General features: G+C 67.4%; 50 protein-coding genes (1 of these 50 running past the window's edge). 29 read left to right on the plus strand and 21 right to left on the minus strand.

What is annotated here, in order from left to right:
* Positions 1-249: 249 nt before the first annotated feature.
* The gene (locus ACO1P8_RS10190) at positions 250-927 is read right to left on the minus strand and encodes a helix-turn-helix domain-containing protein (RefSeq protein WP_486295771.1); all 678 of its coding nucleotides are present in this window, start codon (positions 925-927) and stop codon (positions 250-252) included.
* A 165-nt stretch (positions 928-1092) separates the two neighbouring features.
* Here ACO1P8_RS10190 and ACO1P8_RS10195 point away from each other — a divergent pair, with 165 nt between their 5' ends.
* The 6 genes from ACO1P8_RS10195 (at position 1093) to ACO1P8_RS10220 (ending at position 7068) form a co-directional block, all read left to right on the plus strand.
* Complete coding sequence (locus ACO1P8_RS10195; RefSeq protein WP_486295772.1) at positions 1093-2175, plus strand: ABC transporter ATP-binding protein; 1083 nt, start codon at positions 1093-1095, stop codon at positions 2173-2175.
* A gap of 79 nt (positions 2176-2254) precedes the next feature.
* Positions 2255-2971 (plus strand): HAD-IA family hydrolase, encoded by a 717-nt coding sequence (locus ACO1P8_RS10200; protein WP_486295773.1) that lies wholly within the window; start codon positions 2255-2257, stop codon positions 2969-2971.
* Between the two features lie 20 nt (positions 2972-2991).
* A complete protein-coding gene (locus ACO1P8_RS10205) occupies positions 2992-4293 on the plus strand; it encodes an NAD(P)/FAD-dependent oxidoreductase (RefSeq protein ID WP_486295774.1) in 1302 nt (433 codons plus the stop codon).
* 96 nt (positions 4294-4389) lie between these two features.
* Positions 4390-5367 (plus strand): ABC transporter substrate-binding protein, encoded by a 978-nt coding sequence (locus ACO1P8_RS10210; protein ID WP_486295849.1) that lies wholly within the window; start codon positions 4390-4392, stop codon positions 5365-5367.
* 28 nt (positions 5368-5395) lie between these two features.
* A complete protein-coding gene (locus tag ACO1P8_RS10215; RefSeq protein ID WP_486295850.1) occupies positions 5396-6289 on the plus strand; it encodes an ABC transporter permease in 894 nt (297 codons plus the stop codon).
* Entirely contained in the window at positions 6286-7068 is a 783-nt protein-coding gene (locus ACO1P8_RS10220; protein ID WP_486295775.1) for an ABC transporter permease, read from the plus strand. Before ACO1P8_RS10215 ends, ACO1P8_RS10220 begins: the two co-directional genes overlap by 4 nt.
* Before the next feature lie 57 nt (positions 7069-7125).
* Here the strand turns inward: ACO1P8_RS10220 and ACO1P8_RS10225 are convergent, their stop codons facing one another.
* Positions 7126-8211, minus strand: coding sequence for a mandelate racemase/muconate lactonizing enzyme family protein (locus tag ACO1P8_RS10225; RefSeq protein ID WP_486295776.1), 1086 nt, complete (start codon positions 8209-8211; stop codon positions 7126-7128).
* A 113-nt stretch (positions 8212-8324) separates the two neighbouring features.
* Positions 8325-9293, minus strand: coding sequence for a Bug family tripartite tricarboxylate transporter substrate binding protein (locus ACO1P8_RS10230; RefSeq protein ID WP_486295777.1), 969 nt, complete (start codon positions 9291-9293; stop codon positions 8325-8327).
* Positions 9294-9492: 199 nt separating this feature from the next.
* Here ACO1P8_RS10230 and ACO1P8_RS10235 point away from each other — a divergent pair, with 199 nt between their 5' ends.
* Together ACO1P8_RS10235 and ACO1P8_RS10240 are read left to right on the plus strand one after the other, a co-directional pair.
* A complete protein-coding gene (locus tag ACO1P8_RS10235; RefSeq protein ID WP_486295778.1) occupies positions 9493-10479 on the plus strand; it encodes a LysR family transcriptional regulator in 987 nt (328 codons plus the stop codon).
* Complete coding sequence (locus tag ACO1P8_RS10240; RefSeq protein ID WP_486295779.1) at positions 10476-11099, plus strand: cysteine dioxygenase family protein; 624 nt, start codon at positions 10476-10478, stop codon at positions 11097-11099. Before ACO1P8_RS10235 ends, ACO1P8_RS10240 begins: the two co-directional genes overlap by 4 nt.
* Here the strand turns inward: ACO1P8_RS10240 and ACO1P8_RS10245 are convergent.
* Positions 11093-12238 (minus strand): mandelate racemase/muconate lactonizing enzyme family protein, encoded by a 1146-nt coding sequence (locus ACO1P8_RS10245; protein WP_486295780.1) that lies wholly within the window; start codon positions 12236-12238, stop codon positions 11093-11095. The genes ACO1P8_RS10240 and ACO1P8_RS10245 overlap by 7 nt on opposite strands.
* A 13-nt stretch (positions 12239-12251) precedes the next feature.
* The gene (locus ACO1P8_RS10250) at positions 12252-13253 is read right to left on the minus strand and encodes a Bug family tripartite tricarboxylate transporter substrate binding protein (protein WP_486295781.1); all 1002 of its coding nucleotides are present in this window, start codon (positions 13251-13253) and stop codon (positions 12252-12254) included.
* A gap of 155 nt (positions 13254-13408) precedes the next feature.
* Here ACO1P8_RS10250 and ACO1P8_RS10255 point away from each other — a divergent pair, with 155 nt between their 5' ends.
* Positions 13409-14380 carry a LysR substrate-binding domain-containing protein gene (locus ACO1P8_RS10255; protein WP_486295782.1) on the plus strand — a complete coding sequence of 324 codons (972 nt, stop codon included), beginning with the start codon at positions 13409-13411 and terminating at the stop codon, positions 14378-14380.
* An 80-nt stretch (positions 14381-14460) separates the two neighbouring features.
* The gene (locus ACO1P8_RS10260) at positions 14461-14868 is read left to right on the plus strand and encodes a GFA family protein (protein WP_486295783.1); all 408 of its coding nucleotides are present in this window, start codon (positions 14461-14463) and stop codon (positions 14866-14868) included.
* A gap of 24 nt (positions 14869-14892) precedes the next feature.
* On the opposite strand, the gene ACO1P8_RS10265 is transcribed toward ACO1P8_RS10260, so the two are convergent.
* A complete protein-coding gene (locus ACO1P8_RS10265) occupies positions 14893-16701 on the minus strand; it encodes a uracil-xanthine permease family protein (RefSeq protein WP_486295784.1) in 1809 nt (602 codons plus the stop codon).
* Between the two features lie 251 nt (positions 16702-16952).
* Between ACO1P8_RS10265 and ACO1P8_RS10270 the strand changes: the two genes are divergently transcribed.
* Positions 16953-18440, plus strand: a complete 1488-nt coding sequence (locus ACO1P8_RS10270) for a glutamate-cysteine ligase family protein (RefSeq protein ID WP_486295785.1) — start codon at positions 16953-16955, stop codon at positions 18438-18440.
* Positions 18441-18453: 13 nt separating this feature from the next.
* Here the strand turns inward: ACO1P8_RS10270 and ACO1P8_RS10275 are convergent, their stop codons facing one another.
* Together ACO1P8_RS10275 and ACO1P8_RS10280 are read right to left on the minus strand one after the other, a co-directional pair.
* Positions 18454-19641 (minus strand): ABC transporter substrate-binding protein, encoded by a 1188-nt coding sequence (locus ACO1P8_RS10275; RefSeq protein WP_486295786.1) that lies wholly within the window; start codon positions 19639-19641, stop codon positions 18454-18456.
* Positions 19638-21674, minus strand: coding sequence for a SpoIIE family protein phosphatase (locus ACO1P8_RS10280; protein ID WP_486295787.1), 2037 nt, complete (start codon positions 21672-21674; stop codon positions 19638-19640). Before ACO1P8_RS10280 ends, ACO1P8_RS10275 begins: the two co-directional genes overlap by 4 nt.
* Before the next feature lie 103 nt (positions 21675-21777).
* On the opposite strand from ACO1P8_RS10280, the gene ACO1P8_RS10285 reads away from it, so the two are divergent.
* Positions 21778-24306, plus strand: coding sequence for an MFS transporter (locus ACO1P8_RS10285; RefSeq protein WP_486295788.1), 2529 nt, complete (start codon positions 21778-21780; stop codon positions 24304-24306).
* Between the two features lie 55 nt (positions 24307-24361).
* On the opposite strand, the gene alr is transcribed toward ACO1P8_RS10285, so the two are convergent.
* Both alr and ACO1P8_RS10295 read right to left on the minus strand, forming a co-directional pair.
* Entirely contained in the window at positions 24362-25558 is a 1197-nt protein-coding gene (gene alr, locus ACO1P8_RS10290) for an alanine racemase (protein ID WP_486295789.1), read from the minus strand.
* Between the two features lie 70 nt (positions 25559-25628).
* Positions 25629-26060 carry an ATP-binding protein gene (locus tag ACO1P8_RS10295; RefSeq protein ID WP_486295790.1) on the minus strand — a complete coding sequence of 144 codons (432 nt, stop codon included), beginning with the start codon at positions 26058-26060 and terminating at the stop codon, positions 25629-25631.
* A gap of 163 nt (positions 26061-26223) precedes the next feature.
* Between ACO1P8_RS10295 and ACO1P8_RS10300 the strand changes: the two genes are divergently transcribed.
* The 14 genes from ACO1P8_RS10300 to ACO1P8_RS10365 all read left to right on the plus strand — a co-directional run bounded on the left by ACO1P8_RS10300 (position 26224) and on the right by ACO1P8_RS10365 (position 40442).
* Entirely contained in the window at positions 26224-26559 is a 336-nt protein-coding gene (locus ACO1P8_RS10300) for an STAS domain-containing protein (RefSeq protein ID WP_486295791.1), read from the plus strand.
* A 205-nt stretch (positions 26560-26764) separates the two neighbouring features.
* The gene (locus tag ACO1P8_RS10305; protein WP_486295792.1) at positions 26765-27961 is read left to right on the plus strand and encodes a fumarylacetoacetate hydrolase family protein; all 1197 of its coding nucleotides are present in this window, start codon (positions 26765-26767) and stop codon (positions 27959-27961) included.
* Positions 27962-28164: 203 nt separating this feature from the next.
* Positions 28165-28815 (plus strand): cytochrome c3 family protein, encoded by a 651-nt coding sequence (locus ACO1P8_RS10310; protein WP_486295793.1) that lies wholly within the window; start codon positions 28165-28167, stop codon positions 28813-28815.
* 11 nt (positions 28816-28826) lie between these two features.
* Positions 28827-31724 carry a 4Fe-4S dicluster domain-containing protein gene (locus tag ACO1P8_RS10315; protein WP_486295794.1) on the plus strand — a complete coding sequence of 966 codons (2898 nt, stop codon included), beginning with the start codon at positions 28827-28829 and terminating at the stop codon, positions 31722-31724.
* A gap of 47 nt (positions 31725-31771) precedes the next feature.
* Entirely contained in the window at positions 31772-33205 is a 1434-nt protein-coding gene (gene nrfD, locus ACO1P8_RS10320) for an NrfD/PsrC family molybdoenzyme membrane anchor subunit (RefSeq protein WP_486295795.1), read from the plus strand.
* Positions 33202-33750 carry a DUF3341 domain-containing protein gene (locus ACO1P8_RS10325; protein WP_486295796.1) on the plus strand — a complete coding sequence of 183 codons (549 nt, stop codon included), beginning with the start codon at positions 33202-33204 and terminating at the stop codon, positions 33748-33750. Before nrfD ends, ACO1P8_RS10325 begins: the two co-directional genes overlap by 4 nt.
* Positions 33747-34589, plus strand: coding sequence for a c-type cytochrome (locus tag ACO1P8_RS10330; protein ID WP_486295797.1), 843 nt, complete (start codon positions 33747-33749; stop codon positions 34587-34589). Before ACO1P8_RS10325 ends, ACO1P8_RS10330 begins: the two co-directional genes overlap by 4 nt.
* Entirely contained in the window at positions 34579-35808 is a 1230-nt protein-coding gene (locus tag ACO1P8_RS10335) for a hypothetical protein (protein ID WP_486295798.1), read from the plus strand. Before ACO1P8_RS10330 ends, ACO1P8_RS10335 begins: the two co-directional genes overlap by 11 nt.
* Positions 35801-36118 (plus strand): hypothetical protein, encoded by a 318-nt coding sequence (locus ACO1P8_RS10340; RefSeq protein WP_486295799.1) that lies wholly within the window; start codon positions 35801-35803, stop codon positions 36116-36118. Before ACO1P8_RS10335 ends, ACO1P8_RS10340 begins: the two co-directional genes overlap by 8 nt.
* Positions 36115-36921 carry an SCO family protein gene (locus ACO1P8_RS10345; RefSeq protein WP_486295800.1) on the plus strand — a complete coding sequence of 269 codons (807 nt, stop codon included), beginning with the start codon at positions 36115-36117 and terminating at the stop codon, positions 36919-36921. Before ACO1P8_RS10340 ends, ACO1P8_RS10345 begins: the two co-directional genes overlap by 4 nt.
* Positions 36918-37865 carry a cytochrome c oxidase subunit II gene (gene coxB, locus ACO1P8_RS10350; protein ID WP_486295801.1) on the plus strand — a complete coding sequence of 316 codons (948 nt, stop codon included), beginning with the start codon at positions 36918-36920 and terminating at the stop codon, positions 37863-37865. Before ACO1P8_RS10345 ends, coxB begins: the two co-directional genes overlap by 4 nt.
* Positions 37862-39469: a cytochrome c oxidase subunit I gene (gene ctaD / locus ACO1P8_RS10355; RefSeq protein WP_486295802.1), complete on the plus strand. Its 1608-nt coding sequence runs from the start codon at positions 37862-37864 to the stop codon at positions 39467-39469. Before coxB ends, ctaD begins: the two co-directional genes overlap by 4 nt.
* Positions 39466-40098 carry a cytochrome c oxidase subunit 3 gene (locus ACO1P8_RS10360; protein WP_486295803.1) on the plus strand — a complete coding sequence of 211 codons (633 nt, stop codon included), beginning with the start codon at positions 39466-39468 and terminating at the stop codon, positions 40096-40098. Before ctaD ends, ACO1P8_RS10360 begins: the two co-directional genes overlap by 4 nt.
* Positions 40095-40442, plus strand: coding sequence for a cytochrome C oxidase subunit IV family protein (locus ACO1P8_RS10365; RefSeq protein WP_486295804.1), 348 nt, complete (start codon positions 40095-40097; stop codon positions 40440-40442). The genes ACO1P8_RS10360 and ACO1P8_RS10365 overlap by 4 nt, the downstream gene beginning before the upstream one ends.
* Here the strand turns inward: ACO1P8_RS10365 and ACO1P8_RS10370 are convergent.
* Positions 40439-40861 (minus strand): hypothetical protein, encoded by a 423-nt coding sequence (locus ACO1P8_RS10370; RefSeq protein ID WP_486295805.1) that lies wholly within the window; start codon positions 40859-40861, stop codon positions 40439-40441. The genes ACO1P8_RS10365 and ACO1P8_RS10370 overlap by 4 nt on opposite strands.
* A gap of 34 nt (positions 40862-40895) precedes the next feature.
* Positions 40896-42161: an Hsp70 family protein gene (locus ACO1P8_RS10375; RefSeq protein WP_486295806.1), complete on the minus strand. Its 1266-nt coding sequence runs from the start codon at positions 42159-42161 to the stop codon at positions 40896-40898.
* 162 nt (positions 42162-42323) lie between these two features.
* Between ACO1P8_RS10375 and fahA the strand changes: the two genes are divergently transcribed.
* A complete protein-coding gene (gene fahA / locus ACO1P8_RS10380) occupies positions 42324-43640 on the plus strand; it encodes a fumarylacetoacetase (RefSeq protein WP_486295807.1) in 1317 nt (438 codons plus the stop codon).
* A gap of 15 nt (positions 43641-43655) precedes the next feature.
* Here fahA and ACO1P8_RS10385 read toward each other — a convergent pair whose 3' ends face one another.
* From ACO1P8_RS10385 to ACO1P8_RS10395, 3 genes are read right to left on the minus strand one after another with little or no spacing between them, the layout of a single operon-like run.
* Positions 43656-44645, minus strand: coding sequence for a Bug family tripartite tricarboxylate transporter substrate binding protein (locus ACO1P8_RS10385; RefSeq protein ID WP_486295808.1), 990 nt, complete (start codon positions 44643-44645; stop codon positions 43656-43658).
* Positions 44646-44671: 26 nt separating this feature from the next.
* Positions 44672-45940, minus strand: a complete 1269-nt coding sequence (locus ACO1P8_RS10390; RefSeq protein WP_486295809.1) for a CaiB/BaiF CoA transferase family protein — start codon at positions 45938-45940, stop codon at positions 44672-44674.
* Position 45941: 1 nt separating this feature from the next.
* Positions 45942-46715: an enoyl-CoA hydratase/isomerase family protein gene (locus ACO1P8_RS10395; protein ID WP_486295810.1), complete on the minus strand. Its 774-nt coding sequence runs from the start codon at positions 46713-46715 to the stop codon at positions 45942-45944.
* Between the two features lie 226 nt (positions 46716-46941).
* On the opposite strand from ACO1P8_RS10395, the gene ACO1P8_RS10400 reads away from it, so the two are divergent.
* Both ACO1P8_RS10400 and ACO1P8_RS10405 read left to right on the plus strand, forming a co-directional pair.
* A complete protein-coding gene (locus ACO1P8_RS10400) occupies positions 46942-47703 on the plus strand; it encodes a TetR/AcrR family transcriptional regulator (RefSeq protein ID WP_486295811.1) in 762 nt (253 codons plus the stop codon).
* Positions 47704-47827: 124 nt separating this feature from the next.
* Positions 47828-48847: an alcohol dehydrogenase gene (locus ACO1P8_RS10405; protein WP_486295812.1), complete on the plus strand. Its 1020-nt coding sequence runs from the start codon at positions 47828-47830 to the stop codon at positions 48845-48847.
* Positions 48848-48913: 66 nt separating this feature from the next.
* On the opposite strand, the gene ACO1P8_RS10410 is transcribed toward ACO1P8_RS10405, so the two are convergent.
* From ACO1P8_RS10410 to ACO1P8_RS10435, 6 genes are all read right to left on the minus strand, one after another.
* Positions 48914-51265 (minus strand): molybdopterin guanine dinucleotide-containing S/N-oxide reductase, encoded by a 2352-nt coding sequence (locus ACO1P8_RS10410; RefSeq protein WP_486295813.1) that lies wholly within the window; start codon positions 51263-51265, stop codon positions 48914-48916.
* Between the two features lie 50 nt (positions 51266-51315).
* Entirely contained in the window at positions 51316-52179 is an 864-nt protein-coding gene (locus ACO1P8_RS10415) for a sulfurtransferase (RefSeq protein ID WP_486295814.1), read from the minus strand.
* Positions 52180-52184: 5 nt separating this feature from the next.
* Positions 52185-52526: a carboxymuconolactone decarboxylase family protein gene (locus ACO1P8_RS10420; RefSeq protein ID WP_486295815.1), complete on the minus strand. Its 342-nt coding sequence runs from the start codon at positions 52524-52526 to the stop codon at positions 52185-52187.
* Positions 52527-52551: 25 nt separating this feature from the next.
* Positions 52552-53574, minus strand: coding sequence for a Bug family tripartite tricarboxylate transporter substrate binding protein (locus ACO1P8_RS10425; protein WP_486295816.1), 1023 nt, complete (start codon positions 53572-53574; stop codon positions 52552-52554).
* Positions 53575-53638: 64 nt separating this feature from the next.
* Complete coding sequence (gene purB, locus ACO1P8_RS10430; protein WP_486295817.1) at positions 53639-55006, minus strand: adenylosuccinate lyase; 1368 nt, start codon at positions 55004-55006, stop codon at positions 53639-53641.
* Positions 55007-55046: 40 nt separating this feature from the next.
* A protein-coding gene (locus tag ACO1P8_RS10435; protein ID WP_486295818.1) for an FAD-binding oxidoreductase crosses the window boundary here: on the minus strand, positions 55047-56042 show its 3' portion. Its footprint extends 462 nt past the window's final position; 996 of the gene's 1458 nt are visible here — the last part of the coding sequence; the start codon falls outside the window, past its right edge; its stop codon occupies positions 55047-55049.

The raw sequence follows: 56042 nt of genomic DNA on the forward strand, positions 1-56042 counted from the left end.
GGGCGTTTTTGCCTTGGGGCGGCCCGGCGGCAAAAAGGGCCCCCACGCTGCGCCGGCGAGGCCGGCTTGCTGTCCCCCGAGGGGGCGTTTTTGCCTTGGGGCGGCCCGGCGGCAAAAAGGGCCCCCACGCTGCGCCGGCGAGGCCGGCTTGCTGCCCCCCGAGGGGGCTTTTTGCCTTGGGGCGGCCCGGCGGCAAAAAGGGCCCCCACGCTGCGCCGGCGAGGCCGGCTTGCTGTCCCGCCTGGGCGACTACTCCCGTGTCGCGGCCGATGCGTTGATCCAGATGATCCGCGCGGCGCCTTCCGAGGGGTTGCGGAACATGTGCGGAACGATGGAGGGAAAGCGGAAGGCGTCTCCCGGATTCAAGACGAAGGTTTCCTGCCCCAGCATCAATTGCAGCTGGCCTTCCAGCACATATCCCGCTTTTTCGCCGTCGTGGCGGTGGAAATCGTTGCCCGACGAGCCGCCCGGCAGCAGCCGCAATTCATACATTTCGATCCACGACGGACTGTCGGGCGAGATCAGGTCCTTGATCACGCCGGTGGGACTGAGCCGCAGCCGGCGCCGTTCGTTCATGCGCACCACGAAGGAGGGCGACCGCGCTTGCGCGGGTTCTTCGAAAAAGCGCGAGATCGGTATTTCCAGGGCTTCACTCAACAAGCGCAGCGATCGCAGCGAAGGCGTCGACAGGCCGCGCTCGATCTGGCTGAGCATCGCGGCGGAAATGCTGGCGCGTTCGGCCAGGGCCTGCAATCCCAGGCCCGCCCGTTTGCGCAGGTCGCGCGCGATCGAGCCGATACGCAGCAGTTCGGCGCTATCGGCATGGTCGCCGTTATCGGCCGAAGCATCGCGAGCGATGGCTGCCGACGTTCGCGCTTTGCGCGCGGGCGGGCGGGTGGAAACGGCCGGCGATTTTTTCGTGGGCATTCAGGTTCGTCCTAGGGGAAAACCACAGCGTGACATTTTATTCACTTTAACTAAAACTCCCTATCAGTCTTTTCACTAGCGGTGAAATTTCCGGGTAGGGCGTTTCACCGATGTTGTGTTTTGCCGGCGCGGCGTGGGGGTTTTCTAGCAGGGGGCAGGCGAACTATGGCTGATTCCCATGTGGCTGGCGTCGTCATCGAGAACGCCACCAAGCAGTACGAGGAGTTTCGCGCTCTGGACGACGTGAGCCTGGAAGTGGCGCCCGGTGAGTTCGTCTCCATACTCGGCCCATCCGGTTCCGGGAAGACGACCTTCCTTGGCGTGCTGGGCGGCTTCGTGCCGCCGACGTCCGGGTCGGTGCGGCTGGGCGAGCGCGACATTACCTACCTGCCGCCGCATAAGCGCGACATCGGCATCGTCTTCCAGAGCTATGCCCTGTTTCCGCACATGACGGTGGGAGAGAACGTCGCCTATCCGCTGCGCGCGCGTCGGCAGCCCAAGGCGGGCTGGGCCGCCAAGGTGCGCGATGCGCTGGGCACGGTCGAACTGGCCGGCTACGAGCACCGCCGCATCTCCGAGTTGTCGGGCGGGCAGCGCCAGCGGGTCGCGTTGGCGCGCGCCATCGTGTTCGAGCCGCGCCTGATCCTGATGGACGAGCCCCTGTCGGCGCTGGACAAGCAGTTGCGCGAGAACATGCAGATCGAGTTGCGCCAACTGCACGCCAAACTGGGCGCGACCATCATCTACGTCACGCACGATCAGCGCGAAGCCCTCACCATGAGCGACCGCGTGGCCATCCTGAACAAAGGGCGGCTGGTGCAGATCGATACGCCAGAGCGCCTGCACAACCGGCCCAAGGATGCCTTCGTGGCCGGATTCATCGGCGAATCGACATTGCTGCCGGTCGAGCGCGCGGGCGATGATTCCGTGCGTCTGGGAACCACCACATTGCGCTGCGCGTATTCGCTGCCCGATCAGGCCGAACTGTTCCTGGCGATACAGGCGGAAAAGCTTTTGATCGACGCATCCGCCGACTCCGGCGCATCCAACCGTCTGACCGGCCGCGTGACGGACGTGGTGTTCCAGGGCGAGAGCGTACGCGTTTTTCTGCAGTTGGAAGGCGGGGCGCGGGTCAGCCTGCGCCAGCCCGCTCACCACATTGGCCGGCAACGGATAAAGCCGGTGGGGGAATCGATGACGGTATCGCTGCATCCCGAAGACACCATCGTGGTGCCCCGGGCCGCCTGATCGCCCCCGGCGCGGCCGCAACAACTTTTCGTGCACGGCGCCGGACCGTCTGCCGGCCCTAAGATCCGAGAGAACCGATATGCCCACATCCCTGGATAGTTTCAAAGTCCTTACCTTCGACGTCGTCGGCACGCTTATCGATTTCGAGAAGGGCGTGCTCGACTCCATACGTGCCCTGGGCGGCGAAAAGGCCGTCAAGGCGCCCGAGGACGAGATCTTCGAGGCCTACAAGCGGGGCCGCGATCTTCACTACGGCCGGTCCAGCGTCGCCATGAAGGACGTCTATCTGCACCTGGCCGGGGAGCTCGGCTTCCGGAGCGACGAAGCGACCGCCGACGCCTTCCAGCTTGCCGTGCTGCGCTGGCCGGGCTTCGCCGATTCCGCCGCGGCCCTGCAGCGCCTGCGCAAACGCTATCGGCTGGTGGCGATGACCAACGCGGACCGCACCGCCTTCACCGCCTATGCGCACACGCTGGGCAATCCCTTCGACGATAGCGTCACGTGCGACGAGACCGGCACGGCCAAGCCGGACCCGCAGTTCTTCGCCTTCAACCGCGGACGGCAGTCGGCCTTCGGCTACCGGCAGTCCGACATCCTGCATGTGGCCCAAAGCCAGTACCACGATATCGGCGTGGCCAGGGAGCTGGGCTACGCCGTCTGCTGGATCGAGCGCAGGCAGGGCATGAGCGGGTGGGGCGGCACGCCGGAACCCAAGTCCGTCACGCAGCCGGATTACCACTATGCCAGCCTGGCGCAGCTGGCCGATGCCGTCGACGCGGCCTACGCGCGCGGCTGAGCCGGTCCACGGGAGCCGCCATGAATCCGCCGCCTTTTCCGGAGATCGCTTCGCTGTGGCGTGAGACGGCGGCGGTCAAGCATCGTTATCCTCGCTTGAAAAGTACCGTGCAATGCGATGTCGCCATCGTGGGCGGCGGCTACACGGGGTTGTCCGCCGCCCGCCACCTCGCCTTGCGCGGCCTGGATCCGGTCGTGGTGGACGCCAGCCGCATCGGCTGGGGCGCGAGTGGCCGCAACGGCGGCGTGGTGTCCGGAAAGTTCCGCCTGTCCTTCGCCGACTGCGCCAGCCGCTACGGCATGGACATGGCAAGGCGCATGGCGGCGTTGGCGCACGAGGCCGTCGACCTCGTGGCGGAAACCGTGGATGCCTGCGGCATCGCCGACGCCCGCTTGCGCATCGCCGGAAATCTGCGTTGCGCGCATAACGATATTGCCCTGGCGCGGCTGCGCGACGAACGCGACTGGCTGGCGAGCAACATGGGCGACAGCGGCTCGCGGCTGCTGTCGCGCCAGGAAATCATCGACGAAACCGGGTCGAGCGACTTCGTGGGCGGCTTGCTGAACCCGCAGGCCGGGCTGATCCATCCGCTGAATTACGCCCGCGGCCTGGCGGCCAATCTGGCGCAGCAGGGCATACGCTTGTTCGAGCAAAGCCCCGTACTGCGCATCCGCCGCGCGGGCGATCGCGTGGAGGTGGTCACGCCGGATGGCGCGGTCAGCGCGCGGCATGTCGCGCTGGCGACCAACGCCTATTCCGATCTGACGCCCGCCACGGCGCCCCTGGCCCGCACGCTGGTGCCGTTCCGCAGCGCGATGGTGGCGACCGAGCCATTGCCGCCCGCGCTGCTGGCGACCTTGTTGCGCGAAGACCGCAGCTACAGCGAAACGCGACGTATGATGCGCTGGTTCCGCAAGGCGGACGATCGCATCCTGTTCGGCGGCCGCGGCGCCTTCGGCAGGGACGATTCCGACGCGGCCTTCGCGGCGCTGCGCCGCAAGATGGTCGCCATCTTTCCCCAACTGGCCCAGGTCCGCATCACGCACCGCTGGTCCGGCCTGGTGGCCATGACGCTGGACAGCGTGCCGCACGTCGGTCCGTGGGATGAGCGGATCTGCTATGCCGTGGGCTACAACGGCGCGGGCATCGCCATGGCGACCCTGATGGGCCGCTACCTGGCGGATATCGTCCAGGGCGGCAGCCCCGATATCGGGCTGCTCGCGGCGCCGCGACTCAGGACAGTACCTTGTTACCCCCTGCGGGAACCGATCGTCCGGCTGGTCGCCGGCTGGTATCAGTTCCTGGATGCCATCGGCCGCTGAGCGCGGTCTTTTCTTGGAGTGATCGCCATGTCGCTTCTTTACAGCAAGTTCCTGCGGACGGCGGTTGCCGCGTCCTTGTGCGTCAGCACATCGGCGATGGCGGCTGGCCAGATCACCTTCGTTTCCCAAGGCGGCGCCTGGCAGGAGGCGCAGACCAAGGCCATCCTGGATCCGGCGGCGCGCCAACTGGGTATCACCATTAACCAGGACAGCGTGCCGGACGCCTGGCCCATGATCCGTACGCAGGGCGAGACCGGCAAGCCGATCTGGGATGTCGTGGATACCCCCACGGTGAATTGCCTGCGCGGCGGTGCGCAGGGCCTGATCGAGAAGCTGGACTTCAGCAAAATTCCCAATGCCAAGGACATGCCGGCCAATTACAAGTCCGATTACTCCGTGGCTTATGAGTTCTATTCCAGCGTCCTGGCCTACGACAAAAGCAAGTACAAGGATAAGGCGCCGTCAAGTTGGGCAGATTTCTGGGATGTGAAGAAGTACCCCGGCCGGCGCGCGCTGCGCAACCACCCGCTGGCGACGCTGGAGGCCGCGCTGATGGCCGATGGCGTGCCGCCGGACAAGCTGTACCCGCTGGATGTGGACCGGGCGTTCCGCAAGCTCGAACAGATCAAGCCCTACATCACCGTCTGGTGGACATCCGGAGGACAGTCGGCCCAGTTGCTGCACGATGGCGAGGTGGACATGATCATGGCCTGGAACGGCCGCGTCAGCGCCTTGATGAAGGAGGGCGACGACGTGGGCTTCACCTACAACCAGGGGGTATTGCAGAGTACCCAGCTGTGCGTGTTGAAGAACGCGCCCAACCTGGACAACGCCATGCGTTTCGTCAACGCGGCGATCTCCCCCGAACTGCAGGCCAATATTCCCGCGCAGATCGACTATGGACCGGGCAATCCCGCCGCCTTCAAGACCGGCAAGATCCCGGCGGAGCGGGCCAGGGAGCTGCCCAGCGCGCCGGAGAATGCCTCGCGCCAGGCGCTCATGGCCTATGACTGGTGGACGTCGCCGGCAGGCGAAGCCGCGGAAAAGCGCTGGCTGACGTTCATGCAGAAGTAGCCGGGGCGGCGCGATGAACCCGAACGCCATGGATAAGGGAGCCGCAGCGGTTGTCCATGCGGCCCAGGACAGCGCCTCGGTACGGCACGCGAGGCGCGAGCGCTGGTTGATGCTGGGGCTGCTCGCGCCAGCCATGCTGGTGGTGATACTGCTGCTGGTGCTGCCGCTGCTGTGGCTGGGCTGGCAGTCCATCTACGACGGCGGGTTCACGCTGGCGCATTACCGGCGCATTTTCACTGAATACATCTACCTGAATACCTTCCTGCTGACGTTCCGCATCGCCGCCGTCACCACCTTGCTGGCCCTGCTGCTGGGCTATCCGGTCGCCTATGCCGCCGCCGCCTTGCCCAACCGCTGGCGCGTGGCGGTACTGGTGCTCGTGCTGGTGCCGTTCTGGACCAGCGTGCTGGTGCGTGCCTATGCCTGGTTGATCCTGCTGCAGCGTACCGGCGTCGTGAACAAAGCCCTGCTGGGCGCCGGCCTGATCGATCGGCCGCTCGGATTGATCTACAACGAACCCGGCACCGTGATCGGCACCGTGCATATCCTGCTGCCGTTCATGATCCTGCCTCTGTACGCCACCATGCAGAAGATACCGCGCGATTTGCTCATGGCCGGCGCCAGCCTGGGCGGATCGCCCGCGCACGTGTTCCGGCGGGTGTTCCTGCCTTTATCGCTGCCCGGCATATTGGCCGGGTCCACCCTGGTTTTCGTCCTGTGCCTGGGCTTTTACATCACGCCGGAACTGCTGGGCGGCGGCCGCACCGTGATGGTGTCCATGATCGTCAGCCGGAACGTGGAGCTCTATAACCAATGGGGCGCGGCCAGCGCCGTCAGCGTGGTCCTGCTGCTGTGCGTCTTCATCATCTTCGCGGCTGTCACGCGCGTGCTGCCGCTGGATAAGGTCGTGGTCACGCGATGACGTCTCGTATGCCGGCCCGCTTCGCGTATTTCCTGCTGGTGGCATTGGTGCTGCTGTTCCTGATCGTGCCCGTGCTTATCATCGTGCCGATGTCGTTTTCGGATGCGCGCTTTCTGACCTTCCCGCCCCGCGCGTATTCATTGCGCTGGTACGAGGCGTTTTTCGGCAACCCCGCCTGGTTGCAGGCGGCCCGCACCAGTCTGACCATCGCGGTGGCGGCCACGCTGGTCGCCACGCCGCTGGGCGTGCTGGCTTCCTATGCCATCAATGCCTCGGGCGCCCGGGTGGCGCGCTATGCCCGTACCGTATTGCTCCTGCCCCTGATGGTGCCGGTCATCATCGTCGCGATCGGCGTGTTTTTCATCTATGCCAGGATCGGGCTGGTGACGACCCTGCCCGGACTGGTGCTGGCCAATGTCATGCTGGGCCTGCCCTACGTGGTGGTATCCGTGACGGCAGGCCTAACCGATTTCGACCCGGTGCAGGAATTGGTCGCGCGCAGCCTGGGAATGAACCGCTTGCGCGCCTTCATGACGGTGACGCTGCCGCAGATACGCGCCAGCGTGCTGTCGGGAGCGCTATTCGTATTCATTTCCGCTATCGACGAGACCATCGTCGCGCTGTTCATCTCCGGCGGCGCCAACCAGACCTTGACCAAGCGCATGTTCACCGCCTTGCGCGATGAGATAGATCCCACCATCGCTTCCATCAGCACGATGATGACGGCAGCGTCCTTTATCCTCGCCATGATTGTCATGGCGGCGCGGCGCAAGCGGTGATCTGCGGGCGCTGGCGCCCGCACACCGGGCAAGCCGGCGCTGCTTTACGCTCTGGCGTCAAACCGCGAACCGGGCCACCGCTTCCGGGTCGAAGGCGTATCCCCAGCCCGGCGCCGTGGGTACCGTGACATTACCCTCGGCATCCGGCTGGATCGGCGCGCCGTACAGCGGAGCGAACCACGGCATGTGCTCGACGATCATGGCATTGGGCAGCGCGGCGGCCAGCGACAGGCTCATCTCCGTGAAAAGATGCGGCGAGATCGGCGTGTTGAAGAATTCCGCGGCATGCGCGACCTTCAGGAATTCTGTGGGGCCGCCCATGCGTTGCAGGTCGGGCATCAGGATGTCGGCCGATTGGCGCCGCAGCATTTCCATCATGCCGAAGCGCGCATACTCGCTTTCGCCGCTGGCCACGGGCGTATCCAGCGCGGCGGCGACCTGCGCCTCGCCGGCATGATCGTGATAAGGCACCGGCTCTTCGATCCAGCCCAGTTCGAACTCTTCCAGCCGTCGTCCCAGCCGGATCGCCCGGTCGGGCGTGAACTGCTGGTTGCAGTCCGCCATCAGCCGCACCCCGGGCCCGATCGCTTCGCGTACCGCCCGGACCCGATCCACATCTTCCTGCATGCCGGGCTTGCCCAAGGACATCTTCATGGCGCGATAGCCCTCTTTGACGAAACCGGCGGCCTCCAGCTGCAACTGGTCGATGGAAGCCGACAGCCGCAGGCTGCCGCTGCGGTAGATCGGCAACGTGTCGCGGCAGGCGCCGATCAGGCGGCCGACGTTCAGCCCGGCCTGCTTGCCGCGCAGATCCCACAACGCCATGTCGATGCCTGCCATGCCCACGACGGTAGCGCCGCGATGGCCCAGGAAGGAGATATCCGACCAGGCGCGCGACCAGAACGCGCCGCTCATGGCGGGGTCCAGGCCCAGCACCAGCGGTTCCAGGCTGCGCAGGGTTTCGTGCAGGACGGACAGCCGGTGGCCGTTCAGCGTGAACACCATGCCTTCGCCGGTCGTGCCTTCATCGGTTTCCAGCGTGACCAGCACGCAGTCCGCCGTCTTGATCACGATGCGCGCGCTGGGGATAGGGGAGGGCAGCGGAACGCTGACGGTTCGCAAATCGAGTTTGGTGATCTTCATGGGCGATTTCGGTGGGTGGGCCTTGGGTACATCGGCTTCAATACATCGGTTGCAATACATCATCGGCCTTGGGCGCATGGCGCGCGGGTTCACGATGCGCGGGAGCGTGGCCTTTATTCGGCAACGACGCCGGCATCGTGCAGGATGGGGCCCCAGTAGGCGATATCCGCCTGCACCGCTTTGCCGAATTCCTCGTTGCGGCGACCGTCGGCGATCACGCCCAGGGACTCCAGGCGCTTCTGCACGTCCGGCATGCGCACGATCTCGGACAGTTCGCGGCCCAGCCTATCGGCGATGGGGGCAGGCGTGCCGGCCGGCGCGAAAATCCCTTTCCAGGCAACCATCTCGAAACCGGGCAGCCCCAGGTCGGCCACCGGACGCACGCCGGGCAGGGCGGCCATTTCCGTTTTGCTGGTGACCGCCAGGGCCTTCAGCCGCCCGGCCTTGATCAGGGGTTCCGCCACGGGTATGACCTCGAACGCCATATCCAGCCGCTTGCCCATCAGGTCCGTCATGACATTCGGACTGCCCTTGTAAGCGATCTGCCGCATGTGCGTGTGCGTCATGCTCATGAAGAGCGCCGCCGACATATGGTGGAAGCTGCCATTGCCGCTGGTGCCGTAATTCAGTGTGTCGGGCGGCTGCGACTTCAGTTCGTGGATGATGTCCTGCACAGAGTTGAACTTGCTGTCGGGCGGCACGACCAGCACGCAGGGCCCGCGATCCACCATGACGATGGGGGTGAAGTCCTTGCGCGGATCGTAGGGCAGCTGCTTGTAGACGAACAGGTTCGAAACATTGGTCGTCGTGTTGCCTGCCAGCAGGGTATAGCCGTCCGGCTTGGCGCGGGCGACCATCTGCGCGCCGACCATGCCGGATACGCCAGCGCGGTTTTCGATCAGCACGGGTTGCCCCAGGCGCTTGGACAGCAGCGGCGCCAGGATGCGCGTCACCGTATCCACGCCGCCACCCGCCGTATACGGCACGACGATGGTCACGGGGCGATTGGGGTAGGTATCGGCGTCGGCCGCGGCGGCGGACGCCGCCAGCAGCGCGGCCACGATGGCAAGCACAAAGCGCATGACTGCTCCTCTCGATGTGCCCGGACTGCAGCCGGGCTCTTGTTTCGTTTGTTTCGCCATCCGGACAAAGGGCGGCGCGGATGATTATGTCGTGGCCGTCCGTGGCGCGCGCGGGGCGTTCGTCGATATCAGCTATGCTGGATATCGATGGCTCCGACGTCTTGCCGGCAGGCCGTCGCCTGCGCAGGAGGCGGACACCATGGATCTTCGACAGCTGGCCTATTTCGTGGCCGTTGCGGACGCGAAAAGCTTTACGCGGGCGGCCGTCGCCTTGAATCTCGTGCAATCCACGCTAAGCCACCAGATCGCGCTGCTGGAAGCGGACGTCGGCCAGCGCCTGCTGACGCGCACGGGTCGGGGCGCGGTTCCCACGGAGGCCGGCGCGGCCTTGCTCCTGCACGGGCGCGCCATGTTGAATTCGGCCCGCAAGGCGCGCGAAGAGCTGCGCGACCTGCATCTGAATCCGGCCGGCCGTCTCGCGGTCGGCCTGCCGTCGCAGGTCGCCCTGTCCATGGCGTCGCCGATGGTCTCGAAGATGCGCGATCGCCTGCCGCGCGCCATCGTTTCGATCTCCGAGGGCATCAGCCTGCATCTGCGCGAACTGCTGATCGAGGGCCGGCTGGATGTGGCGCTGCTCTACGATCCCCCACCTTCGCCGCAGCTGGCCTATCGCACGCTGACGCGCGAAGCATTCCTGCTGGTGGGGCCGGCCGGCGCGCCGCCGCTGCCCAGGCGCGTGTCCCTGGCCGCGCTGGCGGGATATCCCATGCTGCTGCCCGGCCGCGGGAACGCCATCCGATCGCAGATGGATTCGGTGCTGGCGCCGCGCGGCGTGCAACTGAATATCGTCGCGGAAGCAGGGGTGGTATTGACGCTGTTGAAGCTGGTCGGCGACGGCCTGGGCTATACCGCTGCGCCGGCCAGCATGCTGATGCACGGCGGCAGCCGGCTGCGCCTGCAAACCGCGCGCATAGGGCCGCCGTCGATCCGCAACCGGCTGGTTCTGGCCACTCCGAAAGCGCGTCCCGAGACACGCCTCTTGAAAGAATTCCTGCAGGTCGTGCAGGACCTGTATCCGCCTGAAGGCGTCCAGGAGCCCGCCCCGCGCGCGCGTACCGGCGATGCCGCCGGCCGCCCTGTTACCATCAAACCTTCCTCCCCGCATCGAAAAAGAGGATCGACATGAGTACAGGGATCGATAGGCTGCGCGGCTTTGTCGCACTGGCAACCCGCCGCGCCGAACAGGCCGGCAGCGCGGCGATGCCCGGCCCGGGCCTGCTGGCCGCTTTCCGCGATCTCGTCAGCCACGACGACTGGCTACCCGCGGACTGCGCCGTGCCGCATGCGGAGCACTACCAGCAATATCTCCTCCATTGCGATCCCCTGGAGCGCTTCAGCATCGTCAGCTTCGTGTGGGGACCGGGCCAGGCGACCCCGGTGCATGACCATACGGTTTGGGGCTACGTCGGCATGCTGCGCGGCGAAGAGATCAGCCAGCATTATGGCCGCGGTACCCGCGCCGGCTACGAACCGGTGGGCGAGCCGGTACGCCTGACTCCTGGCGCGGTAGAGGTGTTATCGCCGTCCGAAGGCGATATCCACAAGGTGTACAACGCCCATGCCGACCGGGTGTCGATCAGCATTCACATGTACGGGGCCAATATCGGCGCGGTGCGGCGCAGCGTATTCGACCCCGAAACGGGTCGGGCCAAGCCCTTCGTATCGGGGTACTCCAGCGCGCAAACGCCGAATATCTGGGATCGATCCGCCGCCGTCCGCGCCCTGGCGCAAACCGCCGGTCAGTAGGGCGTGCGATACCGCGCCAGGGCCGCGAGGTCGGGCTCGACGCCGATGCCAGGCGTGTCGGGCAGGGTGATCCAGCCATCTTCGTTTACCGCCTGCGGCAGGGTCCAGACGGTTTCCCGCAGCGGATTGGGATTGGCGTCGACTTCCACCATGCCGGCCGGGCCCAGCGCCGCGCGCAGGTGCATGGAAGCGGCCAGGCCGATGCCTCCGCCCAGCCAATGCGGACAGAAGGTCAGGCCGGCGATCCGGGCGTAGCGGGCGACCTCCATGCAGCCGGAAATCCCGCCCCACTTGCCGACGTCCGGCTGGATGAAGCGCAGGTGTCCGTTATCGATGGCGGCCTGGAAATCGGCCTGGCCACGGATGTTTTCGCCGGCGGCCAGCGCCAGCGTGGTGCCGCGCGCGAGCCGGCGCCAGTCCGACAGCGCTTCGTCGGCCGCCAGCGGCTCTTCCACCCAATAAGGACGGAATGGCTCCAGCGCCGCGATGCGTGCGTCCGCGACGTCCGGCGCCCAGGCCTGGTTGGCGTCCACCATGATGCGGGCATTGGGTCCCAGGGCCGCCCGGATGTCGCGAAAGTTCGCCTGGTCGCGGTCCGGTTCGAAGCCCACCTTGAATTTGAACGCGGCATAGCCTTCCTTCTGCTTGGCCAACGCCGTTTCCGCGACCTTGTCCGGCCCGAGGCCGCTGGCATACGGAAGGACCCGGCCATCCGCGCCATCGGCCGCGGTTCCGGCGGCGTCCGCCAGGACGCGCCACAACGGCCGTCCCATGCGCCGCGCGCGCATATCCCACAAGGCCTGGTCGATGGCCGATGCGACCTGCGCCATCGGGCCGGGTTCGCCGGCCTGTATCGCCATGCGGCGCAGGCCTTCGTCGAGCATGTGCCAGGTGCCCCTCGGGTCATCGCTGGGCGTGCCGACCAGCATCGGCGCGACCAGGTCGCGCGTCAGCCGCGCCCGGTGTTCCGCCCCCACCGGCGGGAAGTTGCAGAACACTTCGCCCCAGCCCCACGCCCCATCGGCGGCCGCGACCCGCACGAAAACTGCGGGACGGTTGCTGAAACTGCCCACGGCAGCCCGCACCGGCACATCGATGGGCGCGCGGAAAACATGGGCCTCGATCCGTTCTATCGTCATTCGCGGTTCCTGGTCAGTCGGCTTTCACGCCAAGGTCATTGGCCACCTTGCCCCACTTCTGGAGCTCGGCGCCGATATAGCGGCGGAAATCCTCCGGCGATCCGGCGTCGGGCACGAGGCCGGCTTCCAGCAGTTTCGCATGGATGTCCTTCTCGGCCTGGACCTTGTTGACGGCCTTGGCGAGTTTGTCGACAACGCCGGCGGGCAGCCCGGCGGGGCCGGCCAGCCCTTGCCATGCCACGACTTCGAAGCCGGGGAGGTTGGCGGCTTCGGCGATCGTGGGAATATCCGGGTACTCCGGTACGCGCTGCAAGCCGCCCACGCCCAGCACGGCCAGCTTGCCGGCCTTGACCTGCTGCATCATCGTGCCCTGGTCGGCAAAGATCATGTCCACGTGGCCGGCCACCAGGTCGCCCAGCAGCGCACCCGTGCCCTTGTAAGGCACGTGCAGCATCTTGATCTGCGTGCGTGCCTCGAAAAGCGCGGCGGCCATTTGCTGCATGCTGCCGGTGCCGGAAGAACCGTAGCTCAGTGCACCCGGATGCGCCTTGGCATAGCCGATCAGCTCCGCCGCCGTGCGCACGGGCACTTTGGTCGGATTGACCACAAGCACGTAATTGACGACGACCGTCTTGGTGATGGGCGTCAGCTGCTTCAGTGGATCGTAGGGATTGTTTTTGTAGATGACGGGATTGATGCCCAATGTGGCGATATTGCCCAGCAGCAGCGTGTAGCCGTCGGCCGGTGCCCGGGCCACGGCTTCCGTTCCGATGATGCCGCTGGCACCCGGTCGGTTGTCCACCACGATACTCTGCCCAAGTTCCTTGCCGAGCGCGGGCGCGACGATGCGCGCGTAGGCGTCGACCGCGCCGCCTGGGGAAAACGGCACGATAAGGCGTATGGGCTGGCTGGGATAGCTGTCCGCGGCAAGCGCGGTCGACGCTGTCCCGGCCAGGGCGAGTGCCGCCATGGCGTGCACGAAGGACCGCCGCACGCGGTTCGGTTGGTGTGTCATGGATGTCTCCCATATCTTTGGACTTTCCGGCTCTCCGGCCGGCGGCGCGGCGGGCCGCCGCCGGACGCCTGCGCGAATTATCCGGGCGGGGGTATTCAGGATCAATTATGGATTTATCATCAGCTCATATTTATTCCATATGAGCCTGGCATACCTTGACCGCTACTCTCGGCGCTTCGGCGCGTTACCGCCTGGACCGCCTGCGTGTGCGGCATCTGCGCCTGCTGGACATTGTGGGCCGGGAAGGATCCTTGGGCGCCGCCGCGCGCGAACTGGGCATCAGCCAGCCGGCGGCAACGCTGTTGCTGCGAGAGCTGGAGGAGGTGTTCGAGGCGGTCCTGGTGGATCGCGATGCGCGCGGTGCCCGCTTGACGCAGCAGGGGCGCGGCGCGATGGACCGGCTTGCCATCGCCATGTCCATCCTCGACCGGGCGATGGAGGCCGCGCAGGCGCCGGGGGCCATCCCCACGCTGCGAGTCGGATGCGTGCAGATGGCGGGTTTCACGGCGCTGCCCGATGCCTTGTCGCGCCTGCTGGCGGCGGACGAACTCGCCTACACAAGGATCGTGGAGGGAGAAAGCCAGGGACTGCTGCAGGCGCTGGGCGCGGGCGAGCTGGATTGCGCGGTGGCCTGGCTGGACGAGTCGATCGCGGCAGCCGTCGATCTGGACCGTTTCAGTATCGAACCGCTGTGGTCCGGGCAGATGCGTGTCTTCGCGGCCGCCCGCCATCCGCTGGCGCGGCGCAGACAGGTGTCCGTCGGGGAACTCGCACGTTGGCCGTGGGTTGTCCCGAATCCCGGCTCGCGCACCCATGCGGCTTTCCAGCGCCTGTTCCTGAATGGCGGCATGGCCGCGCCGCGGCCGCGGCTGCTCTGTTCGTCGATCCATTCGGGCGCGCATATCGTGGCGGGCGGGTTTTTTCTGGGAATCGCGCCCGATACCGTCGTGGCACGATATCGGGACAGCTTGTCGCTGCGGACATTGCGTGGCGATGCCTTGCTCCTTGCGCCCGCCAGGTTGTCCTTCTTCGCCTTGAAGGATGCGGCCGCCTTCGAGCCCGTCGCGCGCTTTCGCGAGGCGGTGCGGGCGGCATCCAGCCCGGGCAGGGCAACCCGTCGATTATGATGCTCAGCGTCCGCCGGACTGCGCCGCAAGCGCTCGTGGCCCGTGCCGCGCGAATCGCGACCGTATCCAGGAGATTCCCAATGAAAGTCCAAGGCCGGTGCCATTGCGGCGCCATCGTCTACCAGGCGGAAGTCGATCCCGATACCGTCTCGATCTGTCATTGCACCGATTGCCAGCGCCTGAGCGGCGGCATCTTCCGCGTGAATATCCCCGCGCCGGCGGAGCACTTCCGCATCGTGAAGGGAGAGCCGCGCCGCTACATCAAGACCGCCGATAGCGGCGCCAAACGGGTGCATGCATTCTGCGAGAACTGCGGATCGCCGGTGTATTCCAGCGCGGTCGAAAACCCGGCCAGCTATTCGTTGCGCCTGGGGGCGCTGGACCAGCGCGACCAACTGGGCCGGCCGCGCCGCCAGATCTGGGCCCGGCGCCGCATCGGCTGGATGCCGCCGCTGGACGACGTGCCGGCCGTCGACGGCCAGCCTTGAAATCAGGCGATGTGAGGGCGCGGGCTAGTGATCGAAGTGCAGGCGCAGGAACGACCGGCCGTCGCGTTTGCCGGTGACGAGACGGTCGGCCAGGCGCCGCAGCAGGACGGTCGACACGCCCCGCAGCGCGCGGTCCAGTTCCGCCTGGAATTCTTCGTCCCGCGTATCCAGCAGCGAGGGAGGTGCCGGTGCCGCGACGCCAAGGTGCAGGGGTTCGCCCGTGTGAGTCAGCTCGATATCCAGGTTGAACTCGTCGAAGCTGCCGCGGATCGCCGTCACGGCCCTGTCTGCGCCGGCGGCAAGAACAGCCTCGGTGGCTTCCAGCGCGGCCTCCGCGGCGCGCTGCACGGCATCGCGCCGCGCGCCCCAGCGGGCGCCCGATGTCTCTACGAAAGTCACCACGGCGGTCCCCAGGTCCATGGTCGCGCCGCCCTGGTTGCGCGGCAGCGGCACCAGGGCCTGTTCGTCCCGCTGCGACACGCCCAGCCGGAACAGCAGATTCAGCAGTATCGCGACGACGCCCGCGACGACGACGCCGCTCTCGGCCAGGATGCGCATCGATCGGGGGGCTTGCTCCGCCACGTCGGGCAGCAGGATGGTGCCGACGCCGGCCGCCAGGGACAGGCCCACCATGAAGGTCGCCCGTGCGTCCATTGCGCGCGAGGCAATCAGTTCTATGCCGGACACCATCAGGTAGGCCGCCGCGTAAGTCTCGACGGCCCCCACCACCGGCGTGGGAATCAGCGTGAGCGCGACGGTGGCCTTGGGCAGGAAGGCGACCAGCGCCAGCAGCAGGCCGGCCACCAGGCCGGCGTAGCGGGTCGTCGAGCGGCTGATATGGCACAAGGCGATATTGGCCGACGACGTTCCACTGGGCAGTCCTCCGAGGAAGCCCGCCAGGATGTTGGAGATCGAGCCGGCGCGGATACCGCCGCTGACGCGCCGCATATCGGCCCGGCGCCAGTCGGCGTCCTCCATCTTGCTCATCAGCACGACGGTGCCCAGCGTATCGAGCTGCACCATGACCGCGAGCAGCACGATGGCCACCAGCACGGCCGGTTCGACATGAAGGTCCGGCGCGGGCACGTGGGGCAGGCCGAAGAACGACGCGCCCGCCAGCTGCTCGCCCCCGGATAGCCGGCCAAGCACGCCTGCCAGGGCGACTCCGGCCACCAGGCCCGCGAGCAGGGCGAACAGCTTGGTGCGCCGCGATCCCCAGACCGACAGCACGACGATGACGGCCAGCGTGATGCCGCTGATCAGGATGTCGATGCCCTCGAACTTCAGGCTGGTGCCCGCGGCAGCTTGCGCAGGAGTGAACCCGGTCGCATGATGGAAGGCGGGCTCGATCAGCGATATACCCGTGACGCAGACCACCACCCCCGCGATGGTCGGAGGAAAGAAGGCTCGCAGCCGCGGGATGGCCTGGCCTATGAGCAGGCCCGCCACGCCGTTGGCCATGCCGATCGCCGCCAGCACGCCGCCGCCCTGCACGGCGATTACCGAAGCCGCGGCGATCATGACGATAGGATCCGGCAGGTGGACGATGAGCGCCCCGGCACCCACCCGGCCGCCATAGGCCTGCAGCACGGTGGCGACGGCCATGCCCAGCACGGTGGCCGTGACCAGGCTTTGCGTCGCATCCTGAGGCAGGTTGGCAATGCGCGCCGTGGCCAGGACATAGGCCACGAAGGCGAGGGCAGTGGCGGTATGCTGCGCCGCCAGGCCCAGCAGCGTCCCGAGGGGCGGCCGTTCGTTGGCGGCGTACATCAGGTCCACCGGCCGGCGGTTGGCGTGGACGCGCGGCAGGCGCAGGAGCGATCGCGGGGACATGGGGCGCGCACCTTCGGGCATAGCGCCCGCATGCGATTGATCGGAAGGCTGGGCTGCTCGGCCACGTATTATGAGTAAAAGCAGCCAGGTTGGCGAGGCGTCGTCTGTCGACCTTGGAATACGGCGCCACGATGCGGACGGCGGTTCCGTTGCCGCGCGCGTCTGAACCCATCCCTTGGATGGCAGGCCGAAGCGCGATGGATTAATCCGGAAGGACCGGGCCGTGCAGGCGACGGGTCAGGGAGCGGGGAATGCGAGAGCCGGCAGGGCACAAGCTGGGCCTGGAAATGGAAATGGCGGTGATACGCCGCGGCAGTGGTGCCAGCCACGCGGCCGAACGCTATCCGGAGACCCTGGCGCGGATCAGGCAGGCGCGCGGCGAACGCGTACGCCTGTCTTACCTTGACGGCCGCGCCGTGGGCGCAGGCGGTCCGCTGGGCGAAAGCGGCTTCGACAACGGCTACAACCTGCTGGAGACCGCATTCGCGCCGGTCGCGGGCGGGCCCGGCGGCCTGGACCGGCTGGCCGCCGCCGTACGGAGGGAACTGCGCGACGTGCGCGATGCGCTGGCCGAAGAGGACGCGACGGTGCTCAATGCCGCCGAGCATCCGGCAGCCACGCTGGACGTCGATCGCTATCTGCGGACCCGCATTCCACGTCCCATTTATGGCGAACTGGTCGGGCACCGCGGCTGGCTGCATCGCGCCGGGATCGACGCCAAGGCGCAGAACGGCCCATGCACGTCGGTGCCCGTCGAGAACGCCGCGCGCGCGCTGAACGTCATGCTGGCGCTCGCGCCCGCCTTCATCGCCCTGTTCGCCAATAGTCCCTTGCAGGATGGACGTCCGACCGGGCTGAAGGAAAACCGCCTGACGCTCTGGGACCGCATGTTTCGCCACTCGCGTTTCGCGGCGGATCATCGGCTGCAGCAATTGCCGGAACGTCCCTTCCGGGACCTGGGGGACTATTTCCGCTGGATGTTCGCGCCCGATACGGCCAGCCGTGGCCTGCCGCTGGCCATGGACGACGAATACAAGTCCGCCGTCAGCGTCTACCTGGACCGTCATCCTTCGCTCGGCCGCTTCCTGCAGACTGCCGCCTGGCCGGGGCAACGCGCCGACAATGGGCAAACCGTCCTGCTGCGGCCGCACAGCGGCTATTTCGAGTACTCGCAGTTCGCGCATTTCCTGGATGCGCGTTTCCGCTATCGCTTGCGGACACGGCCGCCGCTGGATGAACTGCTCGCCGCATGGCGGCAGCCGGGCGGCATCGAGGCGCTGTATGCGCGGGTGGGCGTGGACGGCTATATCGAAGGGCGCGCGCCGGGCGCGGTCTTCCCGGACCGGCAACTGTGGGACGAGGCGGGCGCGGAAGTGGCCGCGGACGCGCCGATGGCCGCATCGGCCATGCAATTGTCCTTGTTGCGCGATCTGGACGAGGCGGAAGCCCTGGTGCGGGAATGGGGCTGGTTGTCCTTGCGGGGCCTGCGGCAGGCAGCCATCCGTGACGCCCTGGACGACGAGCGGGTGCGCGCGCTGGCCCGCGATGTGCTGGACCTGGCCAAGGGCGGACTGGATGCGACGGAACGCCGGTGGCTGGCGTATGCGGACTACGTGCTGGCCAGTGGCCGGACGGGGGCGGACCGCCTGCTGGCGCTCTGGACGTCGACGCCCGGCGGCATCGAGGCGAAACTGCGCGCGGTGTGCGCGTGGCGATCGCTGAGCCTGGACGGCGACTGACGACGTCGATCGGTCAACGCCGCTCGTAGACCTCGTCGGCGGCCAGCAGGATGTCCACCGGCGGATCGAAACCGATGGCGTGGGCGGTCTCCAGGTTCAGCGCGATCTTCGCCGGGTCTATCCATACCTGGTTCAACTGGCGTGGCCGGGCGCCGTTGAAGATGCGCGCAATGGTCTCCGCATAGAACAGCCCGACATAGGAGTAATCCGCCTGCGCCAAACTCATCAGGATGCCTTTCTTTACTTCCTCTGAGCCCAGCATGGAAAAGCTGGGCACCTTGGCATCGCGCAGGATTTGCGCCACGTCGGCGATGCTGTCAGGCGTAATGCCGCGATGCACGGTGACATAGGCCGCCTCTACCTGTGGGGCGATTTCGCGATAGCACGCCAGCACGTTGCGCGTGGCTTCTTCCTGCGGGATGCCGTTGGCGCGGGCCTTGCAGGCGCGCACGGCGAAATGCCGCTCGCGCGCGACCTGTTCGACCGCATCCACGGCGGCATAGGTGCGTCCTTCCGGGCTGTCGTCGTACACCAGGCCCAGCGTCCGGAACGGCACGATGTCATGGAACAGGCGGACCTGGCGCTGGTAGCGTTCCGGCTGCACGCGGGCATGCAGGTTGTCCAGTCCGCTGTCTTGCGCGCTCTTGACGATATGCGCGCCCACGGCATCGCTGGTGGATGCCACCACGGTGGGGACGGGGGCGCCCAGCGTCGCCATATCCTGGCCCGCCAGCGTGCCCATCGCGATGATCAGGTCGATGTCGCCGCGCTGCGCGATGCGATCCCGGATGGCCTGCCGCACGGCGGGCCGCTTGCTGGCGTCGAAATTGCCCGGCTGCCACCATGCGTCGGCGACGAACTGCAGGACATCGCTATGGGCGTTGTCGGCCAGGAATTGCCACATCTGGTGACCGGTCAGGCCCTCCGGAATCGTCGGGACCGTCAGCCAGCCCAATTGCTGCAGGCCCGCGATGATGACGCGCAGCGTGCGCGGATATTCGCTGTAGTCGCCGCTTTCGAAATAGCCGATACGCCATTTGCGGCCGTCCGCGCGTGGCTTGGGCGTGGTGGGGAACACCTGTACGGCGGCGGCCTGCGCGGCCGGCGTGGCGTTCGCGCCCGCCGTGGCCGGCACGGCGGGCTGCGCGAAGGCCGTTCGGGCCAGCGCGCACAAGAGCAGCAGGTGGAAAAGACGTTTCATGATGGACGGCGTATTGCAATCAAGGTGATGTCATCGGCCTGCTCGACATCCTTTGCAAAGTCCTGGATATCGTCAAGCAGTCTTTCTGTCAGGCGCGCGGCGGTGGCGCCCGGCCGCGCGACCGTGTTCAGCATGCGATCCATGCCGTAGAGCGCGCCAGCGGAATTGGTCGCCTCCGTGACGCCGTCGGTGTAGCCGATCAGCGTCTCGCCGTCGCCCAGGCGCGCGGTCAATGGCCGGTAGGCCAGGCCTTCCTGCACGCCGCACGCGGGGCCGCTGCGGCCCTCCAGCGAACGCAAGGTGCCATCCGCGCCGATCACCAGTGGCGCCGGATGTCCGGCGTTCGCCCATTGCAGCTCGCCGGTATCCAGGTCCAGGACGCCCAGTAGCAGCGTGACGAACATCATGTTGGGATTGTTCTCGGCCAGGCGGTTGTTGACCCGGGCCATGATCTCGGCGGGGTTTGTCTCGTCTTCCGCGCTCGCGCGGATGAGCGTCCGCGTTACCGCCATGAAAAGCGCGGCCGGCACGCCTTTGTCCGAGACGTCGCCGATGGCCAGGCACAGCCTGCCGTCGGGCAGCAGGAAATAGTCGTACAGGTCGCCGCCGACTTCCTTTGCCGGTTGCATGATCGCATGCAGGTCGGCGCGCGCCAGCACCTCCGGCGGCAAGGGGACGGGCAGCAGCCCGAGCTGGATGGCGCGGGCGATGCTCAGTTCGCTCTCGAAGCGTTCTCGCGCTGTCGTTTCCTGCATCAGGCGCGATACGTTCTCGCGCAGCCGCTTGTCCATGAAAAGAAAGGACGAGGCGAGGCGGCCGACTTCGTCGCGGTGCCGGCCGGGCAGATCCACGATATGGGAGGGCACGGCCGACGGAGCGGTCAGGTCCTGCCGGGGCAGTTCGCGCGCGTAGCGGGTGAGCTCGCGCAAGGGCCGTACGATACGCGACGCCACGGGCCAGGCACAGAGCAGGGCCAGCAGCAGGGTGGCGCCGAAGATCATGGCCTGCCGGTTCAGCAAGGCCGTCGCGGGCGCCGCGAAATCGCTCTCGGGTACCACCGCGACGATCGTCCAGCCCAGCGGCTTGAATCGGACCGCCTCGATATGCCGGGCGTCGCGTCCCGTATCGAAGTCGATCACCTGCGTGTCCGATGTGGCGGTGACGCCTGGCAGCAGTTCACGCAGCGTCTTGCCACTGCGGGCATCGCGCACGTCCAGCAGACCCGCGGCGCGTGCCGGCGGCGGCACCACTGTCTGGTTGTCGTCGGCGGTAATGAAGACGAACCCCGAGCGTGCCAGGGTAAGGCGCGACAAGGTGTCGCGCAGGGCGTTCTTCATCTGCTCGCGGCGGGTGTCGACCTGTTCGATGACATCCTGCACGCTGTCGCTGACGCCGATGACCCAGTCCCACGGACGGAAATAGCCGAAATAGGCGTAGCGCGCCTCGTCTCCCGCGGGCTTGCCGGTTGCCGGTGCCGGGTTGCCGTCCGCGTTGGGAGGCCAGCGGTAAATGGCGAAGCCGTATCCGGAATTGTGGCTTTCCTCGTAAAGCGCGCTGCCCAGCGGGCGCCCCTTGAAATCCGTCACGCCGGCCAGGTCGCGGTCGAGCATGGAGGCATTGCCGCTGGCCAGCACCTGGCCGCTGGCGTCATAGACGAATGCGTAGCGGCGCTCGCCGAATTTCAAATGGTTGATCCAGGCGCGCGCCATGCCCTTGGCCGCGCCCGGGCTGACGACTCCCCGCGCGGCCATATCGGCATAGCCGGCGAGGACCGAAGCGATGAGGGTGCCGGTTTCCAGCAACTGGCGGCGGCCGTTGCGCACCGTGCTGACCTTGTCGTCGAGCAGGGCGGACCAGCGCGCTTCGACGTCGCGCTGGATCAGATTCATCACGTTGTTGACGGCATGCTGCTCGCCGGCGGAAACCGTGCGCGTCACATCGCGGCGGCTGGCCGCCATAATGAACAGCGCTACCACGAGCAGGATCGCGACAACGAGAAGAAAGATCTTGCTGCGCAGGGATCGCGTGAACATGAAAGCGCCGGTGGAAGGGGGCTGCAAAAAAATGATGCAAAACTCGACAAGTGTAAATAATATTCAACGCGTTGTGTGACTGTTCGACATTTGGAAAGCCGTGATGCGCGAGCCATTGCAAAGGATATTGGAAGGATTGCGCCGTCGTCCCGTCCTGGAAGTGACGCTGTCCTGCCTTGCGGTGCTGCTGTTGGCGCAGGCCTTGATCGGGGCCTTGAGCTTGTCCGCGCTGAACCGCCTGGTGGCCGACACCACGGCGGACAGGGTCGAAGTCGTGGCACGCCAGGTGGCCGGGACGATAGAGAACGGCCTGCGCCTGGGCAAGCCGCTGGCGCAGTTCTTCGGCTTGCGCGAGTTACTGCGCGAGGGCGCGCGCGACGCGGGCGGCATCGTCGGCATCGCGGCGACGATGCCGGATGGCGTGGATGTCGCGGCCGTGGGCGAGGATTCCCGGGCATCGGGGCCGGCGCGCGCGCTGTTCCTGGCGCCTGGCGCGACCTTGCCGGAGGGTGTCACGCGGCGCGCTTCCGGCGCGATGATGAGCACGGCCGACGGCCGCATCATGCTCGCGGTACCGCTGGCCGGCGACGACAAGGTGCCGGTCGGGGCGCTGGTGGTGTCGGGCACGCGCAATACCGCGGCGGAGCACTCCATCCTGCTGCGCAACCTGGCGGTGCTGCTGGCGGTTACCGCGACAGTCGGCATCGGGCTGGCCGCCGTCTTCCGATATTTGATCCCGTTAAGCACGCTGATCGGGGGTGGCCGCATGCGTTTCCTCGTGCCGCTGGCCGCCCTGGTCCTGGCGCAAGGCGTCTACGCCGCCTATACCGTGAATGCGTTTCGCGAAGGCTGGCTGCAGGTGACGCGCGGCAACGTCGTTGTGCTGGCCGAAGGCCTGCAGCGCGACCTGGACCGTATCCTCGGCTATGGCATCGAGCTGGACAGGCTGCGCGGTGTGGAAGCGCCTTTCCGGCGGCTGGCCGCGACTTTTCCGGCCATCCGTGAAATCGACCTCGTGGATGCGGCCGGACGCACACTCAATCGGGCGGATGGCGGGGGCGCCTTGCCTGCCCCCGGCGCGGGGGCGGCGCGCCCTGCCGCGGATGACCTGACACTGGTCCTGCCGCTGGGGCAGGGGGGAGCGCGCGCGCAGGCGCAGGGCAGCCTGGTGGTACGCCTGTCGGCGGACGTCCTGGCGCGCGGCGTGCGCAGCCGGATGATCGATGCGATTACGGTGGTGGCCGTCGCGCTGGTGGCGGCGGTGGAAATGCTGTTGCTGCTCTCGCTGTTGCTGAATCGCGGTTTCCGCATTCCGGCGGACGACGGCGCGCCCACGGCCGCGTCACGCGACACGTCGGACATCGGCCGCATCGCGCGGCCGGTCATGTTCGGGTTCCTGTTCGCCTGGGCGATGCCGCTGGGATTTCTTCCGCTGTACGCCCGCAGCCTGCCTTCAGGCGGGCTGGAGCTGCCCGCCAACCTGATGCTGGCCCTGCCGATCTCCGTGGAGATGGGCTGCGGCTTGGTGACGGCTTTGCTGGCGGGGCGCTTGACCGATCGGAGAGGATGGCAAGTGCCGGTGCTGATGGGCCTGGGCGTCTCGTTTGCGGGCATGCTGGCCTGCGCGGCAGCCGTCAACCTGCCGATGTTCGCCGCGGCCCGCGGCCTGGTGGGCCTGGGCTATGGATTGGCGTGGATGGGGCTGCAGGGTTTTATCGTGACGCGCAGCGGCCCTTTGTACCGGGGTCGCAATATGACGAGCGTGATAGCCGGATTGTTCGCGGGCCACCTGACCGGCGCCGCGGTGGGCGCCATGCTGATGGAGCAATTGGGATTTCGTTTGGTCTTCGGCATCAGCGCGGCGATGATGATTGTGCCCGTGCTTGGCGTACTGGTGCTGATGCGGCCGTATATGCAGCACGGCGGCTCGCGGGCGTCGCGCGCCCGGGCCGCCGATGGCTCCGTCGCGGCCGGCGCGCCGCCGGGTCCTTCGGCGGGACGCCCGCGCGCGGGTCTGGCCCGGACGGTCCGGCTGTTGTTCACGCGCGACTTCGGCCTGCTGCTCGTCGGCAGCGTTATTCCGTTTTCCATTGCCCAGGTCGGATTGCTGTCCTTCGCACTGCCCCTGTATCTGGAGGCGGCCGGCGTGGCGGCGTCGAGCATAGGCCGCGTCCTGATGATCTATGGCCTGTGCGTGATTTACCTGGGCCCTGTGATGGGCCGCCTGGTGGATCGTTCAGCGTCCAAGAAGGGCTGGATCGCGCTGGGGGGACTGATCGGCAGCGTCGGCATGCTGGGGCTTTATTTCAACAGCGGCGTGGCCGCGGCGGCGCTGGCCGTGCTTCTGCTCGCCTTGGCAAGCTGTTTTTCCGGGGCTTCGCAATCTCCGTATATGCTGGCCCTGCCTGATGTGCAGGAGTACGGCGCGGCGGGCGCGACCAGCGTCATGCGCGCGGCCGACAAACTGGGGCAGATGGCCGGCCCGCTGACGGTGGGAGCATTGTTCGGCACCGCGGGCATGGGCACCAGCCTGGCCATCACCGGCCTGATCTATCTGGTCGCCACCGGCATTTTCCTGGTCTTCGCGCCCGGGCAGCCGCGCGCCGGCGGAGCCGAACGGCAGCCCGTGTAGGCCTTGCGGTGACTGCGCGGGAAAAGGGGAGGCATCGCACGGCGGCGCATCGTGCTCAGCGCGAGGCCGTGTCGTCCAGGAGGATGGGTACGCGCGATGTCAACGACGTGAACAATTCGGCGGCGATCGTGCCGACGTGGCGCGCCACGACTTCCACCGGTAGCTCGGGGGTGCCCCATAGCACGACCGGCGCGCCGATCGCGATGGAGGGCAGTCCCGTCAGATCCACCGGCATCAGGTCCATCGTAACGGCGCCCAGCGTGGTCGCGGAGTGGCCGTCCACGCGTATGGGCGTGCCGGCCGGCGCATGGCGCGGATAGCCGTCGCCATAGCCGCAGGCCACCAGGCCGATCCGCATGGCCCCGGATGCGACGATAGTGCCGTTGTAGCCGATGCGTTCGCCGGCAACCACGTCGCGGATGCCGACGATGCGCGAATGCAGAGACATCGACGGCCGCAGGCCCAGTGCCGAGCCATCCAGGCCGGGCAGCGGGCTGGCGCCGTACAGGGCCAGGCCCGGGCGTACCCATTCCGTCCCGCGTGCGGCGTCGGGATGGCGCAGCAGCGCGGCGGAATTGCAGCAGCTTCGCGGTCCCGCGAGACCGCTTACCACAGCGTGGAACCGTGCATCCGCCGGCGCCAGCCCGTCGGCGTGCTCCGCGCGGCCGTAATGATTCAGGTGGCCGATGCCGGCGATGCGCCCCTGGGCTGCGAGCGTGGCGCACCGCGCGTAGGCCGCCTTGTAGCCCGGCTCGTCGAATCCGGCATAGCCGATGTCGCCCAGATACCGCAGCCAGATCCATGGCGGCGGGCGCGCGGGTGCGGCATCCGCCAGCCAATCGATCTGCACCGCGTCGGAAATCACGAGATGCAGGTCGGGGATATCCAGCCGGGCCGATTCCCCGGGTTCCAATAAACCGCCATAGACCAGAATAGGGCCATGCCAGCCGGCGGCGCGGCAGTTGCGCGCGTCGTCGAGCAAGGACACGGCCAGGCCGTCCGCCCGTGCCAGCGCGGGCAGCACGCGGGCCAGGCCGTGTCCGTAGGCGTCGGCCTTGACGGTGGCCCAGATGCGCGGCGCCGGTGCCGGCAATGCGGCCAGCAGCGCGCGCACCCGGGCCAGGTTGCGGGCGACGGCGGCGGCATTGACCCGTGCGTGCACCCGCATTCCGACGGGCGGCTCGTCCACGCGCGCGGCGGGTCGCTGCCTCGCGTGCTCATGCACGTCTATTCCGGTGCGATCCTGCTTCATGTGGCTCCGTTTCGATGGGTATGGCATTCATGGATGGCAATGCGGGGCGGCACAGCATGCCGATGCCGGCTTACCCCTGGCCAGCCACCAGGGTGAGCCTGTTCCACTGGTCCTCGCGGCGATAGCGCAAATCTTTCAGGTAATGCCGGATCAGGCGTATGCCCTGGCCCCCGGGCGTGGCGTCCTCCAACGTGGAGGCCAGCGGCGTTGGGGACCACGCGGTCGGGTCGTAGGCGCGGCCGTTATCCGCGATTTCGACGCACAGATCCGGGCCGTCGCGATGGTAGGCGAGTTTCACGGCCGGCGCGTCGCCCGCCGAAGCCCCTTCGTCGAAGGCGTATGACAGGACATTGGTCAAGGCTTCGTCGACGGCGAGCGTCAGGGCAAAACGGGTGCGCGCGGACCAGCATTCACGGTCGGCGATGGCTTCCAGCCATTGCATGGCGGGAGTAACGGAATCGCGGCCGGGAACCAGCTGCAACGTATCGGATCGTGATGCCATGACGATATCGATCTTGAATGCCAGGCGCCAGTATGCCCGATGGCGTCCGTATGTCGTAATCCTCATAGGCGGCACGCACGTGCTCGCGTATGATTCCGCAAAACGCGCGGCGCCGCGGTATGCGCCACGGCCGTTACGATTATCCACGCAGGAAGTGCAATTCATGACACTCGCGATCGAAAAAGCCGGTACGGCGCTGGTGGTATCGCCGCAAGGCCAGATCAACAGCGCCAATGCCGGCGCGGTTGAATCTGAGCTGGTCAAACACATCGACAACGGAGAAAACAAGCTGGTGCTGGATCTTTCCGGCCTGGACTATATCTCCAGCGCGGGCCTGCGCGTGATGCTGCTTGTCGCCAAGCGCCTGAAACAGCAGGCCGGCTCGCTGGCCCTGTGCAGCATCCAGCCGCACGTGCGCGAAGTGTTCGATATCAGCGGTTTCCTTGCCATCCTCACCGTGGTCGAATCGCGCGACGACGCGCTGGCCCTCATGCGCTAGCGGCTGGCCCGGATGCGCGTTACCGGTTTCGGCGCCGCAGACCGATGAACCGCAGTTCCAGGCCCGGAAGCCCACCAACGAACGCGCCGGCCACACCGGTGCGCAGGGGCGGGGTCTTCAGCGGGCCGGCGCGTTCGCACGCGGGCATGGACAGCAAGGCCGGGCAGCCGATAAGCTTGCGCCCGTTCATCGGAGGAGAAACAGCATGACCCAAGACAATACCCAGGACTATCTGCCGCGCGATGCCGCACAGGCCACGCTGGTGGGGCGCGTCTGGCGTCCGGCGCCGATTGACGGGCCCAGTGTCGTCGCCGTGCGCAATGGCCTGGTGTTCGATATCACGGCGACCGTGCCGACCATGGCCGACCTAATGGACCAGCCGGACCCGGCCGACGTCGCACGCTCCGCGCCCGGAGAATCCCTGGGCCCGGTGGGCGCGCTGTTGCAGGCCAGCATCCGCCATGGTGGCGCGGATGGCGCCGCCCATCCCCCGGCGGTGACGCTGCTGGCGCCCTGCGACGTGCAGGCGATCAAGGCATGCGGTGTGACCTTCGCGGTCAGTCTGCTCGAAAGGTTGATCGAGGAACGCACCGGCGGCGATGCCGGGGCCGCGCAAGCCATGCGCACGACGCTGCAGGAAACCCTGGGTACCGACCTGCGCAGCATCAAGCCGGGGTCGGACGGCGCGCTGCGCCTGAAGGAAACCCTGATCAGCCGCGGCGCGTGGTCCCAGTATATGGAGGTCGGCATCGGGATCGACGCGGAGGTGTTCTCCAAATCGCAACCCATGTCGGCGGTAGGCTTCGGCGCGGATGTAGGCCTGCTGCCCGCCTCGGAGTGGAACAATCCCGAGCCGGAAATCGTGCTGGCGGTCAACAGCCGCGGCGAGACGGTCGGCGCCACGCTGGGCAATGACGTCAACCTGCGCGACATCGAGGGCCGCAGCGCGCTGCTGCTGGGCAAGGCCAAGGACAACAACGGTTCCTGCGCCATCGGTCCCTTCATCCGCCTGTTCGATGCGCACTACGGCATCGATAACGTGCGCGACGATAGCGTGTCCCTGCTGATCGAAGGCGCGGACGACGGCTTCGTGCTCAATGGGGTGAGCCATATGCGGGAGATCAGCCGCGATCCCCTGGAGCTGGTGTCGCAGACCTACGGCCGTCACCATCAGTACCCGGACGGCTTCATGCTTTTCCTGGGCACGATGTTCTCGCCGATCCAGGATCGCGGCACGCCGGGCAGCGGTTTCACGCACAAGACGGGCGACCGCGTGACCATCGCTTCCCCGGGGCTGGGCAAGCTGGTCAACACGGTGCGGAAATGCACCGAGATCCCGCCATGGACCTACGGCGTGCGCAAGCTGTACGCCGACCTCGCGCGGCGCGGACTGTTGCGCTAGCGGCTCGATCGGCGGAGCGCAGCCGCGCCTCGCCTCGCGCTCGCCTGGACACAAGGCCAGCGCCCATGTCGCGGAGATCCTCCGCGCGATAAAAGTTGACTCATAGCTGAATTTCAGGCGCCGTGCGGGGCACGGCGCTTGCTGCGCTGCGCGCGCTTTTTCCACGAATTTTTCGAGAGCGTCGCAGCCGGCCGCATGGGGCAATGAGCCAGATATTCGATAAAGCCGCAGTCCTGTGCGTAAAGCTTGTCCTGATAGGCACGGCAGGGCTGCTTGTCGCGAGTATCGCCGTGGTCGTCTGGCAGATGAACGCACCCGTGGCCGCGGGCGTGGCGGTGGCCCAACCCATTCCTTTCAGCCACAAGCACCACGTCGGCGACGATGGCATCGATTGTCGATATTGCCATGTGTCGGTGCAGACCTCGGCGTCGGCCGGCATGCCGTCGGCCGGGATCTGCCTGACCTGCCACGCCGTATTGTTCAAGGATTCGCCAGTGCTCGCACCCCTGCATGCCAGTGCCGCGACCGGGATACCCATACATTGGAACCGCGTCTACGACCTGCCTGACTTCGTTTACTTCGATCACAGCGTGCACGTTGCCAAGGGAGTGGCCTGCGTGACTTGCCACGGGCGCGTGGACCAGATGCCGCAACTGGTACGCAACCAGCCGCTGGAAATGCAATGGTGCCTGGACTGCCATCGCGCGCCGGATAAAAGGGTGGGGCCGCCCGACCAGGTGTTCGCCATGCGCGATCCGCCCGCGCTATCCGAGGATGACATCGCGTCGCTGCGGCGCATCTACCACTTCGAGAGCGAGGACCGCATGACCAGTTGCACCACCTGCCACCGCTGACCGGGGACGCCATGCGTATCATTCCTGTCCATCACGATGCGGGCCGGCCCGATGCCGAGGCCCGCCGCGCGGCTGGCGCGCCGGACGATCCCGCGCGCCGCGCGCTGTTGAAATGGATGGCGGCATCCGCGGCGCTCGCCACGGCCGGGTGCAGCGGCCCGCCGGCGGAGGCCATCGTGCCCTATGCGCGGATGCCGGAAGGCGGGCCCGGGGACGAGCCGGTCTTCTACGCGAGCGCCGTCACGCGCGCAGGCTATGCCCAGCCCGTATTGGTGGAGACCCATATGGGGCGGCCCACCAAAATCGAAGGCAATCCCCTGCACCCCATGAGCCTGGGCGCGACGGACGCGCATGCGCAAGGCGCCATCCTGCAGCTGTGGGATCCGGACCGCTCGCGTACGGTCATGCATGGCGACGCGGTGTCCACGTGGACGGCGGCGCGCGATGCGCTGGGCGAGCGGCTGGCGGCGCATCGCGCCGATGGCGGTTCGCGCTTGAGGATACTGACGGCGGGGTCGACCTCTCCGACGTTGGCGCGTCAACAGGATGCGCTCGCGAAACGCTATCCCGGCATGCGGCACTATCGCCACGATCCGCTGCATGACGCGGCCCAGGAGTCGGGCGCGCAGCGGGCCTTGGGATATCCCGCGCGTGCGATGTACCGCCTGGACCGGGCCAGTGTCGTCGTCGCCGTGGGGGCGGACATCTTCACGGATACGCCGGCGGGCGTGCGTTACGCCCGGGACTTCGCGCGGGGCCGCGGCGAGGGCGGCACTGCGCGGCCTCGTACCCGCCTGTATGCGATCGAGGCGATGCCCGGGCTGACCGGTGCGATGGCGGACCAGCGTTGGGCCATGACGCCGGACGCCATGGGTGCGCTGTTGCGGCGCCTGGCTTACGCGCTGGGCCTGCCGGACGCCGGCGCGCCTGCAGGCAAGGGCGCGCCGTGGGAATCGAGGCTGGCCGATGTGCTGAAGTCCCACGCCGGCACCGCGCTGGTCGCTGTCGGCCCGACGCTGTCCGCGCGGGACCACGCGCTGGCGTGGTCCATCAATGCGCACCTGGGCGCCCTGGGCCGAACCGTCGTCGCAGTGCCGACACGGCCGGCGCCCGGCATCGGCGAGTTGCTCGCGGAGATCCAGGATGGCCGCGTCGACACGCTGCTGCTCATCGATGCCAATCCGGTCTACGACACTCCCGGCGCGCGGCGGTTCGCCGATGCGCTGCGCCGGGTGCCGCTGACGATGCACCTCGGCCTGTATCGCGACGAGACCGCGCGCGCCTGCTCGTGGCATATACCGCGCGCGCACGAACTGGAAAGCTGGAGCGATGCGCTGGCCTGGGACGGCACGCCGACGATCCTGCAGCCGATGATCGCGCCGCTGCATGGCGGGCAGTCGCCGCACACGTTGCTGCAGGTACTGCAGGGCGACGTCGACCCGGGCGCGCATGAAGCGGTCCGCGAGACGTGGCGGACGCTGTGGACGGATGATTTCGATCGTCATTGGCGTGCGGCCTTGCAGGCGGGTTATGTCGACGGCCGGGCGCCGGGCATGCCTGTTCCCCCGCAAGACATGCCGTCGCGACGGCCAGGCGCGTCCTTCCGTACCGAAGCCGTACCGGCCGCGACGGAAGGCGCGGGACCGCCGAAGGGGGCCGGCAGGATCATTGCGCAGCTGGTGACCGATCCCTATCTGGGCGCCGGCGCGGATGCCAACAATGCCTGGTTGCAGGAGCTGCCGCGGCCATTGACCCGTCTGACCTGGGACAACGCGGTGTTCGTGGGGCCGCTGACCGCGCGCGCCCGCGGCGTCGCCACCGGGGACGTGGTCAGGCTGACGGCGCCCCATGGCGGGGCGGTGGATGCGCCGGTGCACGTACTCGAAGGCCATGCGGAGGACGTGCTGACCTTGCCGCTGGGATATGGCCGCCGATTCGCCGGACGGGTCGGGGACAACGTCGGCTTCGATGCCTACGCCTTGCAGGATATCGATGGCGACGGTACGCCGCTGCCGACGGTGATGGTCGCCATGGAACGCACCGGCCGCACGCACGCGTTCGCCCATGTGCAGACTGAATTGTCCATGCACGGCCGCGACATCGTGCGGGTGGAAGACATCTCCACCGTGCCGGCGACCACGGCGGCGCCGCCTTCGCGCGTGCCGGAAGGGCCATCCCTGTATCCGGAAGTGGCCTATCCCGACTACGCCTGGGCCATGACCATCGACCTGGACAAGTGTATCGGCTGCAATGCCTGCACCGTGGCCTGCCAGGCGGAGAACAATATCCCCGTGGTCGGCGCGCAGGAGGTCCGGCGCGGGCGCGTCATGCATTGGGTGCGCGTCGACGTCTATCGCGAGGCGCGCGAGACGCTGTTCCAGCCCGTTCCGTGCATGCATTGCGAAGACGCGCCTTGCGAACTGGTGTGTCCCGTGGGCGCCACGCTGCATGATTCGGAAGGGTTGAACGCGCAGGTCTATAACCGCTGCGTGGGCACGCGCTTTTGCTCGAACAACTGTCCGTACAAGGTCAGGCGCTTCAATTTTTTCGAGTATTCCGATGATTCCGAGGATTCCGCCGCACATCAGAACCCGGACGTGACGGTACGCCAGCGCGGCGTGATGGAGAAGTGCACCTATTGCGTGCAACGCATCAGCCGTGCGCGGATAAGCGCGCAGAAAGAGGACCGGCCGCTGCGCGACGGCGAGGTCGTTACCGCCTGCGAGGCCGTATGTCCGACCCAGGCCATCGTCTTCGGCAACCTGAACGATCCGGCCAGCCGCGTCAACGCCGCGCGCGCCTCGCCGCGCGCCTATACCTTGCTGGAGGAACTGAACACGCGCCCGCGCACCCGCTATCTGGCCCGCCAGGCCGATGCCGATGCCACACTGGAGCCCGACGATGCCTGAGCGCCACGCCAGCCGTGCCGCTGCCGTCACCCGCGCGGAGCCGGACGATGCCTGACACCTACGCCAGCATCAGCGATCGCATCTCGGACATCGTCCTGGCGCGCCGCCGCCAGGGAGGCACCGGGTGGCTGGGCGGTTGGCGGGCCCATTGGCGCTGGCGCGCGATGTTCCTGGCCACCTTCGCCGCCACGCTGGTGTTCTGCGGCGCCAGCGCCTGGCTGTTCATCGTCGGCGTCGGGCTGTGGGGCGTGAACATCCCGGTCGCATGGGGATATGCGCTGGGCAACTTCGTCTGGTGGATCGGGATCGGCCACGCCGGCACCTTCATCTCCGCGGTGCTGCTGCTTTTGCGCCAGCAGTGGCGTACGTCCATCAACCGCTTCGCCGAGGCCATGACGCTGTTCGCCGCCAGTATCGCCGGCCTGTTTCCCATCCTGCACCTGGGCCGGCCATGGTTCGCGTACTGGCTGCTGCCATATCCGGATCGCATGAACCTGTGGCCGCAGTGGCGCAGTCCGCTGGTGTGGGACATCTTCGCCATCAGTACCTATCTGCTGGTCTCGCTGATGTTCTGGTACGTGGGCCTGCTGCCCGACCTGGCGACATTGCGCGACCGCGCGCGAAGCCGCGCGAAGCAGATCGTCTACGGCCTGTTCGCCCTGGGATGGCGTGGCGATGCGCGCCATTGGGCCCGCTACGAAAGCGCCTATCTGCTGCTGGCGGGCCTGGCCACGCCCCTGGTGGTGTCCGTGCATACGGTGGTATCGCTGGATTTCGCGATCGGCAACACGCCGGGCTATCACTCCACCATTTTTCCGCCGTACTTCGTGGCGGGCGCGTTGTACTCGGGTTTCGCGATGGTGCTGACGCTGGCGATCCCGCTGCGCCATTTTTTCCGCCTGCACGACCTGATCACCGATCGCCATCTGTCGCTGGCGGCCCGCGTGCTGCTGGCGACCGGCGCCATGGTCGCCTATGGCTATGTGTCGGAGGCCTTCATGGCCTTCTACGGCGGCGATAAGTTCGAGATCGCCATGACCGTCGATCGCTGGACGGGCGCCTACGCGGCCGTGTATTGGGCCGTCATCGTGTGCAACGTGGTTATCCCCCAGTTGATGTGGAGCCGGCGCGTGCGCAGCCGGCCGGCGTGGCTGTTCGCCATCAGCATCGTCATCAACCTGGGCATGTGGATGGAGCGGTTCATGATCGTGGTGCAAAGCACGCATCGCGACTTCATGCCTTCGGCCTGGGGCATATTCATACCCACCGCCTGGGATTGGACTTTCCTGTTCGCGTCCATGGGGATGTTCGCCTGGCTGTTCCTGTTGTTCCTGCGTTTCCTGCCCATGATTTCCATGAGCGAAGTGCGCGAAATGGAATACGAAACGCGCGGCGCCGCCGCGGCGGATGGCGACCCGGGCCCACCTTCGGCGGGCGCGTCGGCGGTCCATCGCCCCGCGGCCAGGAGGTCAGACGCATGAAGCCGCGCCTGTACGGCCTGATGGCGGAATTTCGCCAGCCCGACGCGCTGGTTAGGGCGGTGCGCGCCGCGCGCGCGAGCGGCCAGGCGGACATCGAGGCCTATGCACCGTTCGCGGTGCCGGATCTGCCGGAGGCGATAGGATTTACCGGCGGGCGCGCGGTGCCGCGCGCGACCCTGGCCGGCGGTATCGTCGGCGGGGTGGGCGGGTACTTCATGCAGTGGTATTCGGCGACGCAGTCCTATCCGATCAATGTGGGCGGCCGGCCGCTGCACAGCTGGCCCATGTTCATCCCGGTCACCTTTGAATTGACCATCCTGTGCGCGGCTATCTTCGCCGTGGTGTCGATGCTGTGGGCGAACGGCTTGCCACGGCTGCATCATCCGGTTTTCGCGGCGCCGGATTTCGATCTGGCCAGCCGCGACCGCTTCTTCCTGTGCCTGCGGCTGCCCGAAGGCTGTACCGAGGACGACCCGGCATGCCAGGCGGCGCGCGCATTCCTGGCCGGGCAACAGCCGCTTGCCATCCGCGAGGTGCCGGCATGAAGACGAAGGCGGCGATCCGGCTTCCGGCCCGCGCCGTCGGGCTGGCTTGCCTGCTGGCATTGGCGCTGGGCGGCTGCGAACGTGCCGCGCAGAATATGTACGACCAGCCTCGCGGCAAGCCTTACCGTGCCAGCACGCTGTTCCCGGATGGCGCGATGTCGCGGACCCCGCCGGCCGGGACGCAGGCCTTTGCCCGCGGCAGCCAGGCCGACACGACCAGCGGCCGGGAAGGGACCGAGGACGTGGCGCGCGACGCGCGTGCACTGGCCGCCACCGCCATGCCCGAGCCCGTCACGCCGGCGATGCTCAGGCAGGGCCAGACCCTGTACGGCGTGTACTGCCTGCCATGCCATAGCCCGGCGGGCGATGGCGACGGCCGTATCGTGGAGCGTGGCCTCCCGGCGCCGCCGTCCTACCACGACGACCGCCTGCGCAATGTGCCGGACCGCCACATCTTCGACGTGATCGGCAAGGGATATGGCGTCATGGCGCCGTATGGCAACCGCATACGGCCGCAGGACCGCTGGGCCATCGTCGCCTTCGTGCGCGCGCTGCAGCTCAGCCAGCACGCGGATGTGGAAAAGCTGCCCCCCGATCTGCGGGCGCAGGCGCGGGCGGCCCTGGCCTTGCCGGCCAGCTCCGCCCCCGGCGCGCCTGCCGCCGGCCCTGCCGCGGCGGCGCCGGCCAAAGCGGTGGGCGCCGCCGCCGGCCCGAAGGCAAGCGGCGATGACACGGGCGGCAAGGAGGCCGGCAAGGCAGCGGACACGGACGCCGGCAAGGCAGCGGGCAACGGCCCCGGCAAGCATCCCGGCAACGCGGGAGGCGGACATGATGATTGACGGCCGCGCGAATCCGCGCACGCGCAGCGGCCTGGCGCCGCTTGCCCTGGGCATCGCGCTGCTGGCGCTGTGCGGGCTGGGCGCCGTCCTGGACCCGCGCGCCTGCCTCGCGGCATGGCTGACGGCCTGGTGGTTCTGGGCGGGACTGATGCTGGGTGCGCAGGCCACCCTATGGCTGCAGCGGCTGACCGGCGGGACATGGATCGCGCCGATCGCTATTCCGCTGGACCGGTTGCGCGCCGCCGTCCCGGTACTCGTCGTCCTGATAGTGCCGGTCCTGGCGTGGCCTGCCCCCATCTATCCCTGGGCACGCCCCGACTGGGTGGATACGGCCGGCGAGCCGGCTTTCCGGGCGGTCTGGTTTTCGCATGCCGGAATGGCGCTGCGGGTCCTGGGATGCGTGGTCCTATGGAGCGTTCTGGCGCGCCTCGACGGCAGCGGACGCGCCATCGCCAGGCGTGCCGGATACGCCGCGGCCGGCCTGCTGCTGTACGCGTTCACGATCAGCCTCGCAGCCATCGATCTGCTTATGTCGCTGACGCCGCAGTGGTATTCGACCGCCTTCGGCTTCGTGGTCCTGACCGCGCAGTTGAAGGCCGCGATGGCCGCCGGCGCCTGGAAGGGCGCGCGCGGTTCATCCGGCGCGGCGCGCGGCGACCTGGGCAATCTGCTGCTGATGTATGTCATGACCTGGGCCTACCTGGCCTTTACCCAGTTCCAGATCATCTGGGCGGAAAACCTGCCCGCGGAAATTTCCTGGTACCTGCCGCGGCTGCATGGTCCGTGGGGCATCATGGGCATCGCGCTGGCAGTCGTGGGCTTTGCCGTGCCGATGGCCCTGCTGCTGTCGCGTCCTTTCAAGCGGTCCGTCACGGGCCTGCGCGCCGTCGCGGCACTTCTGCTGGCGGTAAGCCTTTGCGAAGCCGTTTGGTGGGTACTGCCGTCGGTGGCCGCGTCGGTATCCGCGTCGGCACGGCCGTCAGGCTGGCATGTTGTTTGGATGCTGGCGCTCGCGCTGGCCGGCATGGGCCTGCTGGCGCGGGCGGCGGCGATCCTCTTTCCGACGGCATCGCCGCCCGCCGCGCGACGCGAGGAAGCGGCAACTGGGGCTTCCTCGCAACGGGATGCGTCGGCGCCGCGGCGGCATTCGACGGCAGAGGGAACGGAGGGCGCCCAAGTCGGCCGACGGCCCGCGGGGCAGGGGAGCGAACATGCGTGACGGTATCGATGTAAGGCGCGTTGCCCGGATCGGAGTCGCCGGGATCATCGTCCTGGCGGCGGTGGTGGCGGGCGCCGCGCTGCTGACTTCCCGGTGGGCCGACGATCGTCCGCCCGGCCAGGGTGCGGCGCCGCGGTCGTGGATATCGGGCCCGCTGCTGGAACGCCATCCGCAAGAGGACATGGCGCATTATCTCGCGGCCAAGCGCAAGCTGACGGAGGGCTACGGCTGGGTCGATCGGCAGGCGGGCATCGCACGCATCCCCCTGGACAAGGCCATGCAGGCCGTGGCGGAAGGAGCCCGGCCATGAAGCGCCTGGCGTTGCTTCTGCTATGCCTGGTCCTGGCGCGGATCGCGGGGGCGGCCCCGCCGGACCCGGCATCGCTGGAATTCCGCCAGCACCCCGGCCGCGCCATCCCGCTGGTCGCGGGCCTGCGCGACCAGGATGGCCGCGCCGTCGCCATTGGCGATTACCTCGGCAAGGGCCCGGTCATCTTCGTGCTGGGTTATTACCGCTGCCCGATGCTGTGTTCCACCCTGATGGACGCAGTGCTGGAACGCGTGCGCGGGGTCACCGTGCCGTTCCAGGTGGTGGCGGTCAGCATCGATCCGTCGGAGACGCCTGCCGATGCGGCGCGCAAATACGGCTATTACAGCGGTTTGATGAACGCCGGCGGCCCTGCGCCGACTGGGCCGGGCACGGCGACGCCGCTGGCCGCGCGGCTGCACCTGCTGACTGCCACACCGGCCGCGATCGCCGCCCTGACCGATGCCGTGGGGTTCCCCTACCAGCGCGATGGCGATACCGGCCAGTACTATCACCCCGCCGGCTTCGTGGTCCTGACCCCGGAGGGCCGGATCTCGCGGTACTTCCTGGGCCTGGGCTTCAGCGCGCGCGATGTCAGGCTCGCGCTGGTGGAAGCTTCCGATGGCAAGGTCGGCGGCCTGGCGGACCGGCTGGTGCTGCTGTGCTCCCACTACGACCCGGCCACCGGCCGCTACAACGTCGCCGCGATGGCCATGGCTCGCGCGGCGGGGCTGGGTACCTTGCTGGCCTTGTTGTCCGGGTTGTTCATCGTGCGCCGCCGCGGCCGCAAAGGAAGCCGCGCATGACCTCCACCCCTTTCCTGATGCCGGCCGCCGCCTCGACGATAGCCGGCCATACCGACGCCCTGTTCTACAGCCTGCTGGGGCTCTCCGGGTTCATGGCGCTATTGTTGACCGCGCTGGCTGTCATCTTCTGCGTACGCTATCGCAAGGGCTCGCGCGCCGATCGCCGCAACGCGCCCGAACACGGTAACGGCCTGGAGTGGACCTGGACCATCGCGCCGCTGCTGGCCTTCATCGGCCTTTACGCATGGGGCGCGTATACCTATAGCGCGCTGACGCACCCGCCCGACGACGCCATGCCGGTGTATGTGGTCGCCAAGCAATGGGTATGGAAGCTGGAGCATGCAAACGGCAAGCGCGAGATCGACGAGCTGCACGTGCCGGTGGGCAGGCCGGTACGGCTGCTGATGACGTCGCAGGATGTCATCCACAGCTTCTACGTCCCGGAATTCCGCGTCAAGCAGGATGTGGTGCCGGGCCGCTACACCGCGCTCTGGTTCACCGCCACGCGCCCCGGCACCTATCATCTGCTGTGCGCGGAATTCTGCGGCACCGATCATGCATCGATGGGGGGCGGCATCATCGCCATGCCGCCGGAGCAATTCTCGCGTTGGCTGGCCCAGGGTAGCGAGGGACCAGGCCTGGTCCAGCAGGGCTACCAGCTGTTCCGCGAACATGGCTGCGCGGGCTGCCACGATGCGCGCGCCACCGTCCATGCGCCGGATCTGAACCATCTGTTCGCGCGCCGGGTTTTCCTGCAGGACGGCCGCATGGTCGTCGCGGACGAAACCTATATCCGCGATTCCATCCTGGAGCCACGCAAGGACGTGGTGGCGGGCTATGCGCCCATCATGCCTTCGTTCGCCGGCCAGTTCGACGAAGCGCAACTGATGGCACTGGTCGCCTACCTGAAGTCCGACCGCGATAAAGAGACCGCCCCGCAATGACGCTGCATACTTACCTGAACGACGGCTATACCCTGCGCTCCTGGCTGTTGACGCGCGACCACAAGCGCATCGCGATCCTGTATGCCGTCAGCATCACGGCGTTTTTCGCCCTCGGCGGATGCGCGGCCGCGCTGATGCGGCTGGAACTGGTCACGCCGCAAGGCGACCTGGTCAGCGCGGACACGTACAACAAGCTGTTCACCGCGCATGGCGTGATCATGGTATGGATGTTCCTGATCCCGTCCATCCCGTCGGTACTGGGCAATTTCCTGATGCCGCTCATGGTGGGGGCGGAAGAGGTCGCCTTCCCGCGCCTGAACCTGATGAGCTGGTATCTCTATGTGATCGGCGGCGCTTTCACGCTGGTGGCGCTGGTGCTGGGCGGCGTGGACACCGGCTGGACCTTCTACACGCCGTTCTCCACGATGTTCTCGCACAGCAATGTGGTGATCACGCTGTTCGGCGTCTTTATCGTGGGATTTTCGTCCATCCTGACCGGGCTGAACTTCATCGTGACGGTGCATACCATGCGCGCGCCGGGCATGGGCTGGTTTCGCATGCCCCTGTTCGTCTGGGCGAACTATGCCACCAGCATCATCCTGGTGCTGGCCACGCCCGTGCTGGCGATTACCTTGCTGCTGCTCGCGGCCGAACGCCTTTTCGGCATCGGCTTCTTCGACCCGCAGCTGGGCGGCGATCCGCTGCTGTTCCAGCATTTGTTCTGGTTCTACTCGCACCCGGCGGTCTACATCATGGTGCTGCCCGCCATGGGCGTGGCCAGCGAAATCATTCCCTGCTTCGCGCGCAAGCGCGTCTTCGGCTATCGCAGCATGGCCTACGCCATCATCGGCATCGCGGTGATCGGCTTCCTGGTCTGGGGCCATCATATGTTCGTCAGCGGCCAGTCCGTCTACGCCAATATGACCTTCTCGCTGCTCAGTTTCCTGGTCGCCGTGCCGTCGGCCATCAAGGTATTCAACTGGACCGCGACGCTGTACAAGGGCACGATCACCTTCGGCGCGCCCATGCTGTACGCACTGGGCTTCGTCGGGCTGTTCATGGTGGGCGGGCTGACCGGCCTGTTCCTGGCGACCCTGGCGATCGATGTGCACGTGACCGACACGTATTTCGTCGTCGCGCACTTCCACTACATCATGGTAGGCGGCGCGGTCATGGCCTACCTGGGCGGACTGCATTTCTGGTGGCCGAAGATCAGCGGGCGGATGTACCCGGAAATGCTCGGGCGCATCGCGGCCATTACCATCTTCATCGGCTTTAACCTGACTTTCTTCCCGCAGTACATCCTGGGCTACGAGGGCATGCCGCGCCGCTATCATGCCTATCCGCCGGAGTTCCAGGTGCTGAACATCCTGTCTTCGACGGGCGCGGCGGTCCTGGCCGTGGGCTATGTGCTGCCGCTGTGCTACTTCCTGTGGGCCTGGTTCAAGGGCCGGCCGGCGGGGGACAACCCGTGGAACGCCAGCGGCCTGGAATGGCATACGCGCTCGCCGCCGCCCAAGAACAATTTCGATGCACCGCCCGACGGGCACCATGATGTGTATGACTATGCATCCCGCGGTTCGGCATCCGGGAGTGCCCCATGACCGAAGCCGCGCTGGACATCCCGGATACCGCCCGCGCCTACCAGGCTCGCCTGGGCATGTGGGTGTTCCTGGCCACCGAGATGATGTTCTTCGGCCCGATCTTCCTGGCCTACGCGGTCGGCCGCCTGCATCTGCCGGAGGCATTCGTCGCGGCCGGCCGCCATACCGATGTCCTGCTGGGCACGATCAACACCATGGTGCTGCTGACCAGCAGCGCCGCGATCGCGATGTCGACCGAATGCGCGCGCGACGGCGCCATGCGCCTTGCCCGGCGGCTGATGTGGCTGACCGTCGTCCTGGGCTGCGCCTTCCTGGCGATCAAGGGCTACGAGTACGCCAGGGATCTGCGCGAAGGGCTGTTTCCCGGTCCCTCGTTCCACGCGGCCGGCCTGGCGGGAGAGACGGGCGCGCGCCTGTTTTTTTTCCTGTATTTCGTGGCCACCGGGCTGCACGCGCTGCATTTGACGGTGGGAATCTGCCTGGTCCTGGTCGCGCAGTGGCAAGCGGCGCGGGCACCGGCCGTCCCGTTGGTGCGGCGCCTGGAAGCCACCGCGCTGTATTGGCACTTCGTCGATGTCGTTTGGGTTTTCCTGTTTCCCATCCTGTACCTGGCGGGGAGAGCGTCATGACGGGCGCCGCGATGGAACCCATGAGGCTTCGGCACCGGTTGCTGCGCGTGGCCGTGGTGTGGCTGGCGCTGATACTGCTTGCCGCGCTTACCGTCGGCACGGCCTATATCCCCTTGGGCGCCGCCAACATGGCGATCAACATCCTGATTGCCGGCATCAAGGCCGTGCTGATCGCCGTTTTCTTCATGCATCTGGCCAGTCCCCACGCCGTGCCGCGCATGATCTGCATCATCGCCGCGGTAATGTTGGTCGTGATGTTCGCGCTCAGCGGGGTGGACTTCTACACCCGCGACATGGCGCCGGCCTCCGCTGCCGGGCGGGCCGGCGCCGCCGCCTCGCGTTAGCCGGCGCGCGGCGGCTGCGGGCTGTTGGCAGGATTCGTATCGATCTTGCGGATTGCCACGATGCCGTCGGGCTCGCCCAGGGCCGACAGGCTTGCCAGGAGGGCATCCGCGATGTCTTCTTCGTAGACTTCCCGGCCGTCCACGTACACGGTAAGGACCCGCCGGTACTTCGATTCCTTGTCCGGATTGCGGATGGTGTCCAGGGTCCACTGGTATAGCGGGTAGTCCTGTACGCCTTCGCGCTCCGCTTCGGCGACATAAGCGGCGAAGGCGTCGTACTGGGAGGCGAAGGTCGCGCGGTGCGCGCGCAGGACATCCCGCAAGCGGGCGAGCGGCGGGGTGTCGCGATGGTCGCGGCAGGCCTCGGCCAATTCCTGCGTCACGGTGATCCGCACCTGATACTGCCATGCCTGCGTCATCGATATCCCCTGTGTCCGGCCGTCGCGGCCGCCGTCAGCCGAATTTGCGCGCCGCATCGAGCGCGAGACCGGCGCCGATGCTGCCGAATAGATCTCCCTCGACGCTGCGGGCGTCGGGCAGCAGGGCGGAAATGCGCTCGCGCAATTGCGAAACCCGGCTGGAGCCCCCGGTGAAAAACACGGTATCGATGCCGCCCGCGTCGATGTCCGCATCGCGCAGCAGGGTGGAGACGGTGGTCTCGATGCGCTCGATAAGCGGCGCGGTGGCGTCGTCCAGGTCGGCGCGCGCCAGGTCCAGGGACAGGCCGGCGGAAATCCGTTCCAGGTCGGCCCGGGCGGCGGCCGTTTCGGACAGCTCGATCTTCGCCTTTTCGACCTGCAGCGCCAGCCAGTGGCCGGCGCGTTCCCTGACCAGGCTTAGCAGCAGGTCGATCTTGTCGCGTTCGCCGGCATTGGCGCGGATATAGGACAAATGTTCCCACGCCTTGTTGGTATACGCGAAATTGATGGTGTGCCACGAAGCCAGGTTCAGGTACTGCGTGGACGGCACATCCTTGCCGCTGCGCAGCTTGCTGCCCAGGCCCAGCAGCGGCATGAAGGCGTGCAGGTTCAGGTGCCGGTCGAAATCGCCGCCGCCGATGTGGACGCCGCCGTGGGCCAGGATGTCGGCCCGGCGGTCGGGCAGGGCGGCGCGGCGGGGGCCCAGGCGGATCAGCGAGAAATCCGATGTTCCGCCGCCGATGTCCACGACCAGGACAAGTTCCTCGTTGGAGATCTGCGACTCGTAGTCGAAGGCCGCGGCCAGCGGTTCGTACTGGAACGCGATGTCGGTGAACCCGACCGACCGGGCGATTTCGCCCAGGGTGTCCTGGGCCTGCTGGTCGGCGGCCGGATCGCCGTCGACGAAATACGTCGGCCGGCCGAACACCGCGCGGGTGAATTCGCGTCCCGCCGCCTGTTGCGCGCGCAGCCGCAATTGCGCGATGAAGTGCGTCAGCAGCGTGCGGAACGGCACGCCGCGGCCGCGTATCTCGGTATGGCCGTCGATCAGCGAACTGCCCAGCAGATTCTTCATCGACCGCATCAGGCGGCCATCGTAGCCGGCCAGGTAGTCCGAAAGTGCCGCCCGGCCGTAGCTGACCTCCGCGTCTTCGTCATGGAAAAAAATGGCCGACGGCATGGTCGGCTTGCCGTCCTCCAGGGACAACAAGGCCGGCTGGCCGGGCCGGTTCCACCCCACGGCGGAATTGGAGGTGCCGAAATCGATTCCGCAGGCGAGGGCGGGGGAAGAGGAAGTCATCGATGCGAATGTCCCGCGCCGCTCCGGGCGCCAGGCGCTTTACCAGGCTGAAGGAGCGATTGTACGAGGCATGGTCCGGCGAGTCCCCACCATAAAGTTAACAGTGTTATCATTTGCCTGCCCCGGCGGCCGATCGTCAGGTCGCGGAGACAGGAGACCTTCATGCCGTTGAACGAAACCCATGATGCCAGCCAACGCAGCTGGGTTGCCGCTGCCAATGCGGCCGATACGGATTTCCCTTTGCAGAACCTGCCGCTGGGGGTCTATACCGCGGATGCGGGCCGTACGCGCCGCATGGGCGTGGCGATCGGCGATTGCATCCTCGATCTGGCGGCGGCCCGCGATAAGGGCTTGCTGCAGCTGGAGGACGCCCTGGCCGACGCGATACGGCAGCCCGAGCTGAATGCCCTGATGGCTTTGGGCGATGCCGCCAGCGCCGCGCTGCGCCGCTCGGTCTTTGGCCTGCTGCGCGAGAGCGGGGCACCCCGGCCGTGCGCGCCGGAATGCCTGGTGGCCATGTCTGACGTTTCGATGTGCCTGCCCGTGCAGGTGGGCGATTTCACCGATTTCTACACGTCCATCCACCACGCCACACGCGCCGCGCGCGCTATGAGGCCAGGTGGCGAACTGGCGCCCAATTTCCGTCATCTGCCCATCGCCTACCATGGGCGGGCGTCTTCCCTCGTGGTCAGCGGCACCGACTGCTCGCGGCCGGCCGGCCAGCTCGGCCCCACGCCCGGCGGCGCCGTCTATGCACCGTCCCGAGCTCTGGATTTCGAGTTGGAAGTGGGCTGCTTCATCGGCCGGGGCAATCGGCTGGGCCAGCCGATATCGCTGGACGAGACCCCAGCGCATTTGTTCGGCCTTTGCCTGGTGAACGACTGGTCCGCACGGGACATCCAGCGCTGGGAAGCGCAACCCCTGGGGCCCTTCCTGGCGAAGAGCTTCATGACCACGATGTCGCCCTGGGTGGTGACAATGGAGGCGCTGGCCCCATTCCGCACCGCGCCGCCCGCGCGCGCCGAGGACGACCCGCAAATCAGCCCGGCGCTGACCTCGCCGACGCATGCGCGGGGCGGTGCGATCGGGATCGCGCTGCGCGCGTCCTTGTCCACCCGCGCGATGCGGCGGCAGGGCGTGCCCGCCGAAGTCATTTCGCGCCCCGACTTCGCCGGTCAATACTGGACGCTGTTCCAGATGCTGACCCACCATGCCAGCAATGGCTGCAACCTGCGGCCGGGCGATTTGATCTCCAGCGGCACGGTGTCGGGGCCGGAGGTCGCCGACAGCGGGTGCCTGCTCGAACGTACCCACAACGGCGCGCATCCGTTGCGGTTGGCGAACGGCGAATCGCGCGCGTACCTGGAGGACGGCGATATCGTGATGCTGCAAGGCCGCTGCGAAAAAGCCGGCTACGCCGGCATCGGGTTTGGCCTTTGCGAGGGCCGGATCGTGGCGCAGGCGGCGCCGGCCGGTTGATCCGGCGCGGTCCGGCTACTCCAGCACCAGGTTTCTTTCCTTGACGACCTTTTGCCACCTGGCGGTGTCCTTCGCGATGATCGCGGCGAATTGTGCTGGTGTGGTCGGATAGGCCTGCGCGCCCAGCGCGGCGAGTTTTTCCCGCACCTCCGGATCGCTTGCGATACGTCGCAGCCTTTCCGCGAGGTCGTCCACGATCTTGTCGGGGACGCCGGCGGTGGCGAACACCCCCCACCATCCCGGCACCGACAGGTCCTCGATACCCAACTCGCCCATCGAGGGAAGGTCTGGCGCCGTGGGTACGCGCTGCGACCCAATGACCGCCAGTCCTCTTACCTTGCCGGTATCCAGCAGGGGCTGGGCGGTCAGCGGATCCAGGAAAATCGCCTGCACGGTGCCGCCCATCAGGTCGGCCACGGCGGGCGCGGAGCCTCGGTAAGGCACGTGGACCATATCGATGCCCGCCGCGGAGTTCAGCACTTCGCCGCTCAAGTGCGACGTGCTGCCCACGCCGAAGGAGGCATACGTCACCTTGCCGGGGTGCGCCTTGGCATAGGCAATGAACTCGCCCATGGACTTGGCCGGGAACCGCGGGTTGACGACGAACACGTTCGGCGCGATCGCCACCATGGACACCGGCTTGAAATCCTTCGCGGGGTCATAGGGCAGTCCCTTGTATACCGCCTGCAGGCTATGCGAGGAATTGTCGAACAGGTACGAGCATCCATCGGCGGGGTCGCGCAGCAGCGCCTGGTAGGCGATAACGGATTTGGCGCCAGGGCGGTTTTCGACGATGACCGGTATCTTCAGATCGGAGCCCAGCCTGGCGGCGACCAGCCGCGCGGAAACATCCGTCCCGCCGCCCGCGGCGTACGGAACATACAGCCTGATGGCGGTGCAGCGCAAAGGCTGCGCGTCCGCGGTATGGCAGGCCAGGCTACCCAGGATGGCAAGCGCGGCAAACGCCAGCGCGCGGCCGCGATACTGTATCGATGGTTGTTTCATGATTTTGTCTCCTCCGGATTATTTTCTTATGAGGCCATGGCGCCGGTCTCGCAGCGCGTCCCGGCGTCCGGCATGCCTTGCAGCGATCGATCGGCCAGGAACATGCCGCTCTCGATGTGCGCCTGTATCTGCCTGCCGTCCAATCCCAGTTCTTCCAGTACCTGGGCGTTGTGCTCGCCGCGCAGGGCGGGCTCGAGCGGATCCGTGGGCAGGTCGCCATCCGAGAACCGCCACGGATGGCCATGCAGCTTGTAGGTGCCGCCCCGTCTGTCCGGCACGGTACGCACCGCTCCCCAGTACTCGCCCCATTCCGACTCGCACAGCTCGCGGGTGGTGCGGACCTGTCCAATGGCGATCTTCGATTCGTCCAGCTGGGCGTCCAGCGCGCCCAGGTCGCGGAAGGTCAGGATCCACGTCTGTATCACCGCGTGCAACGCCTCGTAGTTCTGCCGGCGCAGCGCGGCGGTGGCGAAGCGGGGATCGCTGGCCAGATCCGGGCGCCGCATCGCGCGCAGATAGTTCGGGAACGTCAGGCTGCCCACCAGGCTCTGGGCGGCGACGAAACGTTCGCCGCCCGGACCGACAAAGAATGGGCCGTCGGTGGCGCCCAGGATGCCCGGTTCCGCGCCCGTGTCGACGTCGGCGATATCCAGGTGCGCGCGTTCGTTGGCCGCCAGCATCACCGCGGCCATGGCCACGTCGATGTATTGTCCGCGGCCGGTCTTTTCCCGCTTGGCCAGCGCCGCCAGTACCGCGATGGTAGCCTGCAGTCCGGCATAGACATCGGCATGCGAGAGCGCGTCCGTCTGGTACTGCGCCAGGTTCGCGCCGAAGTGGCGCAGGGAATTGTGCGTGAATCCCGATTCCGCCTGGACAGTAGGGGCGTAGGCCATGCGCGACGCCCAGGGGCCGCCCTGGCCATAGCCCGTGATCGAGACGTAAATCAGGCGTGGATTGCGCTTGGCCAGGCTGGCGTAATCCAGGCCGAAGAATTTCAGCGTGCCGGCGCGGAAGTTTTCGACCACGATGTCGGCGGAATCGCACAGTCTGGCGATCAGCTCGGCGGCGCCCGGCACATTAAGGTCCACGCTGATATTGCGCTTGCCGACGTTCTGCTGGGCGTAGTAGCCGGACATGCCCTCGGCGAAGGGGACGGCGCCCCGGGATACGTCGGGCCGCGGCGGTTCGACCTTGATCACTTCGGCGCCCAGGTCGCCCAGGGTGCGGCCGCATAGCGGACCCGCCAGAACGCGGGAGAAATCGACAACCTTCAGGCCGGAAAGCGGACCGCTCATGTCACTTCCCCTCGAAGACGGCGAGGCCGGGGCCGTTGGCGCGGAAGGACTGCAGGCCTTCCTTCAAATCGCGCGACGCCCAGATGCCTTTCTGCGTTTCGAACATGGCGCGGTCGGCTGCCTCCACGCCTTCATTGGCCGCGATCGAGGCCAGGCGTTTGGTGGCGGCATGCGCGACGGTGGGGCCGTTGGCCAGCTCTTGCGCGATGGCCAGCGAAGCCTGCTCCAGATCGTCGTCGGCGACGACCAGATTGATCAGCCCCCATCGTTCCAGGGTGGCGGCGTCATAGCGGCGGCCCAGCATGGACATTTCCTTGGCACGGGCCATACCGACCCTCTGGACCTGGCGCTGGATGCCTCCCATCAGGGGATGCAGTCCCAGGGCGACCTCCACGGAGCCGATCTTGGCCGATTGCGCGGCGACGATGTAGTCGCAGGCCAGCGCGAGTTCGAGGCCGCCGCCGAGACAGACGCCGTGCACCGCCACGACGATGGGAATCGGCAGGGTTTCGAAGGCGTTCAGTACCTCGATGGGATCCAGGCGGGCGCGGCCTTCGCGCTCGATGCGCTCGTCGAACAGGTCGACATCCGCGCCGGCGGAAAAATGGCGCAGGCCGCTGCGCAGCAAAACCGCCCGTTGTCCCTGATCGACTGCGTCGCGCAATCCCGCCATCAGGGCGCCGCTCAGGGTGGGGCCGGACAAATTGTAGGGGCGGTAATTCATCGTCAGGATAGCGACGTTGCCGCGCACTTCCTTCTGGACTATGTCTTCCATGCGGTGTCTCCGGCGGCGACGCGCCGGAGGGGGAAGGCGCGCGCCGCGTAAAGTTAACAGTATTAACTACGGATTGATGATAACACCGTTAACTTTTGCGGCAAGTCAGGGTAAGTACCCGGCATGCGGGGGAATGTGGGGAGCGCACCATGGATAAAATGCAGCGCGGATCGATTCCGACGGACGGATGGCGTAGCAAGGGCAAGGATCACGAAGGAATGCGTACGTGAGAAGGAAAATCAGCAGCGCCGAGCCGGCGCCCTACCATCATGGGGATCTGCGCAGCGCATTGATCGCGCAGGCGCGCCGCGAACTGGAAGAGGCGGGCGTGCACGACATGAGCCTGCGCCAACTGGCCAGGGCCGTGGGCGTGTCCGAAGCGGCGCCGTCGAGGCATTTCGATGGCAAGAAAGGCCTGCTGGCGGCGATCGCGGCCAGCGGCTTCCACGACCTGATCGTGCTGCGCCGCCAGGCCCTTGCGCGCACGCGGGGCAAGCTGGCGCGCGCTTACGAGATGATGCGCATCTATGTGAAGTTCGCCCAGGACCATAAAGGCCTGTTCGACCTGATGATCGGGCCGCGCATGCTGCACAAGGCGGACTACCCGGAGCTGGACGAGGCCGTCAATCAGTCCTTCGAGCTGTTCGCCGCGGCGGTGCGCGATTACGCGGGCGACCATGGCTGGACGGACGGCGACATGGCCCTGGTGACGCACGCCGCCTGGTCGGTGGAGCACGGCCTGGCGACGCTGATCATCGGCGACCGGCTGAATGCGGAAGACAGGCCGATCGACGTGGAAAGCGTAATCCATTTTTCCATGGCCCTGTTGCTGAGCGGCATTGCGGCGGGCCCCCGGCATGCGGCCGGCATCCTGGGGGCATTGGACGATGGCGGACGCGCAAAGGGCCTGAAGAACCCCGATAGCCCGGGCAGCGGGAAAGGCCTCAAAAGAAGCCCCAAGAATACCGGCGGCCTTGGAAAGCACTGAAAGCGCGCGGTTTACGCCTGATGCCCTATAGGGGTACACCTGTCCGGCGGAGACGGGGTATCGTCCTGGTTCCGCGGTTCGCGGCAGGCCGCGCGAAGGATGCCTCTTTTCCAGGAGAAGACTCATGCGCAAGATGCAGGCAGTACAGGTAACGAAGGCGGGCGGTCCGTTGGAAGTCGTCGAACGCGACGTGCCCGAGCCGCCGGCCGGACATGTGCGGATCAAGGTGCAGGCGTGCGGGATATGCCATAGCGATGCCTTCACCAAGGAAGGGCAGTGGCCGGGCCTGCGGCTGCCGCGCGTCCCTGGCCATGAGATCGCCGGCGTGGTCGACAAGGTCGGCGCCGGTGTCGAGGAATGGCAGGTGGGCCAGCGTGTCGGGGTGGGTTGGCACGGCGGCCACTGCGGCCACTGCGAGAACTGCCGTCATGGCGATTTCGTGCTGTGCAAGACCGCGCAGGTCCCCGGCATCAGCTATGACGGCGGCTACGCGGAATACATGGTGGCGCCTCGCGAGACCCTGGCGCGGATACCGGACGACCTGTCTGATGTCGATGCCGCGCCCCTGCTTTGCGCGGGCATCACCACGTTCAATGCCTTGCGCCATAGCGGCGCGCGTGCCGGCGATGTGGTCGCGGTGCTGGGCATAGGCGGCCTGGGCCACCTGGGCGTGCAGTTCGCCCGCCGGATGGGCTACGTGACGGTCGCGATCGCGCGCGGCCAGGACAAGGCGCCGCTGGCGAAAGAATTGGGCGCCCACCATTACATCGACAGCCAATCGCAGAATGTCGCCGAAGCGTTGCAGGCGCTGGGGGGCGCACGCGTCATCCTGGCAACCGTCACCAGCGGCAAGGCCATGAGCACCGCGATCGGCGGCCTGGGGCCGAACGGCAAACTGGTTTTCGTCGGGATATCGCAGGAACCCGTAGAGGTGCCCATCGCCCAATTCATCGGGCAGCGCAACTCGGTGCAGGGCTGGCCTTCAGGTACCGCATCGGACTCGCAGGAGACCCTGGCCTTCAGCGCGCTGTCCGGCGTGAAGCCGATGATCGAGGAATACCCGCTGTCGCGCGCGCCGGAGGCCTACGACCGGATGATCAGCGGCAAGGCACGCTTCAGGGTGGTGCTGGTCCCGGGCCGTTGAAAGACGGCGCGGCGGGGGATCCGCGTGTGTCGCGCGAACCGCCCGCCGCGCGTGCCGCTCGCGCGTTCAGGAAGCGGACGGCGGCGGCTCGAAAGCGCGTACCGGCGGCAGCGGCCCGTCATGGCGGCGCACCTGCACGGCAGTCAATTGGCCCGTGCAGCCCTGCGCGAGCGCCGAAGTGCCGGCGTCGCGCGTCAGCACGTTCGGATTGCCGTGCACGCAGAAGGGCCGATCGGACGCCTGCCCATCCGGCGCGGGGTCGTACCACGCGCCCGTCGGCAACTGGACCACGCCGGGTCGGATGCCGTCGCTCAGGGCGACGCAGGCCAGGCATCCGCCGCGCGCGTTGTAGAGTTCGACGATATCGCCCTCGGCGATACCCCTGGCGGACGCGTCGCGCGGATGCATGGTGCACACCTCGCGATCGCGCCGTTTGTTCGCCACGCTGTGCGCGCCGAAGTCCAGCTGGCTGTGCAGGCGCGTGGCGGGCTGGTTGGCGACCAGGTAAAGCGGATGCTCGGGGGTGGGACTGTCGCCGGGCGGCAGCCACGCGGGATGGCCCGGGCAGTCGCCGTATCCGAAGGCGGCGACCGTCGGCGACGATATCTGTATCCGTCCGCTGGGCGTGGGCAGCGGCTTGCCCGCCGGATCTTCGCGGAACGCGCGCAGGATGCCGCCATCGTCCGCCTGCTGCGGCAGCAGGAGCTCGCCGCGTTCCCAGAACGTATCGAAGTCGGGGGCCTCCAGGCCGCGCTCGGCCAGGGCGGCGCGCGTTCGTTCGTACAGGTGCCGCAGCCATTGCGCGCTGGTGCGGCCTTCCGTGAAGGCGTCGCGCGTGCCCAGGCGTCCGGACAGGTCGGCGAATATGTCGTAGTCATCGCGCGCCTGGCCGTGCGGCGGCGCGATGCGATGCATGGCGACCATGAGCGGATCGGTCGGCGCGGCGCCGATATCTTCTCTTTCCAGGGTCATCGTGCAGGGCAGCACGATGTCGGCGTGGCGCGCCGTGGCGGTCCAGCCGATCTCATGGACGATAAAGGTATCCAGCGTGCGGAAAGCGCGCGCCAGGCGTCCCAGGTCCTGATGGTGATGGAAGGGATTGCCGCCGGCCCAGTAGGTCAGGCGAATATGTGGATACACGTGCCGCTTGCCGTTGTAGTCGAATTCCGTGCCGGGATGCAGCAGCATGTCGGCGATGCGTGCCACGGGGATGAATTCCCTGACGCCATTCGAACCCTGCGGCAGCGCCGCGATGGGCACGGCATTCATGCGCTTGCCGTAGTGCGCCAGCGTGCCCAGCGCGTAGGCGTAGCCGCCGCCCGGCAGGCCGATCTGGCCCAGCATGGCGGCCAGCACCGCGCCCATCCAGATGGGCTGCTCGCCGTGTTCGGCGCGTTGCAGCGCGTGCGCCACCGTGACGAGTACCCGCTTGCCGGCGAGCGAGCGCGCCAGGTCGCGGATGATGCCGGCCGGCAGGCCGCATCGTGCCGCAGCCCACTCCGGCGTTTTCGGCACGCCGTCCGCGCCGCCCAGCAGGTAGTCTTCGAAGACTTCCCAACCATCGCAGTACGTGGCCAGGAAGGCGCGGTCATGCAGGCCTTCGGCGACCAGTACCTGGCCCAGCGCCAGCATCAGGGCGGTATCCGTGCCGGGCACGATGGGCAGCCATTCCGCGCGCGACTCCGCCGGCATATCGCCGCGCAGGGGGCTGACCGATACGAAGCGGCAGCCGCGCTCGGCTGCGCGGGCCATCGATTCGCGTTCGATATGGCGGCTGATGCCGCCGCTTGCCACGCGCGAGTTCTTCAGCGCCATGCCGCCGAAGGACAGGACGACATCGGCGTGGTCGACGATCTGCTCCCAGGTGACGTTGCGGCGGGCCACATCGTCCATGCCGCCCAGGATATGCGGCAGGATCACCGCCGAGGCGCCGGCACTGTAGCTGTTGACCGACCGCACATAGCCGCCCAGCGCGGTATTCAGGAAGCGGTGTACCTGGCTTTGCGCATGGTGGAAGCGTCCGGCGCTGGACCAGCCGTACGATCCGCCGAATACCGCCTGGGGGCCGTAGCGGTCCCGCACCCGCGCCAGTTCGTTCGCCAGTCGATCCAGCACTTCGTCCCAGGACATCGGGACGTAGGTATCGTGGCCGCGGCGTTCGTCGGGGCGCGGTCCGCGCTCCAGCCAGCCGCGCCGCACCATCGGCGTCGTCACGCGCGCGCGGTGATTCACGGCGGTCGTGAAATTCTGGATGAGCGGATTGGGATCCGGATCGCCGGGATGCGGGCGCACGGTTACCGTGCCCCCGTGCCACGCGGCCTGGAACACGCCCCAATGCGCGCTGTGGGACCGCAAGGGAACGGCCGCCGCTGCCGACGCCGCGGCGGTTGAAGAGTCGGAGCTGGATTCAGGTTTCATGCGGGCTCAATTGCTGGTGCCGTCGCGAATTCGAATGGCCGGTCGTCGGTTCAATCGGCCGGGCCGGTAGCCACGGGCGCGCCGGGCTGCACGCACCACTCGCTCCATGAGCCGGGATACAGGGCCGCGCCCGTCAGGCCCGCGACTTCCATGGCCAGGAGATTGTGGCAGGCCGTGACACCCGACCCGCACTGGTTGACCGTTTGTTCCGGCCGGTACCCCCCAAGCACGCTGCCGAAAGCGCCGCGCAGTTCCTCCGGCGAGCGGAAGTATCCCAGCGCGTTCAGGTTTTCCCGGAAAAGACGGTTGCGCGCGCCGGGTATGTGGCCCCCCACCGGGTCGATGGTTTCGTTCTCGCCGCGGAAGCGGTCCGGCGCGCGCGCATCCACGACCAGCCGCGCGCGCGTGGCCAGGTTTTCGCGCACGTCCTGCTGCGACACGGTGCGGACCAGGGCGTCGCCTACGCGCAGGCGTCCGGGCCGGCGCGGCGCGGACGCCGGCTGGTCGGTCGTCGGAAAGCCCGCGGCGGTCCAGGCGGCCAGGCCGCCGTCCAGGACCGCCACCGCGCGGTGGCCAAGCCACCGCATCAGCCACCACAGCCGGGCGGCATACATCCCGCCCGCGTCGTCGTAGGCCACGACCTGCGTATCGCCGTCCACGCCCAGGCCGACCATGCGGGCGGCGAACGCGTCGCGGTCGGGCAGCGGATGCCTGCCGTTGCGTCCGGTAACGGCGCCGCTCAGGTCGTTTTCCAGATGCAGGTAGTGGGCCCCCGGCAGATGGCCTTGCCGATAGGCGCGCTGCCCCGCCTGGGCGTCCATCAGGTCGAAGCGGCAATCGACGACCAGGGGTGCGTTCTCTCCCGCCAGGCGGGCCGCGAGGTCGGGCGCGGAAATCAGGGTATCGAAGGGCATCGGCGTCACCCTTCCGTCTGGGTCAGCGCATCCATGGCGCGCAGGGAATAGACGTAGGCGGCGCCGGCGTTCAGGGCGATGGCGGTCGCCAGGGCCTCGCTGAGTTCGGCCTCCGTCACGCCCGCCTGGCGCGCGGCAGCGGCGTGCGACGCGATGCAGCCGTCGCAGCGCGTGGTCACCGCGACCGCCAGCGCGATCAGTTCGCGTGTCCTGGCATCGAGCGTGCCGGTCGCTCCCTGCGCCTCGTTCAGACCCCGGAAGGCGGTCAACAGCTTCGGATGGTTCTTGGCCAGGCCGCCGGCGGCCTGGCGGTTGTTGGCCAGGACCTGGGTCCAATCGTTCAGCATGCAATGCTCCTTGGCGTAAGCGCGGCTAGGCGCCGATCTGTTTGAGCAGGGCCGGGGTGGCGACCGTGCGGTATTGCGCGATGTCGCGCTCGATATAGGCCGTGAACCGGTCCAGCGGCAGGTCGTGCTCGACCGCGGCGTCCCGGCGGATGACTTCCCGCACCTGCGGGTCCTTCAGGGCCTGGCTCAGGTGGTTCGACAGCAGCCGCAGGATGGCCGGTGGCGTGCCGGCCGGCGCGGCCAGGCCGTACCACTGCGTCAGCGTCATGTCCACGCCCAGCTCCTTGAAGGTGGGCACATCCGGCAGACTGGGATTGCGGCTTCGTCCCGATACCGCGAGCAGGCGCAGCGCGCCCTGGCGCACCTGCGGCATCAGCGGCGATGCGGTGGCGAAGAACATATCGACCTGGCCGCCGAGCAGGTCGGTAATGGCCGGTCCCGAGCCGCGGTAGGGAATGTGCAGCAGCTTCAGCCCGGCCAGTTCCTTGATGCGCTCCATGCCGATGTGGGCGGCGCCGCCGGCACCGGTGGAGGCAAAGGTCATCTCTTTTTTCTTCGCGGCGGCGAGCAATTCCGCGGCGGTCTTGAAGCGGGAACCCGGCGCCACGAACAGGCCGTGCGGGGCCTCCAGGATCAATCCGATGGGCGCGAAGTCCTCCGGCACTTTGTACGGCAGACTGGCGGGCTTCAACGCCGGCGATACCGCCAGGTTGCCGCTCATCGCCAGCAGCATGGTGTAGCCGTCGGGCGGCGACTTGGCGACCAGCCCGGCCGCGATATTGCCGCCCGCGCCGGCCTTGTTTTCGACGACCACGGTCTGCTTGAGCGTGCGCCCCATCGCCGTGGCGATCAGGCGGCCGTACAGGTCGCCGCCCCCGCCGGGCGGAAAGCCCACCGCCAGCGTGATGGGCCGTTCCGGAAAGTCCGTGGCTGCCGGGCTGGCGCGGGACACCGATAGGCCGCCGCCCAGGATGCCCGCGGCGCCCCATGCTCCCGCCGCCAATAGCCGGCGCCGCCCCGGAAGTGGGGCTCGATCGTTCTGATCCATGTTGTCTCCTTTGGTTTTTATGTATTGCCGTGCCGGCGCGGCTCGCAAGCCACGCCACGCGGAATCAGGCCTGTAGCCAGCCTGCTGCTTCCTCCTGGGCCACCAGCCGGTCCACCGCCGGGCCGCACTGGCCCAGATAGCCGGCAGGGTCGGTCAGTCGGCGGATTTCGTCTTCGCCCAGCAGGCCGGCAAGCGCCTTGTGCTGGCGCATGGCGTCGGCGAAATCCAGCTTATGGGTAATGCCGTGCATCGATGCTTCGTATATCCACTCGTGCGCCGTCTGCTTGCCGACCCGGCTGCTCAGCTCCAGCATGACGTGTTCGGAAAGCAGGTAGCCGCGCATCAGGTCGAGGTTTTTTGCCATGCCGCCCGCGTCGACGCGCAATCCCGCCAACAGGTTCTTCGCCTGGAACAGCATGGCGCCGGCGATGACGCAGCATTCGGGCAAGGCTTTCCATTCCATCTTCCAGGCGATGCCGTCGCGTTCGCCTTCCTGCACCATGCCTTCCAGCATGAGGGTGGCGTTGTAGCGCAGCGGCCGCGACAGCCCGGCCAGGTTCTCCGCGGACGTCGGGTTGCGCTTGTGCGGCATGGTGGACGAGCCCAGCTTGCCGTCGGAGAACGCTTCCTCCACTTCGGCGATCTCGTTGCGCTGCATGTTGAAGAGTTCGTTGCCGATCTTCGATAGCGTGGCGCCGATCATCGCCAGTAGCGTGGCGTATTCGGTGAAGCGGTCGCGCGCGGAAGCCCAGCTGATGGCGGGCGTGGACAAGCCCAGGCGCTGCAAGGTACGCGCTTCGACTTCGGCGGCCTGCTCGCCCAGCGATGCCTGGCTGCCCACGGCGCCGACGACCATGCCCACCAAAACGCGCGGTTCGCACTCCCGCAGGCGCCGGTAATGGCGTCCCATTTCATCCAGCCAGATCGCGCATTTATGCCCGAAGGTAATGGGCAGCGCCTGCACGCCATGCGTGCGTCCGACCATGGGGGTATCGCGGTGCTCGCGCGCCAGGCGGGCCAGTTCGCGTCCAATCGCCTGGATATCGCGCAGGGCGATGGCATGGAATTCCTTCAGCTGTAGCGCCACCCCGGTGTCCACGACGTCCTGCGTGGTCGCGCCGTAGTGCACCCATTCGCCGTTCTCGGCGCTGCAGCAGGCCTGCAGCTGCCGGAGCGCGGGCACCAGCGAATGCTTGATGCGGCGTATCTCGGCGGACATTTTTCCAAGGTCGATGTTCTCGACCTTGGCCTTCTGCGCGATCTCGCGGGCGGCGGCGGCCGGAATGATGCCCAGCTCCGCCTGCGAGGCCGCCAGGGCGGCTTCGAAGTCCAGCCATTTCTGCACACGGTTTTCTTCGGAGAAAATCGCGCGCAGTTCGTCGGTGCTCCATAGATGCTGGAGCGATTGCATGTCGAATACGGATACGGGCATCGGGTGTCCTTGCGAGGATGGGAAAGCGATAGGAAAGGGGCTAAGGCGTGCCGCCAGGGGACGTCCGGCGTGCCAGTGGCAGGACCCGTCCCGGGTTGAACACGCCGTCGGGATCGAGCGCGGCCTTGATTCGCGCCATCAGGTCCAGCGCCACGGGCGACTTGTGCCGCATGAAGGCGTCCTGCTTCAGGCGGCCTATGCCATGCTCGGCGGATATCGATCCCTGCATGCCGGCGGCAATGCCGTGGACGATGTCGTGGATGTCCGGGGCGCGCGCGCGAAATGCCGCGTCCTCCATGCCAAGGGGCTTGCTCTGGTTGTAATGCAGGTTGCCGTCGCCCACGTGGCCGAAGCAAACGATGCGGATGCCCGGCATCGCGGCGCGCAGCGCCGTGCCGGCGGCCTCGATGAATGCGGGAATGGCCGAGACGGGTACCGAGATGTCGTGCTTGATCGACGGGCCCTGCAGGCGCTGCGCTTCCGGGACATGTTCACGCAGCGACCAGAATTCCTGCGCCTGCCGGCCGGATGCGGCCAGCGCGGCATCGCCGGCCAGGCCGCGTTCCAGCGCCTGGCCCAGGACCTCTTCGACCGCGCCGGACGGGTCCAGGCTGGCCGAGGTTTCGGAGACGTCGAACAGCACGGCCCACGGATAACCGCCGCCGAGCGGATCGCGCATACCGTCCAGGGGATGGGCAAGCACCTGGTCCAACGCTTCCCGGCTTAGCAATTCGAATGCGGTGACCCGCTCGCCCACGGCATCGGTCAGCATCGCCAGGATCTCCACGGCGGCTTGCGGATGCGGCAGCGCGACCCACCCGGTGACGGTCCGGCGCGGTTGCGCGTACAACCTGAAGGCAGCGGCCGTGACGATGCCCAGGGTGCCTTCCGCGCCGATGAACAGCTGCTTGAGGTCGTAGCCGGTATTGTCCTTGCGCAAGGTCGTCAGCGCGTCCAGCACACGGCCGTCGGCCAGCACGACTTCCAACCCCAGGGTCAGCTCGCGCGTATTGCCATAACGCAGCACCTGTTCGCC

The organism is Bordetella sp., assembly GCF_057362025.1.

Excerpts from the sequence above, each read along its gene's own strand:
- ACO1P8_RS10190 (WP_486295771.1), bottom strand. The coding sequence starts at position 927 with ATGCCCACGAAAAAATCGCCGGCCGTTTCCACCCGCCCGCCCGCGCGC.
- ACO1P8_RS10195 (WP_486295772.1), top strand. The coding sequence starts at position 1,093 with ATGGCTGATTCCCATGTGGCTGGCGTCGTCATCGAGAACGCCACCAAG.
- ACO1P8_RS10200 (WP_486295773.1), top strand. The coding sequence starts at position 2,255 with ATGCCCACATCCCTGGATAGTTTCAAAGTCCTTACCTTCGACGTCGTC.
- ACO1P8_RS10205 (WP_486295774.1), top strand. The coding sequence starts at position 2,992 with ATGAATCCGCCGCCTTTTCCGGAGATCGCTTCGCTGTGGCGTGAGACG.
- ACO1P8_RS10210 (WP_486295849.1), top strand. The coding sequence starts at position 4,390 with ATGGCGGCTGGCCAGATCACCTTCGTTTCCCAAGGCGGCGCCTGGCAG.
- ACO1P8_RS10215 (WP_486295850.1), top strand. The coding sequence starts at position 5,396 with ATGGATAAGGGAGCCGCAGCGGTTGTCCATGCGGCCCAGGACAGCGCC.
- ACO1P8_RS10220 (WP_486295775.1), top strand. The coding sequence starts at position 6,286 with ATGACGTCTCGTATGCCGGCCCGCTTCGCGTATTTCCTGCTGGTGGCA.
- ACO1P8_RS10225 (WP_486295776.1), bottom strand. The coding sequence starts at position 8,211 with ATGAAGATCACCAAACTCGATTTGCGAACCGTCAGCGTTCCGCTGCCC.
- ACO1P8_RS10230 (WP_486295777.1), bottom strand. The coding sequence starts at position 9,293 with ATGCGCTTTGTGCTTGCCATCGTGGCCGCGCTGCTGGCGGCGTCCGCC.
- ACO1P8_RS10235 (WP_486295778.1), top strand. The coding sequence starts at position 9,493 with ATGGATCTTCGACAGCTGGCCTATTTCGTGGCCGTTGCGGACGCGAAA.
- ACO1P8_RS10240 (WP_486295779.1), top strand. The coding sequence starts at position 10,476 with ATGAGTACAGGGATCGATAGGCTGCGCGGCTTTGTCGCACTGGCAACC.
- ACO1P8_RS10245 (WP_486295780.1), bottom strand. The coding sequence starts at position 12,238 with ATGACGATAGAACGGATCGAGGCCCATGTTTTCCGCGCGCCCATCGAT.
- ACO1P8_RS10250 (WP_486295781.1), bottom strand. The coding sequence starts at position 13,253 with ATGACACACCAACCGAACCGCGTGCGGCGGTCCTTCGTGCACGCCATG.
- ACO1P8_RS10260 (WP_486295783.1), top strand. The coding sequence starts at position 14,461 with ATGAAAGTCCAAGGCCGGTGCCATTGCGGCGCCATCGTCTACCAGGCG.
- ACO1P8_RS10265 (WP_486295784.1), bottom strand. The coding sequence starts at position 16,701 with ATGTCCCCGCGATCGCTCCTGCGCCTGCCGCGCGTCCACGCCAACCGC.
- ACO1P8_RS10270 (WP_486295785.1), top strand. The coding sequence starts at position 16,953 with ATGCGAGAGCCGGCAGGGCACAAGCTGGGCCTGGAAATGGAAATGGCG.
- ACO1P8_RS10275 (WP_486295786.1), bottom strand. The coding sequence starts at position 19,641 with ATGAAACGTCTTTTCCACCTGCTGCTCTTGTGCGCGCTGGCCCGAACG.
- ACO1P8_RS10280 (WP_486295787.1), bottom strand. The coding sequence starts at position 21,674 with ATGTTCACGCGATCCCTGCGCAGCAAGATCTTTCTTCTCGTTGTCGCG.
- ACO1P8_RS10285 (WP_486295788.1), top strand. The coding sequence starts at position 21,778 with ATGCGCGAGCCATTGCAAAGGATATTGGAAGGATTGCGCCGTCGTCCC.
- alr (WP_486295789.1), bottom strand. The coding sequence starts at position 25,558 with ATGAAGCAGGATCGCACCGGAATAGACGTGCATGAGCACGCGAGGCAG.
- ACO1P8_RS10295 (WP_486295790.1), bottom strand. The coding sequence starts at position 26,060 with ATGGCATCACGATCCGATACGTTGCAGCTGGTTCCCGGCCGCGATTCC.
- ACO1P8_RS10300 (WP_486295791.1), top strand. The coding sequence starts at position 26,224 with ATGACACTCGCGATCGAAAAAGCCGGTACGGCGCTGGTGGTATCGCCG.
- ACO1P8_RS10305 (WP_486295792.1), top strand. The coding sequence starts at position 26,765 with ATGACCCAAGACAATACCCAGGACTATCTGCCGCGCGATGCCGCACAG.
- ACO1P8_RS10310 (WP_486295793.1), top strand. The coding sequence starts at position 28,165 with ATGAGCCAGATATTCGATAAAGCCGCAGTCCTGTGCGTAAAGCTTGTC.
- ACO1P8_RS10315 (WP_486295794.1), top strand. The coding sequence starts at position 28,827 with ATGCGTATCATTCCTGTCCATCACGATGCGGGCCGGCCCGATGCCGAG.
- nrfD (WP_486295795.1), top strand. The coding sequence starts at position 31,772 with ATGCCTGACACCTACGCCAGCATCAGCGATCGCATCTCGGACATCGTC.
- ACO1P8_RS10325 (WP_486295796.1), top strand. The coding sequence starts at position 33,202 with ATGAAGCCGCGCCTGTACGGCCTGATGGCGGAATTTCGCCAGCCCGAC.
- ACO1P8_RS10330 (WP_486295797.1), top strand. The coding sequence starts at position 33,747 with ATGAAGACGAAGGCGGCGATCCGGCTTCCGGCCCGCGCCGTCGGGCTG.
- ACO1P8_RS10335 (WP_486295798.1), top strand. The coding sequence starts at position 34,579 with ATGATGATTGACGGCCGCGCGAATCCGCGCACGCGCAGCGGCCTGGCG.
- ACO1P8_RS10340 (WP_486295799.1), top strand. The coding sequence starts at position 35,801 with ATGCGTGACGGTATCGATGTAAGGCGCGTTGCCCGGATCGGAGTCGCC.
- ACO1P8_RS10345 (WP_486295800.1), top strand. The coding sequence starts at position 36,115 with ATGAAGCGCCTGGCGTTGCTTCTGCTATGCCTGGTCCTGGCGCGGATC.
- coxB (WP_486295801.1), top strand. The coding sequence starts at position 36,918 with ATGACCTCCACCCCTTTCCTGATGCCGGCCGCCGCCTCGACGATAGCC.
- ctaD (WP_486295802.1), top strand. The coding sequence starts at position 37,862 with ATGACGCTGCATACTTACCTGAACGACGGCTATACCCTGCGCTCCTGG.
- ACO1P8_RS10360 (WP_486295803.1), top strand. The coding sequence starts at position 39,466 with ATGACCGAAGCCGCGCTGGACATCCCGGATACCGCCCGCGCCTACCAG.
- ACO1P8_RS10365 (WP_486295804.1), top strand. The coding sequence starts at position 40,095 with ATGACGGGCGCCGCGATGGAACCCATGAGGCTTCGGCACCGGTTGCTG.
- ACO1P8_RS10370 (WP_486295805.1), bottom strand. The coding sequence starts at position 40,861 with ATGACGCAGGCATGGCAGTATCAGGTGCGGATCACCGTGACGCAGGAA.
- ACO1P8_RS10375 (WP_486295806.1), bottom strand. The coding sequence starts at position 42,161 with ATGACTTCCTCTTCCCCCGCCCTCGCCTGCGGAATCGATTTCGGCACC.
- fahA (WP_486295807.1), top strand. The coding sequence starts at position 42,324 with ATGCCGTTGAACGAAACCCATGATGCCAGCCAACGCAGCTGGGTTGCC.
- ACO1P8_RS10385 (WP_486295808.1), bottom strand. The coding sequence starts at position 44,645 with ATGAAACAACCATCGATACAGTATCGCGGCCGCGCGCTGGCGTTTGCC.
- ACO1P8_RS10390 (WP_486295809.1), bottom strand. The coding sequence starts at position 45,940 with ATGAGCGGTCCGCTTTCCGGCCTGAAGGTTGTCGATTTCTCCCGCGTT.
- ACO1P8_RS10395 (WP_486295810.1), bottom strand. The coding sequence starts at position 46,715 with ATGGAAGACATAGTCCAGAAGGAAGTGCGCGGCAACGTCGCTATCCTG.
- ACO1P8_RS10405 (WP_486295812.1), top strand. The coding sequence starts at position 47,828 with ATGCGCAAGATGCAGGCAGTACAGGTAACGAAGGCGGGCGGTCCGTTG.
- ACO1P8_RS10410 (WP_486295813.1), bottom strand. The coding sequence starts at position 51,265 with ATGAAACCTGAATCCAGCTCCGACTCTTCAACCGCCGCGGCGTCGGCA.
- ACO1P8_RS10415 (WP_486295814.1), bottom strand. The coding sequence starts at position 52,179 with ATGCCCTTCGATACCCTGATTTCCGCGCCCGACCTCGCGGCCCGCCTG.
- ACO1P8_RS10420 (WP_486295815.1), bottom strand. The coding sequence starts at position 52,526 with ATGCTGAACGATTGGACCCAGGTCCTGGCCAACAACCGCCAGGCCGCC.
- ACO1P8_RS10425 (WP_486295816.1), bottom strand. The coding sequence starts at position 53,574 with ATGGATCAGAACGATCGAGCCCCACTTCCGGGGCGGCGCCGGCTATTG.
- purB (WP_486295817.1), bottom strand. The coding sequence starts at position 55,006 with ATGCCCGTATCCGTATTCGACATGCAATCGCTCCAGCATCTATGGAGC.